Here is a 57671-nt window from a genome sequence, read left to right as displayed (position 1 = left end):
TCGACTTGATCGCATTCGAGGAAATTGTCGTCGACTGCGAGCGAGCGCGCGCTGCAAGCGCGAGATTCTGCACCAGGGTTTGCAGCTTGTCGCTGTCATCCTTCTTGACCTTGAAGTCCTTTTCAAGAAGGTCGCTGAATTCCTGAAGATCGACGCCTTCGGCTTCCTTGACGTCGACAGCGGCGGTTCTTTCCTGTTCGGCCATGGTTTAGCCCTCCGACTTGCTGCCATCATCAATCGCCTGGTCGGCGATTTTTGCTAAAAGCGGCTCGTTGTTCAAAAGCTGGGCGATACGTTTTTCGGCGTCGACGCGGCCATCCATGAAGCCCAGCAATTCCTCAAGCTGGCGGCGCATCTTCAACAGCTCGGCGAGCTGCGGCACCTGTTCGGCAATCCGGTCCGGCGCGAAGTCGCCCATGCTCGTAAAGGTCAGGTCGACGGCAAGTTCCTCGTCCCGCTCTTCGCCGGGCGGTTGGGGAAGCGTGTTCTTGACCCGCGCCTTGACGCGCGGGCTCAGCGCTTCCATGAAGCGACCGAACCGATTAGCGTCGGTTTCGACAAAGGTCCGGTCCCTCACCGATTTCAGAGCCTCAGGCGTTTCGGACGCACCGGCGAGATCAGCCATCACCCCCATCACGAAAGGCAATTCGATCGTGGTCGGGCTGCCATATGTTTCCACTTCATAGGCGATCTGGACGCGAGGCGCCCTGTTGCGTTCAATTACCTTCGCCTTAGTTTCGCTCATTGCTGGTCACCTTTTGTCCCAGGGGCAGGTTTCTTGCTTTCCGAAACGCCGGCCAGAAGCCGGAATTCTTTCAGCCCGGAAGGCGCAAGGTCCTCCATGAGCTCGAGAAAATCCATCGGCACCATGCGCTTGATCCTGCGGGCCAGATGGGGAATGGGGCTTGATGGCTCCGTACGGTCGTAAAAAGCGATGATGAGATCGATGCAGCGCGTAACTTCGTCTCGCGAACTCAGACGCGAGGGGAAGACCGTCGCCGGCCCGCTCGGGGCCTGGTCTGCCGCAACGCTGGCGGCAGCAGCTGGCGCGGGTTCGCCGCCGGCCGTATCCTCTTTCTGGCTCTCCTGTTGCGCATGACGCTTGGCACGCTCCAGGGTCGCCGACATGCGCTGCAGAAACCGGCTCAGATCTGGCAGGGTAACGCGCAAATCGCCGCCGATCTGCCGGTTGAGCGACTGCTCCGCCGCCTCCAGAGCTGCGGCGGCAGCCCGTGCATCGGCCGCCAGCGCCGCTGCTTCGTCAGGGGTCTGTTCGGCAAATGCCGCGCAACCGAACCGCACGCGATTGAGCAATTGATCATGTTCGCTGACGAGCGAGGCCTTCTCGGCCGTACTCAAACCAGGCGCCGCTTCGTTGAGAACGGTGCGGCTGTCGACCGCCCCCCGCTCCAGATCGCGTCCAGTTACCGGGCCGGCGCCACGAGGCGTAAAGAACGTCATTTTGCGCAGATCGCCGAGCAGACCATCCTTGTCATTTTGAAGCTGGATCAGTGCGTTGATACGGCGAAGAGCGGCCTCGCGGGGAGGCAGGCCGTCGCGAAGCTCCGGATGCATTGTCTGCCAGTGCATGTCGAAGGTTTGGCCGATCAAGTTCAATCCCTCGGCGAGGCCGGCCAGTCCTCGCTCATTTGCAAGGGCACGCGTTACAATCACGAGCAGCCTGAGATCGCGCCCGTGCGTCCGCAGTTCCTCTGATTTGCGTAGCACGATAGACCAGTCAACCGGCACTTCCGTTCGTGCGACGGGGTTGTTGCGCTCGTCGCGGCTGATTTCGATCTGGGGCTGTACGAGGCGTTCGAGCTCGTGGAATCGTCCGTCGTTCCGTAGGCTTTCGCCGGACGGGTTGTCACCGTTTAGCGGATTCAACCAGAGCGCAGAGTCGAACAACAGATCCCCCGCTTTACCGAATATTCTTCTCGCGATCCTGTTTTAGCATAAATTTTTGCTCTGTACTAATGCCACTTATCGACGAGCAGCAACTAATTCCGAGTGTCGATCAATCGGGTCGTAGTCGACAGGATCGAAACCTTCCCGCTGGAAATAACTGCATGTAAATCCTCGGCAAAGGACTTGGTGGATTCGGTTGTGGGGCGAAGTTGCGAGAACAGAGGACGGTCGGTCTGCATCGCGATTATCAGACTTCTGCCGAACGTGTTATCGACGGCGAAGGAAAGCTTTGCTGGATCGGTCGCTCCATCTGCGGTGGAGTAGGCGACACGGATGGTACGCATGCCATCGGACACCGTTCCGAGACCGGCAAGAGCGTTATCCGGGCGCTTGATGTTGGGAAGGACGTTGAACAGATTGCCGGTAACATCGGCGATCGCCACCCAGAGGTAGCCGTCCTTGATCGTTGCTGGAGCCAGCACATCGATGACCGGATTGTCGCCGACCGAGTAGACGCCAGACATGTTCGGTTCGGATTTGTCCCCATAACCGAGCACGATCGCCATGGGCCCTTGCGGCAGGTCGGGCAACAGTGACTGGACGACGCACAACTGATTATTGAGCACTGTTGTATCAAATCGCAGATCGCGATCGCCCAGACGCGGTGCGAGCGCTTGCCGGAGCGCTTCGATATCACCGCTCGCGGCGACGTTTCCCCGGATGGCGACTGTCGACCCAAGAGGAAAGTTCGCCCCCTCCGGTGCCTGGACGACAAGCGGGCCGCAGGTCTCCAACGGTGCGATGGCCGATTTTAACTGGTCGGGCGTCAGGCTTCTCGGTCCTGCGGCGATCCGCACGACAGGCTGGTAGCCGGCGGCCCTGCTCGCCTCGTTGAAGCGGCTGACGACGGTGTCACGCGCTGACTTGTCGGGAGCAAGGCCGGTGAGGCGAACGGTGCGGTCCGTGATATCAAGCCTCCACTCGTCCAGCCCGCCGGCGGCGGCAAAAAAGCTGTCGATGTCCTGTGCCCAGCGCTCGGAGGGTTCCCCCTTCGCAAGTGCAAGCGCATCCTTGGGTGCCGCCAGCCCGACTGCGCGCGTAAAACCCGCCAATATCGCCTGCTGCTGGTCGGCATCGGGAGCAAAGCCGGACAAGGTCGCCTGGCGTTGCCCGTCGAGCCCGGCGCTGAGTTTATAGGGCGCCTCGACCGGAAGGGTTTTCACAAACAGTCTGTCACCAAAGCCGGCAAACCAAAGTCCCGCGATCGCCGCTACCGCAGCAATGGCTAAGATCGCCGGCCAGGACCGCCAGCCGAACCTGGCGCCACGCCCGCCTTCCTGCCGGCCGCTGCCATCGGTCCGCAACAGCTCCGCCACCTGCTTGACGACGGCCGCAGCCGTCGGCGGGCGTCGCGAAGGGTCGGGTTGGGTGAGATCGTCGATCAGGGCCTTGAGCGGCTCCGGAACGCCGGTTGTGTCCAGCCGACGTTCCTTGTAGCGGACAACCTCACCGGGACTTGCTCCGACGTCGGGAACTTTACCTCGGAAGGTTGCAAGCAGGGATGCGCCCAGGGCATAAAGGTCGGATCGCGGCTCGGCCTCTCCGTGCAATTGTTCGGGCGCTGCATATTCGTATTTGCCGGCAAACTCTTTGCCGACGACTGTTCGTGCGCCCGTCTTGCTGTCCTTGGCAATGCCGAAGTCGATAATGACTGCCTCCTCCGGCCGGCCGCCGCGCAAGATTATGTTGTCGGGCGACAGATCGCGATGGACGATTTTGCGCTCATGCGTCGCAACCAGGCCCTCGGCCACTCTTTGAGCCACGACCAGCAGATCTCTTGAAGAAATCCCGCCCCGCTCGAGATAATCGTTGAGTGGCGTACCTGCGACGTAATCCATGACCAGATAGACGTAACCCTCGGCTGTCTGGCTGCAGTCGGTATAACGCACGACCGCGTCATGCGAGATGCCGCGCATCTCCTCTTCCCGCTTCATCAACTCCAGATAACCGGCATCGGCGGACAGCTCCCGCTTGAGTGCCTTGAGCGCCACGACCCGGCCGGTGATCTTGTTGCTGGCGCGATAGACTTCGCCCGTTCCGCCGCGGCCAAGCACACCCTCGATCTCGTAGGTATTGTTGAGTACCTGGTTCTTGCGGAAGATGTCACCGGGCAATGGGTCGATCATCTGGTAACTCCAAACCACGCCGTCACTATTCATCAAAGACATGCGGTTCGAATATTTGTCAAGAACACTATAATGTGGCAGTTTGCCATTGAGATTGAAGACTAGCTCGTTCATTCGAGAGCACGTGGGCAGGAGCCCGACCGGCATGCAACAGAACATGTCTTCTCACAGCTTCAAGCGTAAAGAACTGATCGGCAAGCTCGACCCTACATGCCTGCGTGCATTCAAGGCGGCAGCCGACGCCGCCAAGCTTCGGGGCAATCCCTATGTCGAACTCGTCCATTGGATCGAGCAACTGTCGCTTGTCGACCGCGCGGATTTCCAGCTGATCCTCGCCGACGCTGGCGTGGACCTCGGCCGCCTTGCGGCCGACATGGCACGGTCGATCGACAAACTGCCCTATGGCGCGACGTCCATAGAAGAGTTTTCAGATCACATATTTCACGCTGTCCAGGAAGCCTGGAGTCTCGCAAGCCTTCAATTCGGCTCGGAAGAGGTGCGCGGCGCTTACGTCCTTCTGGCCTGTAGAAAGGTGCCGGTGCTTGATGGCTTGCTGTTGAAGATCAGCGGTGAGTTCGACCGAATCGAAGCCGATTCCGTCCTTGCTCGCCTGGACGACGTACTCTCTCAATCCCTTGAAAATCGCGGCGGACGCGACCCTGGCCAACCGGTGCGCAAGGAACGACCGGCTGGCGGCGATTCCGCGTTGGCGAAATATGCGACTGATCTGACAAGGCGTGCTCGAGAAGGTAAGATCGATCCGGTTGTGGGTCGCGACCCGGAAATTCGCCAGATCGTCGATATTCTCATGCGCCGACGGCAGAACAATCCGATCCTCACAGGCGAGGCCGGGGTCGGCAAGACGGCGGTCGTTGAAGGCTTTGCGCTTCGCCTTGCGGCAGAAGACGTGCCGCCGCCACTCAAAGGGGTCGCGCTCCACATGCTGGATGTTGGCTTGATGCAGGCCGGAGCGAGCGTCAAAGGCGAGTTTGAAAAACGCCTCAAGACGGTGATCGACGAGGTTCAGGCATCGGAAACGCCGATCATCCTCTTCATCGACGAAGCACATACGCTGATCGGAGCAGGCGGGGCTGCGGGAACGGGGGACGCCGCAAATCTATTGAAACCAGCATTGGCGCGCGGCGAGCTTCGCACGATCGCGGCAACGACATGGGCGGAGTACAAACAGCACATCGAGAAAGACCCGGCGCTGACCCGGCGCTTCCAGGTCGTCAAGATTGAGGAACCCAGCGAAGAAGACGCCATTCTCATGCTTCGTGGCGTGGCGGGCATCCTCGAGAAACACCATCAGGTGCAGATCCTCGACGAGGCGATCGAAACGGCGGTCGGCCTTTCACATCGTTACATTCCGGCCCGCCAGTTGCCCGACAAGGCAGTCAGCTTGCTTGATACCGCCTGCGCACGCGTGGCGGTATCGCAGCACGCAACGCCGGCCGAGGTTGAAGATCTTCTGAGGCGCAAACAGTCTCTCGAGATCGAGCAGGGGATCATCGGCCGCGAAAGGTCCATCGGCATTGAGGTTGCAGATCGTCAAGCTAAGGTCGGGACCGCCCTTGGCGAGGTGGAGACGGCCCTGGCCGCGGCGCGAGCCCGCTGGGAAAGGGAAAGGTTGCTGGTGTCTGACATTCTTGACCTGCGGGCCAGGCTGCGCAGCGAGGGAGTTGGCCTGGATGCGGCGTTGTCGCAACAGGGCGATTCCGCGACCGCTGCGAACGCCCCCGACCAAAATCTCTCGGCGGCCAGCGAAGACGAAGAAGAAGCTCCGGACGGAAATGCCGACCTTTCGCGCCTAAGGGCACTTACCCACGAACTTGCCGAGATGCAGGGCGAAACGCCATTGATGCTGCTGTCGGTAGACCGCAACGCGGTCGCCTCGGTGGTTCAGGACTGGACAGGTATTCCCGTCGGGCGAATGCTCGCTGGTCAAACTGAAAGGGCGCTCAAGCTCGCTGGAATTCTGGGCGAACGCGTTGTCGGTCAGGACCTTGCCATGGAAGCGATCGCACGCCGGGTGCGGACCAGCCGCGCAGGACTAGGGTCGCCGGAAAAGCCGGTCGGCGTCTTCCTGCTCTGTGGACCGTCCGGTGTCGGCAAGACGGAAACGGCGCTCGCCCTCGCCGAGGCATTGTATGGCGGCGAACAGAACCTGATCTCCATCAACATGTCGGAATTTCAGGAGGCCCATACGGTTTCGACGCTGAAGGGAGCACCCCCCGGCTATGTCGGCTATGGCAAGGGAGGCATTCTGACCGAGGCCGTTCGCCGCAGGCCCTATTCCGTTATTTTGCTCGACGAGGTCGAAAAAGCGCATCCCGATGTGCACGAGATCTTCTTTCAGGTCTTCGACAAGGGGATGATGGACGACAGCGAGGGTCGACGGATTGATTTTAGAAATACACTCATATTGCTGACCTCCAATGTCGGTTCGGATGTCATCATGAGGCTGACCGGCAACGGGCTCTCCCGCACGTCAACCGAAGAACTCGAAGCCGCGTTGCGGACGCCGCTGCTGCAGGTGTTCCCGGCCGCCTTCCTCGGGCGCGTTATCGTCGTGCCCTACTATCCCCTTTCGGATTCGATGATCGAAGCAATCGCGCAGGCAAATTTTGCGAAGATCGCCGAGCGACTGCGTACGAGCCATAACGCCGAACTGGTCATAGGTGAGGGCGTTATCGACTTGATCAAGGCGCGCTGCACCGAAGTGGAGTCGGGCGGTCGCATGATCGATGCGATCTTGACCAACACGCTTCTGCCGGCCCTCAGCACCGGCATATTGAACTGGGCGCTGGATGGCAAACGCTTGACGAAGGCGACGGTCGGAGCGTCTGCGGACGGCTTCAGCTACGCCTTTGAATAGCAATTAGATCGCATCTGCAGCTGCCAATGCGCGTCTAGCTGACTGCCTGGAATTCGACGCGTCGGTTCTCGTCAGCCCTCGGTTTTTGTGGATCGAGCAGAAACTGCTCGCCAACGCCAACAGCCTCGAGCCGTTCACGAGGAATTTGGCAATCCTCTGTGAAGAAGCGCGCCACCTCCCTTGCACGCAGCGTGGAGAGATTTTGGTTGTACCTCGCTCCGCCGGAGGCATCGGTATGACCGACAATACGAATGAGCTTGATATCCATTTCTTTCACCACACTGCAGAGCTTCTGCAGCATCGGCTTCTCCTTGGGTGCGATGGCGGAGGAATCGAAGGCAAACTGCACGCGGTAGTTAACCTGATCATCGTCAGGCAGCTTCCAGTATGTCTGGGGTGTTGTTATCGTCGCTGCTGCAGTTGTTGGTGAAGTCTCCACCGGCCCCTGTCCGGGGGTCGGGTCGGCCTCGACTGTTGCCTCCTTAGCCACATTTGCCGAAGCGCCCGGGTTGGTACTCGCTTGAGTAGAGCCGATCTTGGCCGGCGGGGTCTCGGGCGCAGTGATCGGCACTGGCGTTGCCTCAGGCGCAGGCCCGGAATTGGTCAGCACGAGGCCGCGGGACGGCCCGAGCTTGGCCGCCTTGAACAATTCCATTTGCCTCTGGAAACGTTCCTTGAGCGCCGTCTCGTTTAGTTCCTGTGCACGCAATTCACTTTGTAACGTGAAGAATAAAGCGAGAGACACCAGCAGCTTCAAAGTCAGCAGGCGCTTCATTCTAGGTTCCTCTCGGCAAAAATGTTTCGCCTGGCCAAAAAATTACTATAGGATGACCGTGGGTGCAACCGCTTCCGTGGCGGCCCTCACGGCGGAGCGAATGATGAGGTTCTTCCGGTCATGACCCCGGAGTATCCCGATAGTCCCTCGACGCGGGTCCCGAGCTGGCCGGGCAGGCCGAAAGGGGCCGGGCTCAGCCACACCGGTCATGTTCGCAACCGCAATGAGGACGCAATACTCATAGATCCCACAGGCGTGCTTTGGGCGGTTGCCGACGGAATGGGCGGTTATGGCCACGGCGACGTCGCAGCAGGCCTGGTGATCGAGCATCTAGCTCTGCTTCCCCATGCTCCAATTTCGAGCGCCGATCTGGTGGGCGCGCTCGAGGCAGCCAATTCCGCCATTCGGCGATGGGCAACCTCGGCCGACGTGGCGCAGATGGGCGCAACCGTGGTGGCTGCGCTTCTGCACGGCGGCACTATTTCGCTGGCATGGGCGGGCGATAGCCGGGCCTACCGCTGGCGCGATCGTGAATTACAACAGCTGACGCGTGACCATTCGGTCGTGCAGGAGCTTCTCGACGATGGGCGCCTTTCTCCCGCGGCGGCCTGGCAGCACCCGCAAGCGCATGTTGTAACACGCGCGATTGGAGCGTCCGATAATCTTGTCGTCGAAACCACGGAAGTTTCGTTGTGCCCGGGTGATGTCCTCATTCTCTGCTCTGACGGGCTAACCGACTGTGTGGCGGACGCCGAGATCGCTGCCCTTATGGATGCCGTTTCAACGCCGGCGGTCACCTGTCAGCGATTGATCGGCGCTGCTCTCGATAACGGTGCCCCGGACAACGTTTCAGTGATTGTCGTTCAGATTGATGGAGCTGCGGTATCTTGAGGCAAATGAGTGCCATCGCGGCCATCGTCATCGGGATGAGCATCATTCTCGCAGCCCTCATCTTTGCGTTCGTCGGAAACCTCTTGCAAGATACGGAGCGTGATCCGAATGCGGGCAAAATAGATAGGCTCACACAGCAACTTGCCGAGCAGGACAGCGAAATCCGGGGGCTGCGCTCTGAATTGAACACCCTCAAAGGACAGATGGCGGATGTCGGCGGCAGGGTGATGGAGTTGGAAAAAGCTCCACCTCCCGGCCCTGCTCAGACAGCCCCCGTCATTAATCCGCAAGCCGTCCAACAGACCGATCCCTCACCGCTCTTCACGGACCAGTTCGGCGGTATGGCACCGCGTGAGGAAGAAGGAAATCTGACTGAACCGATGCAACTGGCCAAGAAGCGTTTCAACGAGAATGTCATACGCCCGACCCCGGCCGTGTTGCGACAGATATTGGGCGAGCCGAGAAGCACCTATTCAACCACCTGTGCACCGGTCACCAATCCGAAATTGCTGCATGTACTCGAAACCCGCGACATCGGCGGTATTCGTCTGACCATGATCAGACCAGCGCTCGATTCGCTCCAGCAGATCGTGGCGCGCCTCAAAAGAGAAGAGCCAGACATCTATGCCGCTATCGGAACCGCGGGCGCGCTCTGTGCAAGGTATGTACGGGGTTCTTCGAAGTCGGTGTCCTCACACGCGTGGGGGGCGGCCGTCGACCTGACGCTCAAGAAGAACCTCGACAACATGGGCGATAACAGCACGCAATTCGGGCTCGTGGTGCTCGCCGAGTTCTTCAACGAGGCTGGCTGGTATTGGGGGGCGGGCTATAGCCGCGAAGATTCCATGCATTTCGAGGTCGGCGAGGCGCTGCTGCGAAAATGGGCGGCTGAGGGCAAGCTGTGAAGGGGGATCTCGAACCGCCGGGTCCAGTCCCTATGCAAGCAGATGTGCTTGCCGCACTGGCACAGCCCCTATTGGATCTTGCAAGACGTGCCGAAAGCGAAAAGAAACCAGATCCACGCGAGCTTGCGGCAATGGCAAGGAACCTCGTCGCCGCCTTCGAGACCGAAGCGCGACGCAGGAAGGTCCCGCAGGACTGGCTCCTGGATGCCCGCGACGCCCTTGTCGCTTTGGTTGACGCGCGAGCGCGTAACAATCCCGCATTGTCGATCCGAAAATGGGAGCGCGCGCTTGCCGCGGCCCTGCCAATTGGGGGCGTTATGGCGGCCAGCAGGTTGGCCGAACGGGCGAGAGCGGCAGCGAAGGCAGGGCCCGCGAGCCGGGATCTCGCCCGCTTCCTCGGCCACTGTAACGACGCTGTCCAAGCGGCGCTTCTATCGGGCACACAGCATAAAACGCTCGCGGATCGCGGTCTCGCTGCTCTCTTGATCGGATTCTTCCTGGCAATTCTGGTGGTTTGGGCAGCATGGGCCGAATGGCGGTTTCGCGAGCGGCTTTTATCGCAACTGCCCGATGTCGCACGTGTCGTGGAAGCCGGACGCGTGGCAACACCGGCGGCGCGCGCAGCCCAACTCGATGCATTCCTTGCGGGAGTTCGACTTGTCGAGCAGGATGCACAGCGTTCACCTCTTGGTCTCATTCATCATTTGGGGATGTTCGATCCGGCAGAGGCCGCACGCCGGCGCTATGGCCAAGCCGTCGACGCCCTGGCCAGCGGTCCGCTTGCTGCAGCCCTTGGTGTTGCTATCGCCACGGAAGGAGAGGCGACCGCACTTTACGATTCCCTGCGCGCCTGGTCTATCTTGAAGGGCACCTCGGACTGGCAACCATGGTTCCTGGCCGGCTGGGTGGACGATCGAGCCCAGACATTTCCCGAACTTGCCGGCATGGCAATGCATGTCGCTGCCATGTCCGGACCTCCAGCAGATATTGAACAGCCGGATCCCGAAGCAATTGCTCAAGCCACACAGTTTGCTTCAGAGGGCTCTGCAAACGAGCGAGCCATGCTCGAACTCGCTCGTGCCGAGAAAACTGCGGGCCTTCCAGCCTGGTCTCTCGGGCAGGCAGCACCTGGTCTCGACAGGATATTGATCCGCAGATCCGGACTGCCAATCGAGCAGGCCGTGCCCGGTCTCTACACTGAGGCAGGATGGGCTTATGCACGCTCTGGCGCTGCAGAAGAGGCGATCGGGAAGGCGAAAACCGAAACTACCAACCTCCTGCAAGCCGCCGACATGGCGAGTGCTGATGCAGTTATGGACCTTCTTCAGAAGCGAACGCTGGAGACGTGGTCTCAGTACCTCGGCGATCTTCGTGTCCGGCCGTTCACCGACCAACCGAGCGCGGTTATCGTCAGCGGTGTGCTAAGCGCCACCAACTCGCCGCTCTCGGCCCTGATCCGTGAGGTATGGCGCCAGGCGGGCGGCACCGATCGCAGCCGCAGCCATGCAAACCAGCTTCGCATTGCCGCGACACTCGGGCCTGCCATCCAGTTCGTGGAGCAGGGTCGCATGTCGGAAATCTCGCGGCTTTTTGTGTCGCTGAATGTCGCGCTTGCCCTTCTCGACGTAAATTCAGAAATCGGCAAAAGGTCGTTGATGGATGCACAGGAGCGCGCCAACTCTGTCGTCGCCCTGCAGCAGGCGCCGCTCCTCGTAGTACAAATGGTCGAAGACGTGATCTCCCAGACGGCCTCTCCAAAGACGGTAGAAATGGCCGAAGATCCGGTCCCGACAGGAAAGTCACCGGGGGCTTGGGGCGAGATTGCCATGGCCTGCCAAGCTGCTGTTACAGGCCGCTATCCGTTCTTTGACGGCTCGGACGCGGATATGGCCGAAGTCGCGCGCATCTTCGCGCCGAATGGTCTGGTGGCGACCTATTTCCGGACGCAACTGGCGCCTTCAATGGACACATCAACGACCCCGTGGCGCTGGAAACCGGAAGCACGGCTTTCCGGCTACGCGCCCGAAAGTGCAACGTTCTTTCAGAAAGCTTCCGCGATCGGCGACGCGTTCTTTCGTCAGGGGACCGCGCCGCGGCTCCCTGTATCGCTGGAGGCACTTGCGCAGCGCGGTGCGGCTACCATCTCGATCGGCGGCGCTCACGCTCCGGTTACCACATCAGGCGGCGCGGTGACCTTCAACTGGCCGGGGGACTTGCCATCACGCGGCCTCGAAATCTCCTTCGATAGCGGCAGAGCTGTTGAGAAAAAGAGCGCGCCCGGGCCGTGGGGCCTGTTGCGCTTTCTGGACGGATCACGCTTGCGGCCACGCGACGGCGGCCGGCGTTTTCTCATAGACGTGCGAACAACCGGCGCGCGTGCCTACCTGCAGATGTCGTTCGCCGAGCCTGCCAACCCTGTCTCCACGCGCATTCTGATGCGGGAACTGACATGTCCATCAAGCCTCTGACCTCAATACGGATTGAGAGGTGGACGCACTCGACTCATAAAGTCACGTATGCCTGTCCGGCAGACACTCAATGTACCAGCAGGTGCAACCATGGGCGCTGCGGGTTCACGCTCTTGTGCAAATGAGATCACATAATGCATCGACTGGAAGTGGCTGTGTGCCGACGAACGGAAAAATCACCGATTGCCAACATATCGCTATTTCCGAGGGATCTCCGGTTCGAATCCTTTCAACTGCGCCAGACGTTCGATGATGGGCTGTCAGATTCTGCTCTCATTGCAAGAAAAAGTGAGATGTCGATGGCCTCCCTAGTTGTCCGGCGATTCGTGGATATATCGCATTTTTCTTCGGTTTATCCGAAGGCAGATGGTTTCCCTTTCTCCCAGGACCGCAGCGCACGCCAGAGCACGGTATTGTCTGCATAACCCAGCACACGCGCCACCTCGGACATCGGAGCGGCTTGCCGGTCGCCGAGATAATGGGCTGCGAGCGTCTGGCGGTGTTGGCGAACGAGATCGCGAAGCGACACGCCTTCCTCCGACAACCGGCGCTGCAGGCTTCGCGGCGACATCTTCAGTTCGGCCGCGAGGATTGCGACTGTGATCGGCTTGCGGCCGAGATAGATGCCGATCAGGGCCTGGACCTTTTCCGTGACGGCGTCGCCGGCCGTCGGATCGTCGACCAGATCGCCGATATGCCGCTCCAGGATCTCGATCAGACTTTTGTCTTCGGAGCGGTAGACACGATCGGCATCCGCTTTGTTCATGACGATCCGGTTGCCGGATTGGCCGAACAGGACGGGCGCGCCATAGATCCGTTCCAGCGCGCCGACATCGCGCGGAGCGTGATGTTCGAGCTGAATTTCGGTCGGCCGCCAGCCACGGCGGAAGCAGGAACGGACAAGCTGGCAGGAGGCGGCGATCGTGAATTCGCTGTCCTGCCGGCGCGGCCACATGCCGGGATCGACGATGCGGTAGCTCCAGATAAAATCGCCATTCTCTTCGAATACGCCCGAACTGGTCGCGCCCTGCACCGCGTTTACATATTTCGACAGCCGTTCGAAGGCACTGCGAATATTCTGCGAGAGCGCGAAGAGCATGCCGATGGGGCCGAGATCGGCGGGCTTGAACCCTGTGCCCATCCGGGCTCCCAGTGCCGGTTCGCCCGTTATCGTCGCGGCATCCTCGAACAGCGCGACGTAACGCGCCATAGGCAGGACTGTGTAGGGATCTTCCAGTTGCGAGCGCAGAATGCCGTGCGAAGCCAGAAGAAGGTCGGTTTTCCCGGATCTTTTGTCGATTTGTTGCACCAGCGGGATCAGGACAGAGGCTCGAATTGAAGCAACTGCGGGCATCCGGCTGATCAAATGCGATGCAACTGCCATTTTCAGCGTCTCCGATGACCGTCGTGGCGCGAATTATCGATTCATTGGCACAAATTGCAATTTCGGGGCCAGATCGCCGCGCTTACCCTCTTGGCAACAAACAAGCAAAGAGGGGTTCTCCATGACACTGGAAGCAAGCATGCCCGCGCCATCATCGCCGGAGCGTCGGCTGGCCAAGGACTCGGTGGGGCTTGCCCATATCGTGTTCTTCGTCGTTGCCGCGGCCGCGCCGCTCACGGCCGTCGTCGGCGCTTCGCCAGCCGCTTTTGCCTTTGGTAACGGCGCAGGCGTTCCTGGCGCTTTCATGCTCGCCGGCCTGCTTTACCTGCTGTTCTCGGTCGGCTTCACCGCCATGAGCCGCCATGTGGGAGGGGCGGGGGCCTTCTACACCTATATCACCCACGGCATCGGCAAGCCGGTCGGCGTGGGTGGGGCCTTTATGGCGCTGGTCACCTATAGCGCGGTTCAGATCGCCATTTATGGCCTGTTCGGCTTCTTCATGGCCAACGCCATAGCGCCGCTTGGGCTGGTCCTGCCGTGGTGGGTCTGGGCCTTCGCGGCACTCGTCGTCGTGCTGGTTTGCGGTCAGCGCAACATCGCCTTCTCAGGCGCGATCCTTGGCGTCTGCATGATTGCCGAAATCGGCATCTTGCTGATTCTCGATCTTGCCATCGTTTTCTCAGGCGGCGGACCGGAAGGCATTGCCTTTTCCTCCTTCGCGCCGTCGCAGGTCTTTACGCCTGGTCTTGGTGTGGCGCTGGTTTTCGTCATCGGTTCCTTCATCGGCTTCGAAGCCACGGCCATTTTCGGCGAGGAAGCCGAAGATCCCGAAAAGACCATTCCCCGCGCCACCTATGTTGCGGTGCTGCTCATCACCCTCTTCTATGCCTTCTCCACCTGGGCCATCGTGCAATTCTACGGTCCGGGCAATGTGCAGGCCTCTGCTGCTGCCGGGCTCGACAGCTTCTACTTCGCTGCCGCCAATTCCGTGCTCGGCGCATGGTCGAGCCAAGTGATGAACGTGCTGCTGATCACCAGCCTGTTTGCCTGCATCCTGTCCTTCCATAATACGCTCAACCGCTATTTCTTCGCCCTCGGCCGGGAAGGCTTGGCCGCCAAGGTGCTTGGCAAGGTTCACGCCAAGCATGGCTCACCCTACGCCGCGGGACTGCTGCAAAGTCTGATCGCGGCCATCGTCCTTGCCCTTTTCGTGATCATCGGAGCCGATCCATACACCGTGGTGTTTTCGTGGATGGCAGCGCTTGCAGGGATCGGTATTCTGCAGGTGCAGGTGCTGGTCTCCGTCGCGATCGTCATGTTCTTCCGCAAGACGCCGAACGGCTACAGCGCCTGGACCACGATGATCGCCCCGACGCTGGCGCTGCTCGGTCTCATCGGTTCGCTGGTGCTGGTCAGTTCCAATCTTTCCCTGCTTTCCGGCAGTGAAAGCCTGATCGTCAAGGCTTTCCCCTATGTCATGGTGCTGGTGGGCATTCTCGGAGCGCTGTTTGCAATCCACGTCAAGAGATCCAAGCCCGCTCTCTACGCCTCGCTCGGAAAGGTTTTCGAATGAGTGCCATTGCTGAACTTGCACCCGTCGATCGCCTTCTGGTTCTCGCTATCGCGATCCTTGCCGGCGCAACTTTGCTGATTGCCGTTGAGGCGCATGTCTTTTGCTCCGTGTTTTGCATTCACGCAGAAGCGATCATGACCGAGATGCAGATCTGCTCCGGTCGATCCTGATCACCGCAGCTTGCGACGCGCGAAGGCGCGTCGTCTTTCCGGAAGCCAAGGGGCCCACAATCAAAGAGGCCCAATTCAAAGAGGTATATTCATGGACGCCGTTGTCGCAGTCACCCATCCGCTCGATCCTCTGAGCCTTGCCGAGATCGCCTCTGCCATTGCCATACTCAGGGATAGGCAGAAACTCGCAGCCACGTTCCGCTTTCCGATAACCCGGCTGGAGGAACCGACCAAGGCGGATCTTGCGAGCCATCGCGTGGGCGACAGTCTGCCGCGTCTCGCCTTCATCCTGGCAATGGATATCAGCAACGGCGACTCCTTCGAAGGCATCGTCGACCTGACCGCTGGCAATGTCTCCTCCTATAAGAGACTGCCCCTTGACGAGCTGCCGTATGGCCAGCCGCCGGTCATGCTGTGCGAATTCGAAACCGTGCAAGGCACCGTCAAATCCGATCCGCGCTGGATCGCTGCCGTGAAGAAACGCGGCATTACCGACGAGGATATTCCGCTCATCCAGATCGATCCTTTTTCCTCCGGCTATTTTGGCCGTAAATTCGAGAAGGGAAAGCGCATAGTCCGCGCCGTGTCCTACTGGCGCGAAGATATCCGTGACAACGGTTACGCACATCCGATCGAGGGCGTCGTAGCGGTGGTCGATCTGATCACCAATCGAGTGGTCGATCTCGTGGACGATGAAAAGATCATCCCGGTCCCGAGGAAAAAGCGCAATTATGGTCGCGAAAACTTCCCGGAACCGCGGCCCGATCTGAAGCCGCTGCATATTGTTCAGCCGCAGGGGCCGAGCTTTACTGTCGACGGCTGGAAAGTCGAATGGCAGAACTGGAGTTTCCGTGTCGGCTTCACCCCGCGCGAGGGGCTCGTTCTCCATGAACTCGGCATCAAGGATCAGGGCAGGCTGCGGCCCGTCGTCTTTCGCGCCAGCGTTACCGAAATGGTCGTGCCGTATGCCGATCCGACCGCGAACCATTATTGGAAGAGCGCCTTCGATGCCGGCGAATACGGCCTCGGGCGCCTGGCCAACAGCCTCGAACTTGGCTGCGACTGCCTCGGCCACATTCACTATTTCGACGTGCCGGCGGCTGATGATTTCGGCCAGCCTTTCATCATGAAGAACGCCATCTGTATGCATGAGGAAGACTATGGCATCCTCTGGAAGCATTACGAATTCCGCAACGGTATTTTCGAAGTCCGCCGCTCCCGCCGCCTCGTCATCTCCTTCTTCGCAACTGTCGGCAACTATGATTACGGCTTCTACTGGTATCTCTACCAGGACGGCACGATCCAGCTCGAAGCCAAGCTCACCGGCATCATCCAGACGGCGGCAGTCGCGACCGGCGAAACCTATCTTTGGGGCGGTATGGTCGATGACAATCTCGGCGGCCCGACCCACCAGCATTTCTTCAATGCGCGCCTGCATATGGATGTCGATGGCGATGGCAACACCGTGACCGAGCATGAGTTCGTGCCACGTCCCTGGGGTGAAGACAATCCCTATGGCAATGTCTTCGATACTAGGACTCGCGTGCTGAAGCGCGAACTCGATTCGCCTGCGCTCGCCAATGGCGAGACAGGCCGCTACTGGAAAGTCTCCAACCCAAATATGCAGAACAGCGTCGGCAAAGCGCCAGGCTACAAGATCGTCGTCATGCCGTCACCTGTCATGCTTGCCCAGCCGGATTCGACCGTTGCCCAGCGCGGCGGCTTCGCCAAGAAACACATCTGGGTCACGGCCTTCGATGCCAGGGAAAAATATGCGAGCGGCGATTATCCGAACGTTCATGCCGGCGGCGACGGCCTGCCGGGCTATGTCAAGCAGAACCGCGAAATCGAAAATGCCGATGTCGTGCTCTGGCATTCCTTCGGCCATACCCATGTCTGCAAGCCTGAGGATTTTCCGATCATGCCAGTGGAATATGCGGGCTTCACGCTGAAACCGAACGGCTTCTTCGCATCTAACATTGCCATGGACCTGCCGCCTGATGGAAACGAGGAGAGCGTCGACAATCGTCTGCCGCACTCGCATGAAAAAATCGCAAGCGGTTCCTGCTGCCACACGTAAAAGGCAGCAGAACGCAGGATCATGCCCGCATGATAGTGTGCGTCAGGTCCTCGGAAAGGTCCGGTCGTTCCGCGAGGACTTCGCGGTTCGTCTTCCCCGAGGCCAGAACCGCCTTGCGAAATCAGCCGCACGCTCATAGCCAATTGCCGGGTCAATGGCGTTGCGACAGAAGTGCTGGCTTCCAGATGCTTACGGCAGTCGCATGACATTGACGTTGCCGGCCGCATCGATGGGATAATCGGTGCCGTCACGCTGCGCGGCTCTCAACGAACGCTCAATTCCAATCGGCAAAGGCTGTTCCATAATGCCGATTATGCCAGATTCGTGTAGTCGCAAAGTTGAAGTGTCCTGTTTCTGCAAAGTAAGAATGTCACTCTGCCCCGCGATTGATCACCTGCGAGATTGTGGATGGAACTGATAGCGATGCCCGAGCAGGACCGGCCGCTTGCAGTTCGACGTCCCTCGGATCCAGGTTCGCGCTGCCGGCCTGGCGGGTAGATGTCAGTTGGTATCAAAGGCCTCGATCGGTCGAACGGTCCAGGAACTCTCGCTCATGCCCCTTTCGCAAAGACGGCGAAGCGCTATGCTGTCATTATGGGTCGAACGAGAGAAATCCATGACACGATCACGGCAGAGCGAATTACGCGAACGGATCACGATCCTTGGCGACGTCAATTCCGCCTCGTTCGTCCCGTGGATTCGCCGCCATGCCGACAAGCTCGGCCTTTCCCAAGATTTTTTGTATGCCGGCGCCGAGCGGATCGAACTCGAGGTCGCAGGGCCTGTCGAGCTGATCGACATGCTGGAAATGGGATGTTCGCTAGGGCCGATCGACGTCTGGGTCGACGAGATTCAGCGCAGGGTTGTAGATCCCATCTCTACACCGAAGTCTGAACGGCACCTGACGTGATGCCCTTTATTTAACCATTGTTGCCAATGCGAATTTTTTATGCAAGCCTTGGAAGCTGGGGTTGCACCGACACCAAACCCCGCAGCGCCAGGCCACTGGTTAAATTGAGGAAATAACCGTCATGCCTTCCGATACGGCCGGCTCCTGGACGCCTGTCGCCCTTTCTGCCGATCTGCCTCCGGCAACCGTCATTCCGGCCTGGACACCGGCAGGGTCGATCGCTCTCTGGCGCAGTCAGTCCGGGCGCGCATCAGCTTCTTCCGACCGCTGTCCACATCGCGGGATGCGATTGTCTCACGGCTTCGTGCGGGGCGAGGCGCTCTCCTGTATCTATCACGGCTGGAGCTATTCACCGGCGGGCGGATGTGTTCGTATCCCGGCTCATCCCGACCTCGTACCGCCGGACACGATTCGCGTGGCAGTTCAGCGAGTTGAAGAATCGGATGGCATCGTCTGGGTGGCGGCCGGCGAACCGGCAATGCCGCCGCCACGCCTGGATCATCTCGTGCCCATCCGCTCACTGACACTGGATGCCGACATAACGGCAATTGAAGCGGCAGCCGGGGAAAAGGCAGATGCGGGCGGGCTCATCCAAGTCGCCGATTGTCCATGGGTAAGACTGCTGCCGGCGGCGCAGATCGCGTGCACGCTCATTCACGTCCTGGTCGAGCGGGGTCGCGGCGTCGCAGATCGGGTTACGGCGTCCCGTATCGCCGAGGCCCTGCGCCGCCGGGCGGAAACACGCCAGAAGGACGTCTCATGAAAGGGGCTGGCGCGATGATCGACGAATGGTATCCGGTTGGCCTTTTCAGCCAGCTCACCGAGGCCGGAAGCAAGACCGTTTTGATGGGCGAGTCCATAAAGGTGATGCGCACGACTGATGGTGCGGCGCGGGTCACATCGGGCGATGGACGTTCCCTGCCCGTCCGCGTCCGCTATGGTCATGTCTGGTCTTCTCTTGGCAGCCCCGCCAAGGAGCTCTTTGCCCTTCCAGAAGCGGATCAACCTGGCCGCCGCTTCGTCGATGTCGGCGTCGTGCGCGTACGCTGTTCTCCCCTGAGAGCGGTCGAGAACTTCCTCGATATCGCGCATTTTCCCTTCGTTCACACGGATATTCTCGGCGCCGAACCGCATACGGAAGTCGAAAATTACAAAGTCGAGATCCGCGAGGAAGAGGATGAAGTCTGGGCGACGCAGGTGAAGTTCTATCAGCCGCAGGCTGCAAAGTCGGCAACGGGCGGAATTACCACCGAATACATGTATCGCGTGCCGGCTCCGACCTGCTCGGTGCTTTACAAGACCTGCCCTCCCCGTCCGCAGGAATGGGATGTCATAACCCTGTTCGTCCAGCCGCTTGCGGAAGACCTTTGCGACGTCTGGCCGTGGATGGCACTCTTCGACGATATGACGCCAATGACAGACCTCATCCATTTTCAGCAGATGATTTTCCTGCAGGATCGCTCGATCCTCGAAAATCAGATCCCGGCGCTTCTGCCGCTCGATCCCGGCATGGAAATTCCGACCAGGGCCGACCTGACATCGATTGCTTACCGGCGCTGGCTGAAACGCCACAACTATCTCTATGGCGCGCAACTGGTCGCACAATGAAGCTCTACGACTACATCCTATCTCCGAGCTGTTACAAGATCCGCCTGATGGCTGGAATCCTCGGCGTCAAGCTGGATATCCGGCCGATCGATTTCCATCCCGGCATGGAACATCGTGGTCCTGAGCTTCTCGCCCTCAATCCGGCAGGCTCGATCCCGATCCTCGTGGATGGCGATCTGGTGCTGACCGAATCATCGGCCATGCTCGCCTTTCTCGCCGCCCGGAGCGGGCCGGATTGGTTGGGTCAAAACGCGCCCGAGCAGACGGCGCGCGTGCAACAATGGCTCTCTTTTTCGCATCGGCTGACGACCAATCTCGGCGGCGCACGGCTGCATCAGATGCTTCTGCGCCCCGGCAATATCGAGGCCCTGCAGGCACAGGGGGTCGCGGCGCTGCGCGAACTCGAAGCCGGGCTCTTTGAGCAGCGGCTCCGCGACATGCGGTTCCTGACATCAGACCGTGCAACGATCGCCGACATCGCCTGCTTCCCCTATGTGGCACTGGCGCCCGACGGCGGAATCTCGCTCGATCCCTATCCGAACATCCGGCTCTGGCTGCGCGCCATCCGCAGCCTTGAAGGTTTTATCGAAATGCCCGGCATCCACCGGCTGCACGAGTTGAAGCCCGACCCTCATCCCGTCAATAAGGAGAGGTGAGATGGCGGGCTACCTGCTGAAGAACTGCGCCGCCATTATCGTTGACGAAGGCAACGGGCCGGCCGTTCGTCGGAACGCCGATCTGCTGACCTGCGGTCCTACGATCCAGGCGATCGGCACCAACCTGTCGCAAGGAGCCCTGCCTGCCGACACGATCATTCGGGATGCGTCTGGCTGGTTTGTCTATCCGGGTCTCGTCAACACCCATCACCACTTCTTCCAATGCTTCGTGCGCAACCGGGCCGATCTCGACTGGACGAAACTTTCCGTCATCGAATGGCTCGACCGGATCTATCCGATCTTCTCACGGCTGAACGAGGATTGCTTCTATCATTCGTCGGTCACGGCCATGGCGGAGATGATCAAGCATGGCTGCACGACAGCCTTCGACCACCAATATTGCTTCCCCCGGCATGCCGGGAAGCGGCTGATCGATCGCCAGTTCGAAGCAGCCGAGCTTCTCGGCATGCGTTTCCACGCGGGACGCGGCGGCAATACGCTGCCGAAGTCAGAGGGCTCGACGATCCCGGACGCCATGCTGGAAACCACGGACGAGTTCATCGCCGATTGCACCCGGCTGATCGACAGCTACCATGATGCCGGCGCCTTCAGCATGCGGCAGGTGGTCGTCGCTCCCTGTCAGCCCGTCAATTGCTACCGCGAAACCTTCGTCGAATCGGTTGCGCTCGCCCGTGATCGCGGCGTCCGGCTGCACACGCATGTCGGTGAAGGCGAAAGTCCGGTCATCCAGGCGCGGCATGGATTGCGTACGGTCGACTACTGCGCCGAACTCGGCTTTGCCGGCCCCGACAGCTTTTATGCTCATTGCTGGGAGTTGACACACGACGAACTGCGCAAGCTGGCGGCAAGCGGCACGGGTGTCTCCCATTGCCCCGAACCGGTCTATCTGGTCGGCGCCGAAGTGACGGACATTCCCGCGATGGCGGCTTTCGGCCTGCGTATCGGCCTCGGTTGCGATGGCGCGGCCTCGAACGACAATTCCAACCTCATGCACTGCATCCATTCTGCCTATATGCTGCAGTGCCTGACGGCCTCGACACGGGCGCATCCGGTTCCAGCGCCCGTCGACTTCCTGAGCTACGCGACCACGGGTGGCGCAAGCCTGCTTGGCCGCAGCGATATCGGCCGGCTTGCTCCGGGCATGGCCGCCGACCTCTTCGCGATCGATACCAGGCGTATGGATTATGTCGGAACCCGTCACGACCCTTTGAGCCTGATTGCCAAGGTCGGAATCGGCATGCCGACCGATCTGACAATGATCAACGGGCGCGTCGTCTGGCAGGCCGGCGAATTTACCGGCCTCGACGAAGCGCAGCTTTTCGCTGCCGCGGAAGCGGCGCTCGAGACAGTCGAATTCTAAAACCAAAAGAGGGAACTGACATGTCCAACCATCTCACCCGCAGAACACTGATGAAGAGCGCGGCGGCTGCCGGTCTCGCGACGGCCTTTGCCGGCCGCTCCGCGCTTGCCGCGGACGAACCGCTCGGCATCGCCCTCGTTATTCCCTCGCCTATCGGCGACGTCGGCTGGGGCCATGCGCTTGCCGCCGGCATCGACCCGATCAAGGCGGCCTATGGCGACAAGGTGAAGGTCACGGTCATTGAAAACATCGCCGAAGGGCCGGACGCCGACCGCATCATGAACAAGACCGTCGCCGACGGAAACCATTTCCTGATCGCCGGCTCCTTCGGCTATCAGAATGGCGCGCTGCAGATCGCCCGTCGCAATCCGAAGGTGAGCGTCCTGCATGCTTCGGGATTCCAGGTCGCACCGAACTTCTCGCCCTTCGCCGCCAAATATTTTCAGGGAACCTACCTGCTCGGCATGGCGGCGGCGGCCGTTTCCAAGAGCGGCAAACTCGGCTCGGTGTCGGCCTTTGCCATTCCCGAGCTGATCACTTCCATCAACGCCTTCACGCTCGGCGCTCAGGCCGTCAGGCCGGATATCGAAGTGTCTGTCGTCTGGGTCAATTCCTGGTTCGATCCGGCCAAGGAGCAGGAAGCCGCCAAGGCGCTGATCTCGCAGGGCTGCGACGTGATCTTCTCGAATGCGCAGGATACGCCCTCGGTGATCTCGGCCTGCGAGGAAGCCGGCATCTATGCCTTCAACCTCAACTCCTCGATGAAGAAATATGCCGAGAAGACCTACCTGGGCTGCGTCGCCACTGACTGGTCACCTTTCTTCAAGGCGTCGGTCGACGCCCATCTTGCCGGCACCTTCAAGGGCGCCAATACATTCCTCGGTGTAGCCGACAAGGTGGTCGAAGTCGTCGACTGGAACCCGGCAATCCCAGCCGATACGATGACCAAGATCAGGGAAATCGAGGCCAAGATTGCCGATGGCAGCTTCTCGCCGTTTACCGGTCCAATCACCAAGGCTGACGGCAGCGAAGGTGTCGCTTCGGGTGCGACGGCAACGGACGCCGAGATCGTCGCTATGGACTGGCATGTCAAGGGTGTCACGACGCCTCTGCCGAAGTAAGCCATGCCAAGCCCGCTCCTGTCGCTGCGCGGCATTACCAAGAGCTATGGCCCGGTCGATGCCAATCGGCAGATCGATCTCGACGTCGCTGCCCGCTCCATCCATGCCATCCTCGGAGAAAACGGGGCTGGCAAATCGACCCTGATGAAGCTGATCTACGGCGTCGAGCAGCCGGACAGCGGCACCGTCGCCTGGAACGGGAAAGCCCTGAGCCTTGCCTCTCCCGCAGAGGCAAGGCGCGCCGGTATCGGCATGGTCTTCCAACACTTCTCGCTGTTCGAGAGCCTGACGGTCGTCGAGAATATTCGCCTGATCGTGTCCGGCAAGAAGAGCGAGCTTGCGGAGCGCATTCGCAAGCTCGGACATGAATTCAGCCTCGAGGTCGATCCGCACGCTCATGTCCATTCGCTTTCCGTCGGCGAGAGGCAGCGGGTGGAAATCATTCGATGCCTGATGACCGATCCCAAACTGCTTATCCTGGACGAGCCTACCTCCGTGCTGCCGCCGCAGGCGGTGGAAAAACTCTTTGAAACATTGCGGCGGCTGCGGGACGGCGGCGTATCCGTTCTGTTCATCTCTCACAAGCTCGAAGAAATCCAGGCGCTGTGCGATCGTGCAACAATCCTGCGCGGCGGACGTGTCACCGGTCACGTCGATCCCCGGGAGCACGATGCGCACGAGCTTGCCCGCATGATGATCGGCCGGGACATGCCGGAACCGATGCCTGCGCTGCCTTCGATCGAAGGTGAAAAGCGCCTGGAACTTGTCGGGCTCGATTACCGGGCGGATCCTTTGGCCGTGCCACTTTCGAAGGTAAGCCTCGCCGTGCGCGCCGGCGAAATCCTCGGCATTGCCGGCATTTCGGGAAATGGCCAAAGTGAACTCACAGCGCTAATTTCGGGTGAAACCCCGTTGCCGCGGGATCAGCGCGATCAGATTTTCATGATGGGCGAGGATGTCGGCACCCTCGACTCTGCCGCCCGCCGGCGGCTCGGTTTCGCCTTCGTCCCGGAGGACCGGCTCGGCCGTGGTGCGGTTCCCGAGATGTCGCTTACCCTCAACAGCCTGCTGACCGCCCACCCGCTGAACCTTGTGAAGCATGGCCTGCTCGACAAGGTGAAGGCGAAGGCCTTCACCAGTGATTGCATCCGGGACTTCGACGTGCGCACGCCCGGTCCAGGGGCAGAGGCCGGCTCGCTTTCCGGCGGCAACCTGCAGAAGTTCATCGTCGGACGCGAAATCATGCTGGCGCCGAAGCTTCTTTTCCTTGCCCAGCCCACCTGGGGCGTCGATATCGCTGCGGCCGCGGCGATCCGCAAGCGGCTGATGAGCCTTCGCAACGAGGGCGTGGCGATCCTCGTCATTTCCGAGGAACTCGAGGAACTGTTCGAATTGAGCGACTTTATCCAGGTCCTGCACCACGGGACGCTGAGCGCGCCGCTGGTCACGCGCGACACCAATCCGGAAGAGATTGGCCGTTACATGATCGGAGCCCAGCCGCAGCGCGAGAAAGCCACCGCATGAGCAGACCTTTCCTTGCCGCCCTGCCCATTTTGGTCCGTCGGGAGCGTGCATTGCTTGCCGCCGCCGTTCTGGCGCCGCCCATAGCCCTCATCGTCACCGTCATTCTCAATCTCGGACTTTACGTCGCCATGGGAGGCGACCCGGCTGCGGTCGTCTATGCGATGTTGATCGAACCCTTCTTCTCCTGGGCTTCGTTCTCCGAAGTGCTGCTGAAAGCCGGGCCGCTTCTCCTCATCGCACAGGGGCTTGCGATCGGTTTCCGCGCCAAGGTGTTCAACATCGGTGCTGAGGGCCAATTCGTCTTGGGCGCAATCTTCGCCTCCGCCATTCCGATCTGGTGGCCAGACGCAACCGGCCAATGGATCTGGCCGGCGATGCTGCTGTTCGGCACGGTGGGCGGCGCATTCTGGGCGTCACTCACCGCCTTCTGGCGCGTCAGGCTGAACGCCAACGAAATTCTGGTTTCGCTGATGCTGAGTTTCGTTGCCGTACAACTCCTGAATTATCTGCTGCTCGGTCCCTGGAAGGACCCGAACGGTTTCAATTTCCCGCAGTCCGTCATGTTCCAATATGACGCGATGGTGCCGATCCTGATCGAAGGAACGCGCGTCAACGTCTCGATCATCCTCGCCCTACTCCTGTCGATTGCCGCTTGGATCTTCATGCAGAAGAGCTTCATCGGCTACAAATTGCAGGTCGGCGGACTGGCACCGCGCGCCGCGAACTATGCCGGATTCCGCGAAAGCAGGGCAATCTGGCTTTCGCTGCTGATCGGTGGGGCTGCAGCCGGTCTTGCCGGGGCAGCGGAAGTCGCCGGCCCGCTCGGTCAGCTGCAACGCTCGATCTCAACCGGATATGGCTATGCGGCGATCATCGTCGCCTATCTCGGTGGGCTGCACCCGATCGGCATCGTTCTCTCCGCTGTTGTCATGGCCGCGCTCTATATCGGCGGAGACAACGCCATGGTCTCCGCCAATCTGCCGGTTGCGGCGGTCCGGGTTTTCCAGGGAAGTCTGCTCCTTGCCTATTTGGTGGCCATCGCCTTCATGCGCTACCGTCTTGCCTGGCGGCCCGCAGCGACCAGGAGCCCGATATGAACGCCGTCGAGTTCGTTCTGGCCGGAATGCTGGCTGCTGCGACACCTTTCCTGCTGGCAGCACTCGGAGAGCTTATCGTCGAGCGTGCCGGCGTTCTCAATCTTGGCGTCGAGGGATTGATGGCATTCGGCGCCGTCATTGCCTTCATCATCGTCTATCACGGCGGCGGGCATTTTCTCGCCTTTCTCGCCGCCGGTCTCGGCGGCGCACTTCTGTCCCTGCTCTTTGCAGCCATCGTCCTCGGCTTCAACGCAAACCAGGTCGCAACGGGACTTGCGATCGGCATTCTCGGTCAGGGCCTGTCGGCACTGTTCGGCAAGACCTACGAGAGCTTGACCGTCAGGGGCTTGCCGAAAATCGCCATTCCCGGTCTCTCCGACATTCCCGTCATCGGCGGCCTGTTCAGCCAGGATATCGTCGTCTGGCTGTCGCTGCTCGCAGCCGTCGCTGTCTGGGCAATGTTTGCCTATGGCAAGCTTGGGCTGATCATCCGCGCCGTCGGCGAGAACCCGAAGGCGGCGCATGCTATCGGCTACCCCGTCATCGCCATTCGCTTCGCCGCAGCCGCTATCGGCGGCGTGATGGCAGGCTTTGCCGGCGCCTATGCAGCGACGATCTACACGCCGCTCTGGGCCGATGGAATGATTGCCGGCCGCGGCTGGATTGCGATCGCGCTCGTCGTCTTCGGAACCTGGCTGACCGGGCGCATTTTTCTGGGGGCGTGCCTGTTCGGCGCAGTGTCGCTGATGGGGCTTGCCGCCCAGGCAACCGGTCTCAATGTTCCCTCGCAGCTGCTCGCATGCCTGCCCTACCTGGTAACGATCATCGTGCTCGGCATCATTTCGGCGGATCGCCGCCTGCTCAAACTCAACGGCGTTGCCTCACTCGGCGAGCCGTTCGAGCGATCGTGATAATGCCCGTCCGCGCTGATGGCGACTGAGAGCAGTGTCAACCTACTTTCGGAAAGCGGTCACGAACTGCCGTAACCGGACCAAGAGATCCTACCGGTCAGCCGCGGTCGGACTTCTTGCGACCCCGCGCTTCAAATTCGACGAGCAGCGACTTGAGTTCGACCTCCCGGACGCGTCGCGCCGCTTCATCGGGGCTGACCCATTCGAGAAGACGCTGGCCTTGCTCCTTAAAGTCATTGCAGTGTTCGGTGACTTCAATCTGAAACACGTCGACGATGCATGGCGCCACATCGCCGTCGTCAAGTTCTTTCAGATAAGTATAGCGGCCAACAGGTTTCTTCCTCACAGCTCCGCGCACGCCTGCCTCCTCCCAGGCTTCTACCGCCGCGGCTTCGAATGGCTTCTTCCCTTTCATCGGCCACCCCTTCGGTATGACCCAGCGCGCACGCTCGCGCGACGTGATGACCAGGATTTCGATCTTCGGTCCGCCATTGCAATAGCGAAAACAGAGGGCGCCATACTGTTGGCGGAACGCGCCGGCAAATAGTTTCGCAGGAACCGCCGCGAGCTGACGCAGCAATGGCTGAGACTTGTCTGGCCGAGTCCTGCTGCGTTTTTTCAGAGATTTCAAGGCGCTTCGGCTCCAATTCATCCCGTGGCCGGGCATGGCTTCCTGTGGCGCGCACTTCTTTCGCTCTCAGCCCGCCCGCGCTTCATTGGCCTGTAGTCCTGGCATTCAGGATTGTCCCGGCAATATCGGCAAAACCAAGTCCCGCGGGCTGGGAGGAGATCCATCTCGGCACATGCTGCAGATGCGGAAGAACAGGAAGGATATTGCCGACGCCGAAAGAGTTTCGGATGAAGCCGAACATCGGAGCATCGTTTCGAGAATCGCCGACGAACGCCGTGACAGACGGCAATTCAACGGGGCCGACCCCGAATACGCCGGTCAGGACGCGCTCGCTCATGGCGCGTTTGTCATAGTCGCCAATCCAGGTGTTGATGTGAATGGAACTGATGGCGACGGTCCCGCCGATTGCCCTGATATCGGATGCCATATCTTCGACAGCATGCGTATCATGACCCTGAATGTCGATTGCCACGTCAGCCAGACGGAACACCTGATCGTGGGCAATCTTGAAGGTGCCGCCCCTTTCCGAGATCAGTCTTTCGGTCGCCTCCAGATGCTGACGTTGACGCTCGCCCTGCAGTGCGCGGTTCTCCCAGAAATCGAAAATAACTTGGCCGCTGCGGCGGATGACGGAATAGGCGCCACTTTCGCCGATGACTGCGGCAACAGGCCAGGCCCGGACGATGTGTTCGCACCACCCGGCTGAACCACCCGTGACCGGCACGACGGCGATACCGGCCCGGCTGAGCTCCCAAAGCGCGTCATAGGTGCGCGGCAGAAGTTTACCCTCTGTCGTCAGAGTATCGTCGATATCGGTGAAGAGATAACGCACATGCTGCAATTCATGCGCAGAGGGCGCCAGATCTACGAAGGTCATGTCAAGTCCTCGCCGCAGGTTACCACCTCCATGCTGCTGTCGGCGAGCACACTGGCGATCGACGGATCGGCCGGCAGCCGATCCGTGTAAAAGCGGGTTATTTTATTGAAAGGTGCCACGCGCACCGCCGCATGGCGGGTCCACTTGCTGACGTCAGCAGCCAGGAGCCGCGTTTGCGAATTCTCCAGGAGGGCATTGGTGATCTGCGCTTCGCTATAGCTGAAGTCCATCAGGCCGTTCACCGGGCTCAGCGCACCGGCACCGACGACCGCATAGGTCGCATAGAATTTCTCGACGAACTTGATCACATCGCTGCCCACAACGTCGCGATCGTCATGGCGTAGCAGGCCGCCGGTGAGATGGACCTCAACACTAGGCGATTCGCAAAGGGTGAGAGCGACATGGATGTTGTTGGTGATAACAGTCAGCCCTTGGTGATCCCGCAACGCCTCCGCGACGAATTGGACAGTGCTGCCGATCCCCAGGAATACAGTCGCATTCGGGCCGATATCGGCGGCGACCCGCTTGGCGATCAGCCGCTTGGCGCGCCGGTTCAGTTGGGCGCGGGCGTTGAGGGAAATATTGCTGCCTTCGACCGGCACACCCACGCCGCCGTGAAAGCGCCGGGCGTGCCCGAGATCACACAAGGCATTGATGTCACGGCGGATCGTCTGGGTCGTCAGATCGTACCGGCGCGCCAGATCATCGATATACTGGACACCCTCCGTTTCGATCAGCGCAAGTATTTCGCGTTGTCGGCTCGATATGACCCGCTGGCCCATCGCTATTCCTTACGAGAGATAGACACTTGGGTCGTCTGTTATCACACCGGTCAAGCCGACAGGCCAAAAAGATGCGAGGAGCTTCGGGTCGTTGCAGGTCCATGCCCGCACCTTTGTCCCCCGGTGCGCCGCTTCCTCGAGGAATCCGATGCTGAGAGACTTGTATCCAAGGTGCACCGTTCCTGCGGGGATGGATTGGAGAACGTCACTCCAGTTATCTGGCAGTTTGCTCCACAACATCGCAAGCTCGTAACTCGGATCGATTTCGTGCATGCGCCTGAGCGCCGCCGCGTCGAAGCTCGATATCATGATCCTGGTCTGCGGCGCGCGCGCCTTCAAATGTTCGTCAACGGTTTTCACCAGCTGGTCGAGAGATTTATGATGCGGGTGCTGCTTGATCTCGACATTCGCATTCAGCCCGAGCTCACCCAATGTGGACAGGACCTGGGCAAGGGTCGGCAAGGGTTCTCCCTTGAAGCGGGGATCGAACCAACCGCCGGCGTCGATCTTCTGCAGGTCGGATGCGGTGAGATCGCTGAGCTTGCCGGTCGACGAGGAGCAGCGGTCGACCGACACGTCATGGATGACGACCGCGGTTCCATCGCCAAGGAGCGCGACGTCGAGTTCGACCCATTCGGCGCCCTGGTCGGCAGCCGCCCGGAAAGCGGCGATCGTGTTTTCGGGCGCGATAGCGGATGCGCCTCGATGTGCTTGAATCTCACTGCGGTCGGGTCCGGATCGCGGCACTGACTTTGGCATGTGTTCCTCTATCCTCACTTTTCAATGCTGCAGATCGGACTGGACAATCCGGCCGTTTCAGTCGGTCCGTCGTCCAGTCTTGCTGTTGAAGGGATGCATCTGATCAATGCGCGCGAAGATCTCGATTCTGGCAGTCTCGGCGAAGTCCGGCCGGCCCTGGACCGTCAGGACGACCGTCTGCTGGCCCTCCCCCAGTCTGACATGCAGGTGGCTTTCGCCGCCGATCGGTTCAAGCAACTCGACGATCGCATTCAGACGAACGGAAGGCTCTGTGGGCTCCGTTATGAGCAGAGCATCCGGCCTGAGACCGACAATGTCCGTCCCGTCGGGCAAATCAAGGGCCTTCCCGCTATCGGCCGCACCCAGCGCCTCGATTGGCACGAGGTTCATCGGCGGAGAACCGATGAAGCCGGCAACAAAGAGACTTGCAGGACGGTCATAGACTTCGACCGGCGTTCCCACTTGTTCGACCAGTCCGCCATTCATGACGACGAGCCTGTCGGCAAGCGTCATCGCTTCGAGCTGGTCATGGGTAACGTAGATGCTGGTTGTCTTCAGCCGGCGTTGCAGTCGGCGTATTTCGACCCGCATCTGGACGCGCAGCTTGGCATCGAGATTGGACAGAGGCTCGTCGAAAAGAAACGCCGCCGGTTCACGCACGATGGCCCGTCCCATAGCCACGCGCTGGCGTTGTCCCCCAGATAATTCGCGCGGCTTACGGTCCAGCATCGGCCCGATTTCGAGGATGTCGGCCGCCTCCTTGACACGACGATCGATTTCCGCGCGCTGCGTGCCGCGGTTCTTCAAGCCATATTCAAGGTTTCCGCGCACGGTCATATGCGGATAAAGCGCATAATTCTGGAAAACCATGGCGATGTCCCGCTCGGCCGGCTCCGCCTTGTTGACGTTGCGGCCGCCGATCTCGACCTGGCCGTCAGTGATCGATTCCAGTCCGGCGATCATGCGAAGCAAGGTTGACTTGCCGCAGCCGGAAGGACCGACCAGCACGATGAATTCACCGTCTTCGACAGCCAGGTTGATGCCTTTGACGGCGGGGACCGAACCATAGTTTTTCTTGACGTCGACGATTTTGATCGGGGCCATTTCATTTCTCCGTTTCGACCAGGCCTTTGACGAAAAGGCGTTGCATGGCGACGATGACAAGGACGGGCGGCAAGGCAGCCAGGATGACAGCCGCCATGACGAGATTCCAGCGCGGCTCGGCATCGGCGACCGCGGCCATGCGCTGAATGCCCATGACGACGGTGTAGAGGCTCTGGTCGGTCGTAACGATGAGTGGCCACAGATACTGGTTCCAGCCGAGCACGAACAGGATGATGAACAAGGCTGCGATGTTGGTCACCGACAGCGGCAACAGGATATCGCGGAAGAATTTCAACGGCCCCGCCCCGTCAACGCGCGCAGCCTCCATCAGCTCGTCGGGTACGGTGAGGAAAAATTGCCGAAACAGGAAGGTTGCCGTCGCCGACGCGATCAGCGGAATGATGAGCCCGCCATAATTGTTCAGCATTCCGAGATCGGCGACCACCTTGTAGGTCGGCACGATGCGCACCTCGACCGGCAACATCAGCGTGATGAAGATCATCCAGAAGGCGAGCGTGCGAAAGGGAAACCGAAAATAGACGATGGCGAAGGCGGAAAGAATGGAAATGGCAATCTTTCCAACGGCCACACCGACGGCCATGATCAACGAATTGAGCAGCATCGGCCCGATCGGCGGCGCGCCGGAACTCGTCATCCCCGATGACAGCATAGTCGAATAATTCTCGATGATGTGCGGTCCCGGCACCAGTGGCACGACCCCGGACAGAAAGTCGTTGGGGCCGTGGCTCGATGCGATAAAGGCGATATAGACCGGGAAGACCACGATCGTGACGCCGAGAACAAGGACGAGGTGAGCCAGGAAATTCAGGAAAGGACGATTTTCAACCACCTTTGACGCTCCTCAATATTGCACGCGGCGTTCGACGAAGCGGAACTGGACCGCGGTAAGAGCAACAACGATGATCATGAGTATGACCGACTGCGCTGCCGAGGAGCCGAGGTTGAGGCCGATGAAGCCGTCGAAATAGACCTTGTAGACGAGAATCTCGGTGGCGCGCGCCGGCCCCCCCTGCGTCGTTGCATGAACGATGCCGAAGGTGTCGAACATCGCGTAAACGATGTTGATGACGACCAGATAGAAGGTTGTCGGCGAGATCAGCGGGAACACGATCGTCCAGAAGCGTTTCACCGGCCCGGCGCCGTCGATGGCGCCGGCTTCCTGGAGTGAGCGCGGCACGGACTGCAGCGCGGCCAGGAAAAACAGAAAGTTATAGGAAATTTGCTTCCAGGTGGCGGCGATCACGATCAGGACCATCGCATTGTCCGGGTTGATCAGATGGTTCCAACTGATTCCCAGGCTGCGAAGCATATAGGCGACGATGCCGATCGACGGATTGAACATGAACCACCAGAGTATGCCGGCAATCGCAGGCGCCACCGCGTAAGGCCAGATCAGCAAGGTCGAATAGATGCGGGACGTCCGCAGCACACGCATGGCGGCGGCGGCCAGAGTAAGCGCAAGCGTTGTCGACAGAACCGTCACCGAGACGGCGAAGACCAGGGTGTGGCCGAAGGCGTCCATATAGAGGGGGTCGGCGAAGAGCCGGCGATAATTCTGGAACCAGACGAAGTTCGTTTTGAAACCGAACGCATCCTGGCGAAGGAACGATTGCCAGAAGGCGGTTGCGGCTGGCCAGAGGAAGAAGACAACGGTTATCAGAAGCTGGGGAGCAATAAGCAGATAAGGCAAAACCTTATTGGGAAAGACGGTGCGTTTCGTTTGCATGGGCCCTCACAGATGACGGAGAGACAGGAGCGGTTTGACCGCCCCTGCCTTGAGCCCTTAATTGGCAGCTTCGAAATCGCGAAGCTGCTGATTGCCGCGCGTGACGACGGAATCAACCGCTTCCTTCGCGGTCTTCTTTCCGCCGAGCAATGCCGCGAATTCGTCATCGATGATGCCGCGGACCTGGACGTAATTGCCGAACCGGATGCCCTTTGAATTTTCGGTCGGCGTCACGCGAGTCAATTGCTTGATGCCGACATCGGCGCCGGGATTCTTTTCGTAATATCCCTGCTCCTGGCTCAGCTTATAGGCAGCCTCGGTGATCGGAAGATAACCTGAGAACTGATGCCAGTCGGCCTGAACTTCCGGCTTCTGCAAATAGGTGTAGAATTTCGCCACACCCTTATATTCTTCCTCCGGGCGCCCCTTCAGCGTCCAGAGTGTGGCGCCGCCGATGATTGAGTTGAGCGGCTGCTTGATGACGTCGTCATAATAGGGAAGCGGCGCAAAACCGACCTTGAAGGCTTTGGCGTTGTTGATGACGCCCGCCCGGCCGGCAGACGAGTTCATGTACATCGCGCATTCCTGAGAGTAAAACATCGGGGGCGCGTTATCGCCGCCGACCGGTCCGCCGAATTTGAAGAGCCCTTCGTCCTGCCACTTCTTCAGATTCCCCCAATGGCGGATCGTCAGATCATTGTTGAAGGTGAATTCCGCATCCAGACCGCCGAAACCGTTGGCCTTGGTGGAGTAAGGCTTATCGTGCAGGGCGTTGAGATTTTCAGTCTGGATCCAGGAGATCCAGCCGCTGGTGAAGCCGCACTTGGCAGCGCCTGATTTCATGATCGTGCGCGAGAAGGCTTCGACCTCAGCCCATGTCTTTGGCGGCGTCTCCGGATCGAGTCCCGCTTTCTTGAAGACATCCTTGTTGTAATACATGATCGGCGTGGACGAATTGAAGGGCAGCGACAGGACGTTGCCGCTGGTGTCCGAGTAGTAGCCGACGACCGGCGCAATGAACTTGTTTTGGTCCCAGGGCTCGCCTTCGTCCTTCATCAACTCGTATACGGGATAAATTGCGCCCTGTGCTGCCATCATGGTGCCGGTGCCGACTTCGTAGACCTGCACGATGGCCGGCTGTTGATTGGCGCGGAACGCAGCGATGGCGCCCGTCAGGGTCTCATCGTAATTGCCCTTGTAGACAGGCACGATTTCATAATCGGACTGAGACGCGTTGAAGCCCTTGGCAATTTGCTCCAGCTTCGCGCCGTTCTCACCGCCCATCGCGTGCCACCACTGGATCTTTGTGGCGGCCATCGCCGGAACGGACAAGGACAGGCTGGTCAATCCTGCGGACAGGAAATAAGCGATCTTGTTCATGGTCTCTCCCACTTCTCTCGGTCCGCAGCCTCCCGCTCCAGACGCGCGGATGGTAACAGCCGAGTTTCACTTTGCAACAACGGAATGTTCAAATGAACATATGGAGCGCTCTCAGGCTGCAGGCGAACTGTCCTTGGCTTCAGAGCGCGATCGACTAGCACGGATTTCGCCATCAGCCGCTCGAATGCTCAGATACAATGTTCAAATGAACGTCATATGTCAGTTGGCGCAGAAATATCATATTTTGCGCGCGACACCGTAATTGCCGCGACGAGGAGCGCTGGCCAGCGTCCAGGCAGGATGGACCTGACGCACACCAGCTCAAATTTGCAGCGGCGCCCAAGCGTCGGCGCCCCCTCCATGACCGCTTCACTGCGAGTCGGATGCACGCCTAGGCGATGACGTGTTTACCGCCGGGGACATCGATTGCGGTGAACAACTCCCTCCCGGGGCGGCCAATTGCTATCCGAGGAGGCGGCGCGGTTCCTCCTTCGGCCGGTCGGCGTTCTCCGTCATACCGGGTTTGCGTGCACGCAGATATTCGCCAACACGTTCGCGGCTCATTGGTTTGCCGAACAAATAGCCCTGCAGCGTGGTGCAGCCCTTTTCCAGCAAACACATCGCTTGTCGATGGCTCTCCACGCCTTCCGCGGTGACCTTCATGTCGAGCTTGCGCGCCAGATTGAGTACCAACTCAACGATTGCGAGGCTCGATTCATCCACAAGCATCGTGTCGATGAAGCTCTTGTCGATCTTGATGACATCGACCGGCAGACTTCGCAGGTGCGTCAGCGATGCATAGCCTGTCCCGAAGTCGTCGAGCGCCACTGTCAGGCCCTTCTTGCGCAAGCGTTGCAGAGTGGTTGCGACGGTCTCTTCCAGGCCCTGCAGGAAGACCGTTTCCGTCACCTCCAGCACGAGCTTGTCCAGCGGAATGCCTCTTGACGCGAAGGCGGCAACGATCCGGGTTTCCAGGTCGCCCCTCATGAAATCGGAGGCGCTTATGTTGAGAGCGACACGCCCAAATTCCAGGTCGCGGTCGATCCAGCTGCGAATATCGGCCGCGACCTGCTCGAGCATGCGGGTCGTGATGTGATGGGCAACGCTTGGGTCTGTGAACGCCTCGTGAAATTGGCCTGCCGAGACGATCGAACCATCCGAACGCTGCATTCGCACAAGCGCTTCAAAGGCCGATACCTGACCGTCGGCACAACCAACGATCGGCTGATAGTGCGGCACCATCCGATCTTCGGTAAGGGCCGATTCTACCTCTCGGATGATCTGGATGCGACGCGCTATCCTAGAACGCAGGCTGGGTTCGTAGTGTACATAGCTGCCGCGCCGCGTTTCTTTGGCATGATAGAGGGCGAAGTCGGCGTTTTGCGAAAGCGTCGCGGCGTCCATCTCGCCCTCGGAAATCGCGCCACCCACTGTTATCGCCGGATTTATCGTCGATCCCCCAACCTCCAGTGGGCGACCGATGAATTCGATTAGATGGCGCGCGATTGAGCCCATGCGACGTAGGCTTGCCGGTGCGTCCAGGATAACGGAGAACTCATCGCCGCCGAGGCGAAAGACCTTTCCTCGCTTTCCCAAGCGTTCATCCAGACGTGAGGCCACGCCTTTCAACAGCAGGTCGCCTGTCGCATGGCCGAGGATATCGTTCACTTGCTTCAGGCGATCGACGTCGATCAACAGCAAGCCGATGGAAGGAGCGTCGGCTGCCGTGAGCCTCTCCATATGAGCATTATAGGCTGCCCGGTTGGCAAGTCCGGTCAGAGGATCAGCGTTTGCCGCCTGGAGGAGACGTTGCTCGTACCGCACTTTTTCGGAAACATCCTGAACGATGCCGAACAAACGACTGGGTTTCCCGCTCAAGCGCTCGATATCGCTGACCACGCGAACCCAGCGTTCCTCCCCCTCCGGCGTCATGATACGATATTCCCTGTCGATGCCGCCCGCAGAACCATCGAGGACATCGCGTATCCTGCGTCTGACGCTCTCGCGCTCTTCGGGAGCATAGCAGCCGATCACCTCCTCCGAGGTCATGCGTTTGCCCACGGGTAGTCCAACCGTGCGGTAAATCTGGTCCGACCAAATGATCGTGCCGGTCGCGAGATCCATCTCGAAGCCGCCGACCTTGGCAGAGCGTTCGGTCTGCTCGAAGCGGGCCTGCTTCAATTCCAATTCGCGCTGCTGCTCTCTCAGCAGGTTTTGCTGACGATGTTCCCGGATAAGGCCGACGACGACGCTTGCCAAACTACGAAGCTGTTCGAGATCCCGGCCGCTGAAGCGGCGGTTCTTTGTGTCGAGGACACAGAAGCTGCCATAGCAGGTCTCCCCTTCCGAAAGCGGCACTCCCGCATAGAACCGGACCGAACGATCCCTGACGAAGGTGTTGCCGGAAAAGCGGGAATCCTTGTCGGCGTTTTCGACGATGAGCGGTGACTTCGTTTTGACGATATGGCTGCAAAAGGAATGCTCGCGTGGCGTCTCTTTCAAAAAGAGACCTTGCTCGGCCTTGAACCACTGCCGATGCCCGTCGACGAACGAAACCAACGCCATCGGCATGTCGAACATGCTACAAGCCAGCCGCACGATAGCATCGAACTCTTCCGTTGGCGGTGTATCGAGAATGTTGGCCTGGCGGAGGAGATTCAACCTCTCATCTTCTGTAAGGGACATGCGACCTTAGGCTCCTCGCAACGCTTGATGACGCGGAGTGAAACCCTTCATGGGTCATGGAAGCGGAAGAACTAACCGCTGACGACCTATAAAATTGCATAATCTGGTTGCCAAATATTGAAGCAGTCGACATGTAGTCTGATCGCAAGAGATCCCGCCGAACGGGAAGTTCTGACCTGGCCGCAAGATCCGGAACTAACGGATAGATATGGCATCTGGGTTTGGCCGACGGGAGTTTGCTGCCAGAATGCGGCGGCGGCATTTCCGATTCGGTTTCAATTCAAATGTGCAGGGCACTTCCCAAAGCCTTCTGCGCCGCCTCCATCAGCGCTTCGCTGCGGGTCGGATGCGCGTGGATGGTGCCGGCGATGTCTTCCAGGCGTGCACCCATCTCGATGGCGAGCGCAAAAGCCGCCGACAGCTCGGAAACCCCGGCTCCCACTGCCTGCAAGCCGAGCACGAGATTGGTGTCGGCGCGGGCGACGACGCGTACAAAGCCGTCTTCGGACAGCATCGTCATCGCCCGCCCGTTGGCGCTGAAGGGAAACTGGCCGGTGCGGATCTCATATCCTTGCGCACGGGCCTCCGCCGGCGACAGGCCGGTGCTGACGATCTCCGGGTCAGTAAAGCAGATGGCGGGAATACATCTTTTGTCCCAGGCCCGCTTCTTGCCGGCGATGATTTCCGCCACCATCTCCCCTTGCGCCATCGCCCGATGGGCCAGCATCGGCTCGCCGGTCACGTCGCCGATCGCATAGATGCCGCGCATCGAAGTGCGGCAACGATCGTCGATCCTCAGATACGGACCGGCGCGGTCGAGATCGAGTTCCTCGAGACCGGAACCTGCCGTTCGGGGGCGGCGGCCGACGGTGACGAGGATGCGATCCGCCGGCAGAGTTTCACGCCGGCCATCCGACGTTTCGACGATCAATGCCTCGCCACTATCGCCAAGCCCCGTCGCCTTCGCGCCCGTCAGCACCCGGATGTCACTCTCGGCCAGCTTGCGTATGACGGGACGCACCAGCTCTGCATCATAGAGCGGCAGCACCTGCGGCGTCGCCTCGACGACACTCACCTCCGAGCCCATCTTCGAAAAGGCCGTCCCGAGTTCCAGCCCGATATAACCGCCGCCGACCACGACAAGCTTCTTCGGCAGCTCCGTCAGCGACAGCGCTTCGGTCGAGGAGATGACGCGGCCGCCGAAGGGCAGGTTGGCGAGTTCCACCGGATCGGAACCGGTGGCTATGACAACGGTCTCGGCGCGGATGATCTGCTGGCCGGTTTCGGTTTCCACCTCCACCGTCTTGCCGTCGCGGAAACGGGCCTGGCCATGGACGATCTTGACCCGCGCCTTCTGTAAGAGCCCCGAAACGCCGCCCGTCAGCCGGCCGACAATGCCGTCCTTCCAGGCGACTGTCCTTGCAAGATCGATCGAGGCGCCTTCGACGCGGATGCCTATCGGGTTCTTGCCGGCCAGCATCTTTTGCGTGGCGTCGAATTCCTCGGCCGCATGGATCAGCGCCTTTGAAGGAATGCAGCCGACCGTCAGGCAGGTGCCGCCCGGCTTGCCGGCCTCGACGATGACCGTATCGATGCCGAGCTGGCCGGCGCGGATCGCGCAGACATAACCGCCCGGGCCGGCGCCGATGACGAGGAGCTTGCAGACAATCTCTTTCATGGGTCAGCCTTCGATGAAAATAAGCGCCGGCGTTTCGAGGAGCGTACGGATGCGCTGGACGAAGGTCGCCGCATCCCAGCCGTCGATGATGCGATGATCGAAACTGGAGGAGAGGTTCATCATCTTGCGCGGCACGAACTGCGTCCCGTCCCAGACCGGCCGTGTGGCGATCTTGTTGACGCCGATGATCGCCACCTCGGGATGATTGATGACGGGCGTCGAGACGATGCCGCCGAGCGCGCCGAGCGAGCTGATGGTGATGGTCGAGCCGGAAAGCTCGTCGCGCGTCGCGGTGCCCGAACGCGCCGCGTCCGCCAGCCGGACCATCTCGGCGGCGCAATCCCAGATGCCACGTGCTTCCGCATGCCGCACGACAGGCACGGTCAGACCGGCCGGCGTCTGCGTGGCGATGCCGATATGCACGGCACCATGGCGTGTGATGATGCCGGCATCGTCGTCGAAGGTGGCGTTGACCTCCGGCTGCTCGGAAATCGCCTTGACCAGCGCCCGCATCAGGAAAGGCAGAACCGTCAGCTTCGGATGGCTTTCCCTGCGGTCGCCGTTCATGGTGGCGCGCAGCTCCTCCAACGCCGTCATATCCACCTCCTCCACATAGGTGATATGAGGAATACGCGAGGTCGAAAGCACCATCTTTTCGGCGATCCGCCGCCGCAGCCCGGTGAGCTTGATCTCCTCGGTCGCTGTCTTCTTGGCAGATCCGCCCTTGACCAGGGCAGGAGCGGCGCCTTGCACGATAAATTGCTCGACATCTTCCCTCAGAATACGCCCTGCCGGCCCGCTTCCATGCACCTGCCTGAGATCGACGCCGTTTTCCCTGGCAAAGAGGCGAACGGAAGGGGCGGCAAGCGGTTTTTCGGCGGGCGGTGCGGCAGCAGCCGGGGTTGCGGCGACAGGCGCTGCCGGGGCAGGCCTGGCGATTTCCGCCTTGACCACTTCGGCGGTCGGCGCCTGCGAGCTTGGCAACGGCTGGGCCTCGCCGGCACCTCCAGCCGTTTCGATCCGCACCAGCGGCGCCTTGACCGCGATGAGGTCTCCAATCTCGCCGGCGAGCCAGATGACCGTGCCATCAACGGGAGAGGGAATTTCCACCGTCGCCTTGTCGGTCATGACGGCGGCGATCACCATGTCCTCGCGGACGGGATCTCCCGGCTTCACATGCCATTCCACCAGTTCGGCCTCGGCGACGCCTTCCCCGACATCGGGCATCTTGATGATGACTTCGCCCATGGCTCAGGCCTCCATGACTTCGGCAAGCGCCCGCCCGACCCTGCCGGGACCGGGGAAATAGTCCCACTCCTGCGCATGCGGGTAGGGCGTGTCCCAACCCGCAACCCGCACGACCGGTGCTTCGAGATGATAGAAGCAATGTTCCTGGACCAGCGCCACGACCTCGGCACCGAAGCCCGAGGTCAAGGTCGCCTCATGAACCACGACGCAGCGTCCGGTCTTGGCGACCGATTTGACGATCGTATCGAGATCAAGCGGCAGCAGACTTCTTAGATCGATCACCTCGGCATCGATGCCGGCGTCTTCGGCCGCGGCAAGCGCCACATGCACCATCGTGCCATAGGCAACCACTGTTACCGCCGATCCCACGCGCCGCACCTCGGCCTTGCCGATCGGGATCGTGTAGTGGCCGTCGGGCACCTCGCCGAGTTCGTGTTTCGACCAGGGCGTCACCGGCCGCTCGTGATGGCCGTCGAAGGGGCCGTTATAGAGCCGTTTCGGCTCCAGGAACATGACCGGATCGGGATCCTCGATCGCCGCGATCAGCAGGCCCTTGGCGTCATAGGGATTGGAAGGCACGATCACCTTCAATCCGCAGACATGCGTGAAGAGCGCTTCCGGGCTCTGGCTGTGGGTCTGGCCGCCGAAGATGCCGCCGCCAGTGGGCATACGCACGACGATCGGGCAAGTGAAATCGCCGTTGGAGCGATAGCGGATGCGCGCCGCCTCCTGCGTCAGCTGGTCGTAGGCGGGATACATATAGTCGGCGAACTGGATCTCGACGCAGGGCTTCAGCCCGTAAGCGGCCATGCCGATCGCCGTGCCGACAATGCCGGATTCGCTGATCGGCGTGTCGAAGCAGCGCGTCCTGCCGTATTTCGCCTGCAGGCCCTGCGTACAGCGGAAGACGCCGCCGAAATAACCGACATCTTCGCCGAAAACGACGACATTGTCGTCCTTCGCCATCGAGACGTCCATGGCGCTGCGCACGGCCTCGATCATCGTCATCCTGGCCATGTCAGTACCCTGCCTTCTGCCGCTGCCGGCGGATATGCGCCGGCATCTCGGCATAGACGCCTTCGAAGATATCACGCACCGACGGCTTGCCGCCGGCATGGAGCGTGCCATGCGCCTCAGCTTGGCGTTGCGCCTCGATCACCTCGTCCGTGATCTCGGCTTCGGCCTGCACATGCCGCTCCTCCGACCATACGCCCTTGACGATCAGATGTTTCTTCAGCCGCAGCACGGGATCGCCGAGCGGCCAGGCCTCCGATTCCGTCTTCGGCCTATAGGCGCTCGGATCGTCGGAGGTCGAATGCGCACCAACGCGGTAGGTGACATGTTCGATCAGCGTCGGCCCCAGATTGCGCCGCGCGCGTTCGGCCGCCCAGCGGGCGACGGCATGGACGGCGAGATAATCGTTTCCGTCGACCCGCAACGCCGGAATGCCGAAGCCGAGGCCGCGGGCTGCAAAGGTGCCGGATCCGCCGCGGGCAATTCCCTGGAAGGTGGAGATCGCCCACTGATTGTTGACGATGTTGAGGATGACGGGCGCCTTGTAGGTCGAAGCGAAGACGAGCGCCGAATGGAAGTCGGACTCCGCCGTCGACCCGTCACCGATCCAGGCCGCGGCAATGCGGCTGTCGTTTTTGATCGCCGAGGCCATCGCCCAGCCGACGGCCTGCACATATTGGGTGGCGAGATTGCCCGAGATGGTGAAGAAGCCGTGTTCCTTGGAGGAATACATGATCGGCAGCTGCCGACCGTGCAACGGATCGCTCTCGTTCGAATAGATCTGGTTCATCATCTCGACCATCGGGTAGTCGTCGGCAATCAACAGGCCCGCTTGGCGATAGGTCGGAAAATTCATGTCGCCCTTTTTGAGCGCCTTGCGGAAGGCGCAACTAACGGCCTCTTCGCCAAGATGCTGCATGTAGAAGGAGGTCTTGCCCTGACGCTGCGCCATCAGCATGCGGGCGTCGAAGGCGCGCAGCTTCATCATGTTGCGCAGCCCGGTCAGCAGTTCCTCATCGGAGAGTGATCCCGCCCAGGGACCGACCGCCTCACCGTCGCGGTTTAGCACACGGATGATCGAATAGGCGAGATCGCGGATATCCTCGGATGCGACATCGACCCCCGGTCGCGGCACGGAGCCGGCCTTGGCGATCTTGACGTTAGAAAAATCAGGCTGGCCGCCCGGGCGGACGGCGGGTTCGGGGACGTGCAGGCTCAACCGAGCAGAATCCACCATGTTTTTTCTTTCCTCCCTTTGCCGGCCCCGCCCCCTCCCCGGAAGCGGGCCGGATGGCATTCCTACAGATTGCGGGCAATCACCATGCGCTGCACGTCGCTCGTTCCCTCATAGATCTGGCAGATGCGCACGTCACGATAGATGCGTTCGACCGGGTAATCGGCCATGTAGCCGTAGCCGCCGTGGATCTGGATCGCATCGGAGCAGACGCGCTCGGCCATCTCCGAGGCAAAGAGCTTCGCCATCGAGGCCTCCGACAGGCAGGGCAAATCCGCCTCCCGCAGCGAAGCGGCGTGAAAGACGAGCTGGCGCGCCGCCTCGATCCGCACCGCCATGTCGGCAAGGCGAAAGGCGACGGCCTGATGTTCGATAATCGGCTTGCCGAAAGCCGTGCGCTCCCTGGCATAGTCGCGCGCCGCCTCGAAAGCCGCCCGCGCCATGCCGACGGCCTGCGCGGCAATACCGATCCGCCCGCCCTCGAGATTGGCGAGCGCGATGCGGTAGCCTTCGCCTTCCGCGCCCAGCCGGAGATCCGCCGGAATGCGCATCTTGTTGAAGGCGATCTGGCAGGTATCGGTGGAATGCAGTCCGAGTTTTTCCTCGACGCGGATCACCTCGTAACCCGGCGTATCCGTCGGCACGATGAAGGCGGTGATACCTTTCTTGCCGGCGCCGGGATCGGTGACGGCAAAGACGATGATGACATTGCCGTTCTTCCCCGAGGTGATGAACTGCTTGGCGCCGTCGATCACATAGTGGCCCCCGTCACGCCGGGCTCGGGTCTTCAGGTTCGAGGCGTCGGAACCGGCCTGCGGTTCGGTGAGCGCAAAGCCGCCGATCCATTCACCGGTCGCAAGCTTCGGCAGGAAGCGCTGCCGCTGCTCCTCGGTGCCGAATTTCAGGATCGGCACGCAGCCGACGGAGCTGTGCACGCTCATGATCGTCGAACAAGGCCCGTCGCCGGCGGCAATCTCCTCGAGTGCCGCGGCATAGGCGACGACCCCCGTGTCCGAGCCGCCATAGGCTTCCGGCACCAGCATACCGAGCAGCCCGAGTTCGCCCATCTCTTTCAGCTCCTCGCGCGGGAAGAGATGCTCGCGGTCGCGCTTGGCCGCTCCAGGCGCCAGCCGGTCGCGGGCAAAGTCGCGGGCGAGGTCTGCGATCTGCTGCTGGAGTTCGGAAAGGATCATGTGGTTCCTCCCCTCCCCGCTAGTGCCGCTCGATGGCGACGGCCGTCGCCTCGCCGCCGCCGATGCAAAGCGCCGCCATGCCGCGCTTCAGATCGTAGCGCTCCAATGCTGAAAGCAGCGTCACCAGGATCCGGGCGCCCGAAGCGCCGATCGGGTGGCCGAGGGCGCAGGCGCCGCCATGTACGTTGACCCTTTCATGCGGCAGGTCGAGATCGCGCATCGCCGCCATGGCGACGACGGCGAAAGCCTCGTTGATTTCGAAGAAATCGACATCCGAGAGCGCCAGGCCGGTCCGGTCCGAGAGCTTCTGCAGCGCACCGATCGGCGCGGTGGCGAAAAGATTGGGCGCCTGCGAATGCGTGGCGTGGCCGAGGATGGTGGCGAGCGGGGTGAGGCCGCGATGCTCTGCCTCGGAACGGCGCATCAGCACGAGCGCTGCCGCGCCATCGGAAATCGAGCTGGAATTGGCGGCCGTTACCGTGCCGCCTTCGCGGAAGGCGGGCTTCAGCGTCGGGATCTTGTCGGGTTTTGCCCTGCCCGGCTGTTCGTCGTGGCTCGCCACCTGTTCTGATTTACCCGATTTGACCGTGACCGGCACGATCTCGCTGTCGAAAAAGCCCTCCGCGATCGCCTTCTGCGCCCGCGTCAGAGAGGCGATGGCGTAATTGTCCTGCGCCTCGCGCGTGAACTGATAGGCCTCGGCGCAATCCTCCGCGAAGCTGCCCATCAAGCGCCCCTTGTCATAAGCATCCTCCAGCCCGTCGAGGAACATGTGATCCACGACACGCCCATGGCCGAGCCTGTAGCCGCCACGGGCCTTGTCGAGGAGATAGGGCGCATTCGTCATGCTTTCCATGCCGCCCGCGACCGCGATCGAAGCGCTGCCGGCGGCGATCTGGTCATGGGCCATCATGACGGCCTTCATGCCCGAGCCGCACATCTTGTTGACAGTGCTGGCCCCGGTCGCAAACGGCAGGCCGGCACCAATCGCCGCCTGACGCGCTGGCGCCTGACCTTGGCCTGCTGGCAGCACGCAGCCGAAGACGACCTCCTCGATCGCCTCGGCGGCGACGCGGCTGCGCTCAAGTGCCGCGCGGATGGCCGTTGCTCCGAGCTCCGGCGCGGTCGCGTCCTTCAGCTCTCCCTGAAAGCTGCCGATCGGGGTGCGCGCTGCACCGACGATGACGATGGGATCCTGCCAAACCATCTTTCCTCCTTCGGGCGACGCGGTCAGCGCGCGCCCATCCGCAATGCGCCGTCGAGGCGGATGACCTCGCCGTTCAGCATGTTGTTTTCAAAGATATGGCGCACCAGTCCGGCAAATTCCGCCGGCCGGCCGAGCCTCGGCGGAAAAGGAACACTCTGGCCGAGGGCCGTCTGAACCTCGGCCGGCATACCGGCCATCATCGGCGTCTCGAAAATGCCGGGAGCGATCGACACGACGCGGATGCCGTGGCGAGCAAGCTCGCGGGCGATCGGCAAGGTCATCGCCGCCACTCCGCCCTTGGAGGCGGCATAGGCGGCCTGGCCGATCTGGCCGTCGAAGGCGGCGACCGAGGCCGTATTGACGATCACGCCGCGTTCGCCTTCGCCATCCGGCTCCGCAGTCTGGATCGCGGCGGCGGCAAGCCGGATCATGTTGAACGTGCCAATGAGATTGATGCCGATCGTGCGGGTAAAACTCTCCAGCCGATGCGGCCCGTCGCGGCCGATCACCTTTTCGGCCGGCGCCACGCCGGCGCAATTGACCAGCCCGCGTATGCCGCCGAAGGCTTCCATGGCCGCGGCAATTACCGCGGCTCCGTCGTCGCCATCCGTCACGTCGGCCTTGACGAAACGGGCATCGCTGCCGAATTCCCGAGCAAGCCCTTCACCCGCCTCGATATTGAGATCGGCGATCGCCACCCGCCCGCCGGCCTCGACGAGCATGCGCGCCGTCGCCGCCCCCAAGCCGGAGCCGCCGCCGGACACGATAAAACTTGCGCCACGGATCAGCATCGATCTCTTCTCCTCGCCGCCGGCCATCTCCTCCAGATATTGCCGGCAAAAAGGATTCTATTCGCTCCGCCTATTGCAAGCGATGACAGAACTGCTCCATTATTTCGGCCAGTTTTGCCATAGAGGTTGCGATGGCCGAGATCGAGCGACGCATGATCGCACCGGGGTTCGTCGAGGAGGCGCTCGACAGCCTACGGCGGCTCGGCAAGCCGACGGCGCCAATCCTCGCCCGCGTCGGCCTCTCTGGCGTCGACCAACCGGTTTCGGCGGAAACCTATGGCGCGCTCTGGTTGGCCATCGCTGCCGAGCTCGACGACGAATTCTTCGGCATGGGCGGACGACCGATGCGCAGCGGCAGCTTCACCCTGCTCTGCCATTGCGTGCTGCATGCGCCGACGCTGGGTCAGGCGCTACGCCGGGCGCTGCGCTTCCTCGATGTCGTGCTCGATGATCCCCGCGGGCGACTGGTCATCCGCGACGGCCTCGCCGAGATCGAGCTCCGGGATGCCGGCAGCCCGCGCTCGGCCTTCGCCTACCGCACCTACTGGATCATCCTGCACGGCATCACCTGCTGGCTGGTCGGCCGGCGCATCCCGATTCGCCTCGTCGATTTCCGCTGCGCGGAGCCGAAACAAGGCGCCGACTACCGCCTGTTCTTCGGCGCGCCCGTTCGCTTCTCCCAACCGATCAGCCGTCTTGGCTTCGACAGCGCCATGCTCGATTTGCCGATTTCACGCAGCGAACAGGCGCTGAAACAGTTCCTGCGCGGCGCACCGGCCAATATTCTTGTCCGCTACCGCTACGATGCCGGCATCGCCGCAGCCGTCCGCCGCCGCTTGAGCCAGGCAACACCTGCGACGTGGCGGAGTTTCGCCGAGCTCGCTGCCGACATGCGCATGCCGCCCTCCACGCTGCGTCACCGGCTGCATGACGAGGGACAAAGCTATGCCGCCATCAAGGACGAGATCCGCCGGGATCTCGCCGTCGAGCTGTTGCTGAACACGTCGAAGACCATCGGCGAGATCGCCGTGCTGCTCGGCTATTCCGAACCGAGTGCGTTCTTTCGCGCTTTTCGGAAATGGATGGGCAAGAGCCCCGAGGCTTTTCGGCGGGAGGAAGCGGAGAATTCAACTTAGTCAGTCGAACCGCTTAACTAGACCCGACTGGCTTCGCGCTTTCAAGAACATGGCGGCAATCTTCATCACAAAGGATTTGCTGAAACGACCCAGAACCTCCTGATGCGGCTCGATATACCAGGAGTGCTCGACGATATCGTAATTGTATTCGTCTAGAACGATCCAGCTCTGCTTAAGATCACCAAGACCTGCCCGCCGGCGCTCGATGTCGGGAATTTCCAAGGCAACCCTCCCCGTCTGCGGCGGCTGCGTGGTGATAGCCAGAAGGACGAGGTGCGTATTTCCATCACTCGGGCTGCGGATTGCGATGACGACACAGACCGGTCGTTGCTTTCGTCCCTCCGTCTCACCACGCTGCTGTTGCCATGCCCAGAGATAGGGATAGGTTATTATCTCACCAGGACGGAACTCATGGCTCATCGTCATAGCCTTCGCCGCGCGCCAGCCGCTCCATCGTCTCATCAAACAATTCAGCGTGCTCGTCCGGCATCTCTGCGACTGCATGGGCGCGACGCGGATCGCTGCCATTGCGCATGCGCTCATAGTGCTCATAGCTCATCAGCACGAAACGCGGCTTATTATGGCGGGTAAGAACGACAGGCTCGCGGCTCGCGGCATCCGTGACGTCGCCGACTTGCTTGTTGAGATCACCTGTCGTGAATTGTCGCATCGATCATACCTCCGTTAAATTTCCATATATTCCATGTTTTCCATATTTTCAAGAATGGACGTTCCCCGCCGATAAGAATGTCCCCCGGCGGCATCATTCAACGGCACTTTGACCCCGCCGCAACCCGCGCTACATATTTCAGCGGGAGGAGTGCCATGTTTGATTTTTCGCTCGGCGAAACCGCGGACGCGATCCGTGAAACGACGGCGCGGTTTGCCGCCGCTCAGATTGCTCCGTTGGCTGCGGAGATCGATGAAAGCAACACGTTTCCACGTCAGCTCTGGCCTCAGATGGGCGCGCTCGGCCTGCATGGGATCACCGTCGAGGAAGAATTCGGCGGCGCCGGTCTCGGTTATCTCGAGCATGTCGTCGCCATGGAGGAAGTCTCACGGGCTTCGGCCTCCGTCGGCCTGAGCTACGGCGCCCATTCCAATCTCTGCGTCAATCAGATCCGCCGCTGGGCCTCATCTGAGCAGAAACACCGTCATCTGCCGAAGCTGATCTCCGGCGAACATGTCGGCTCGCTCGCCATGTCGGAAGTGGGCTCCGGTTCCGATGTCGTCTCGATGCGGCTGCGTGCCGAGAAAAAGGGCGACCGCTATATTCTGAACGGCAGCAAATTCTGGATCACCAACGCGCCGCATGCCGACGTGCTCGTCGTCTATGCCAAGACCGATCCCGTAGCCGGGCCGAAAGGCATTTCCGCGCTCATCATCGAAAAGGGCCTGCCCGGCTTCAGCGTCTCCAAGAAACTCTCCAAGCTCGGCATGCGCGGCAGCGATACCGCCGAACTGGTCTTCGAGGATTGCGAAGTGCCGGCCGAGGCGCTGATGGGCCAAGAAGGCGAAGGCGTGAAGATCCTGATGTCCGGCCTTGATTACGAGCGCGCGGTGCTCGCCGCCGGCCCGCTCGGCATCATGCAGGCCTGCCTCGATGTCGTGCTGCCCTATGTGCGCGATCGCAAGCAGTTCGGCAAGCCGATCGGCGATTTCCAGCTGATGCAGGGCAAGATCGCCGACATGTATGTCGCGCTGAATTCAGCGCGCGCCTATGTCTATTCCGTCGCTCGCGCCTGCGATGCCGGTCGTACAACGCGCACCGATGCGGCCGCCGCGATTCTCTTTGCCAGCGAGAATGCCGTGAGGGTCTCGCTGGAGGCGATCCAGGCACTCGGCGGCGCCGGTTATACCAAGGAATGGCCGGTCGAGCGCTTTTTGCGCGACGCCAAGCTCTACGATATCGGCGCCGGCACCAATGAGATCCGTCGCTACCTGATCGGGCGGGAGCTGATCGCATCATGACGGTGATTTCGACCGCGGTCGACCGCGCCAGCGAAAGCTTCAAAACCAACACCGCCAAGAACAAAGCCCTCGTCGACGAACTCTACGAGCGCTCAGCGAAGACCCGCGAAGGCGGTTCACAGGCAGCGCGGGAACGCCACACCGGCAAGGGCAAACTCCTGCCGCGCGACCGCATCCAGCTTTTGCTCGATGCCGGCAGCCCGTTCCTGGAGATCGGCACCCTGGCGGCCAACGGCATGTATGGCAACGAGGCGCCGGGTGCGGGCATTATATCCGGCATCGGCCGGGTTTCCGGCCGCGAGGTGATGATCGTCGCCAATGACGCGACGGTGAAGGGTGGCGCCTATTACCCCCTGACGGTGAAGAAGCATCTGCGGGCGCAGGAGATTGCCCTGCAGAACCGGCTGCCCTGCCTCTATCTCGTCGATAGCGGCGGCGCCAATCTGCCGCATCAGGCCGAGGTCTTTCCCGACCGCGACCATTTCGGCGCGATCTTCTACAATCAGGCGCAGATGTCGGCCGAAGGCATTCCGCAGATTGCCTGCGTCCTGGGAAGCTGCACCGCCGGCGGCGCCTATGTGCCCGCCATGTCCGACGAAACGGTGATCGTGCGCAATCAGGGCACAATCTTCCTCGCCGGCCCGCCGCTGGTCAAAGCTGCGACCGGAGAAATCATCTCGGCCGAGGAACTCGGCGGCGCCGAGACCCATGGCCGCCGCTCCGGCGTCGTCGATCACGTGGCGGAAAGCGACGAGCATGCGCTGCTCCTGGTGCGCGACATCGTCGCCAGCCTCAACAGCGTCAAATCGGTCGATATCGATGTCCAGCCCCCGCGGCCGCCAAAACTCGATCCGCAGGACCTCTGTGGCATTATCCCCGAGGACGTGCGTTCGCCCTATGAGGTGCGCGAGGTGATCGGCCGCCTCGTCGACGGCTCGGAACTGCATGAGTTCAAGCCGCTCTACGGCACCACGCTGGTCTGTGGCTTTGCCCGTATCTGGGGCATGCCCGTCGCCGTCATTGCCAACAACGGCGTGCTTTTTTCCGAAAGCGCGCTGAAGGGCGCGCATTTCATCGAGCTCGCCTGCCAGCGCCGCGTGCCCCTGCTCTTCCTGCAGAATATCTCCGGCTTCATGGTCGGCGGCCGATATGAGGCCGGCGGGATCGCCAAGGACGGGGCAAAGCTGGTGACCGCGGTTGCGACCGCGACCGTGCCGAAGGTCACGGTCATCATCGGCGGCAGCTTCGGCGCCGGCAATTACGGCATGTGCGGCCGCGCCTATCGCCCGCGTTTCCTCTTCACCTGGCCGAACAGCCGCATCAGCGTCATGGGCGGCGAACAGGCGGCCTCGGTGCTCGCCACCATCCGCCGCGATGCGCTGGAGGCGCGCGGCGAGGATTGGCCTGTTGACGAGGAGGAGGCCTTCAAGGCGCCGATCCGCGCCAGCTACGAGGCCGAAGGCAATCCGTATTATGCCACCGCCCGCCTCTGGGACGACGGCATCATCGATCCCAGCCAGACGCGGGACGTGCTGGGTCTTGCCTTTTCCGCCTGCCTGAATGCGCCGATCCCGAAGGGGCCGCGCTTCGGCCTGTTCCGGATGTGAGGCGGCGATGATGGAAAGCCTTCTCATTGCCAACCGAGGCGAAATCGCCCGCCGCATCATCCGCACGGCAAAGTCACTCGGAATCCGCACGATCGCCGTCTATTCCGAAGCCGATGCCGGCCTGCCCTTCGTGCGAGAGGCCGACGAAGCGGTGGCCATCGGCCCGCCGCCGGCCCGCGAAAGCTATCTTTCCGAGACCCGCATCCTCGACGCCGCCCGGAAAACCGGCGCCGCCGCGATCCATCCGGGCTACGGCTTCCTGTCGGAAAATGCCGACTTTGCCGAAGCGGTGGAGAAAGCCGGTATTCTCTGGGTCGGCGCGCCGCCGGCCGCCATCCGCGCAATGGGGCTCAAGGACGCCGCGAAGGAATTGATGCAGGCGGCAGGCGTGCCGGTGACCCCTGGTTATCTCGGGCCGGACCAGAGCGAGGCAAGGCTTGCGGCCGAGGCTGATGCCATCGGCTATCCCGTCCTCATCAAGGCCGTTGCCGGCGGCGGCGGCAAGGGCATGCGTCGCGTCGACCGTCCGCGAGATTTCGCGGAACTTCTCGCCTCCTGCCGCCGTGAGGCGGCCTCCGCCTTCGGCGACGACCGCGTTCTCATCGAACGCTATATCGCCAATCCGCGCCATATCGAGGTGCAGGTTTTCGCCGACCAGCACGGGAACTGCGTCCATCTCTTCGAGCGCGACTGCTCGCTGCAGCGCCGTCACCAGAAGGTCATCGAGGAGGCCCCTGCCCCCGGCCTCGATGCCGCCACGCGCGCTGCGATCTGCAAGGCGGCGGTGAAGGCGGCAAGAGCGGTGAACTATGTCGGCGCCGGCACCATCGAATTCATCGCCGATGCCTCGCAAGACCTGCATCCCGACCGCATCTGGTTCATGGAAATGAACACGCGCCTGCAGGTGGAGCATCCCGTCACCGAAGCCATATCGGGCGAGGATCTGGTGCTCTGGCAGCTGCAGGTCGCAAGCGGCGAGCCACTGCCGAAAAGCCAGGACGAGATCGCAATGAACGGCTGGGCCTTCGAAGCCCGGCTCTATGCCGAAAATCCCGCCGCCGGCTACCTGCCCTCGACCGGCCGGCTCGACCATCTCCGCCTGCCGCCAACCGTCCGCGTCGACAGCGGCGTCGAACAGGGCGATGAGATCACCGCCTTCTACGATCCGATGATCGCCAAGATCATTGCCCATGGGCCGAACCGCGAAGCCGCATTGTCGAAGCTCGCGGCCGCCTGCGCCGGCATCGAGGTCTGGCCGGTCCATTCCAATGCCGGCCTTCTCGCCCGCATCGCCGCCGACCCGGATTTCTACGCGGGCCGGATCGATACCGGGTTCCTCGACCGGCACGGCGAAAGCCTTGTGGCAAAGGAGCCGGATCAAACGGCAATCGACCGTGCCGCCACGGTGCTTTCGAGGAAAGTGGGCGATGATCCCTGGTCGGGGCTTTCCGGTTTTCGCATTGCTGGGCCAAGCGACAGCCGCGTGCGTGTCCGCATCGACGGTCACCTCTATTGGGGGCAGTCACGTCCGGAACTTGAGACAAATACGATCACGATTGCGGAAACGACGGTGCTTTTCGATGCTGGCAATGCCTGGGCGATCGGCCTGCCCGACGCAGGCGAAATCGAGGCACGTCAGGGTGCAGGCGACGGCGCGATCCTGTCGCCCATGCCCGGCCTCGTCATTTCGGTGGAAGTGACCGAAGGGGATCGCGTCGCCAAGGGGGATCGTCTGCTGACTGTGGAAGCGATGAAGATGGAGCATTCGCTTCGCGCGCCCTTTGACGGCCTCGTCGGAAAACTGCAGGTTTCCACCGGCGCCAGGGTCTCGGAAAACCAGCTGGTCGTCACCGTCATGAAGGGAGAGGACTGATGGCCGGACGCTATTTCGACGAATGGACGGTCGGCGACCGCATCGCCCATGAGATCCGCCGCACGGTCACCGAGACCGACAACCTGCTGTTCACGACACTTTCCCACAATCCGCAGCCGCTGCATCTCGATGCCGCTTATGCGGCCGCCACCGAATTCGGCCGGATCGTCGTCAACGGCACTTTCACCTTTGCGCTGACCGTCGGCCTTTCGGTCGGCGACACCACGCTCGGCACGCTCGTCGCCAATCTCGGCTATGACAAGGTGACGATGCCGAAGCCGGTCTTCATCGGCGATACGCTGCGGGTGGAAACGGAGGTGACGGAGCTGCGCCGTTCGAATTCCCGCCCCGATGCCGGCATCGTCACCTTCCGCCACGTCACCCTGAACCAGCGTGACGAGATCGTCTGCCGGTGCCTGCGCACCGCCATGCTGAAAGTGAGGCCGTCATGAGGCTGCGCTCGCTGCTCTTCGTGCCCGGTGACCGGCCGGAGCGTTTCGACAAAGCGCTCGCCTCCGGCGCCGATGCCGTCATCCTCGATCTGGAGGACTCGGTCGCGCCCGCCAACAAGCCACGAGCCCGCGAGGCCGTGCACGAGTTCACCCGGCGCCATACCGGTGAGAGCGCTCTGCTGATCCGCATCAATCCCCTCGCCTCGCCCGAATCCGAAGACGACCTGGCCGCTTTGAGCGGCCTTGATCCTTTCGCGATCATGCTGCCGAAGGCCGAGGGCGCGGCTTCGGTGCTGAAACTCGCAGGCTCTCTCGGCTCGGAAATCCCCATCCTGCCGATCGCGACGGAGACGCCATCGGCGATCTTCGAGATCGGCAGCTACCGGGATGTCGCGGCGAGCCTTTGCGGCCTGACCTGGGGTGCGGAAGATCTGCCCGCCGCGATAGGTGCCACAACTTCGCGCAGGAAAGATGGCCGTTATACACCGCCTTACGAGCTTGCCCGCTCACTCACGCTGTTTGCGGCCCATGCCGCCGCCGTTCCGGCCATCGACACCGTCTATCCCGATTTCCGCGATCTCAGCGGTCTCAGAGCCTACGTCGGTCGCGCCCGGCGCGACGGCTTTTCCGGCATGATGGCCATCCATCCAGGCCAGGTCGAAGCGATCAACCACGCCTTCACGCCTGACGCGTCCGAGATCGCCTGGGCGGAGAAAGTCGCCGCCGCCTTTGCCGCCAGGCCGGAGGCGGGCGTCATCCAGCTCGACGGACGCATGTTGGATTTGCCGCATCTCAAGCTTGCGCTGCGCATTCTGGAAAGCACCGGACGATAGCCCAACCTCGAATCAGCCCGATTTTGCAGTTTGCGTGGACGGGGAATGTTCCGGCTCGAGGTAACCGGCGCCGATGGCGACATAGAGGTCCACATAATCCTTCGCGACCTGCTGCACGGTGGCCGCAAGACTTTCCTGAGCATCTGAGACCGAACGTTGCGCGTCCAGAACGTCGAGCAGCGAGGAGGCGCCATCCTTGTAGCTGGTGGTCGAAAGCGCCAGCGATTCCTGCGCCGTCTGCACCTGCCTGCGCAACGGTTCCAGCGTCTGCGTGTCGCGGCGAACCGCCGACAGCGCGTTCTCGACCTCTTCGATCCCGTTCAGCACCGCCGCCTTCCAGGCGAGATATTGAGACTTCGCATCGGACTTCTCGATATCGACATTCGCCTGCAACTTGCCGCCGTCGAAGATCGGCAGGTTGAGCGTCGGCCCGAAGGACCAGCTGGTCAGGCTTGCGCCGCTGGCGCCCGATGATTTGACCCAGCTCGGCGAGATCGAGCCGGAGAGCGAGATCGACGGATAAAGCTCAGCTTCGGCAGCACCGATATCGGCAACAGCCGCCGCCAGCTCGCGTTCGGCTTTCCGGATATCGGGACGGTTGCGGATGAGATCGGCGGGAATACCGGCGCGAATGCTGCCGCGGAAAACCGGCTGGCCTGCGCTTTTCCGTAGCTCGTCCGTCAGCGACGCCGCCGGCATTCCAAGCAAGGTGGCGATGTGATGAGCCGACTCTGTAAAACTCTGTTCGAGGCCGGGAATGTCGGCCTTCGTCGATTGTACCAGCCCCTCGGCCTGAACGACGTCGAGACGGGAGGCCGCCCCTGCCTTGAGCTGTAGCTGCGTGAGTTCGTAAGTCTGCTGACGGGATTTCAAATTCGCCTGGGAAAGCGCAATGCGCTCCTGATAGTAGCGGGCGTCGATATAGCTCTCGACCAGGTCTTTCAGGAATGTGAGCTTCGCATTATCGGCCGTCGCATGGGCTGCCCCGAGGGAGGCGATGGCACTCTCCTTCGAGCGACGATACTGGCCGAAGACGTCGAGCAGCCAGGAAAGGCTGGCGCCGCCGCCTGTCGTGTTGGTGGCGCCGACCGTCGTGCGCAGCCGCCCCTTCTCGCCGGATACCGTGTGCGATGCGTCGACACTGAGGCTAGGCAGTCCGCCAGCGCCGGCAACCGTGACATTGGCGGCAGCCGCGTTGATGCTTTCGAGCGCCTGCAGCACATCAAGGTTCTCGTTGAGGCCATGGGCGACCAGCCCGTCGAGCTGCCTGTCGCGATAGGCCGTCCACCACTCAGCCGTCACGACACCGCCATTGCTCTTGCTGCCACCCTCTTCGAATCTGGCCGGCAGCGGCATCTCAGGGGGAACATGATCAGGGCCGCTGACGCAGCCCGCGAGCAGCAGCGTGAAGGCGGATGCGGCGTAGCGCAGCGATGAGAGTCTTGTGGAGAATGACGGATACACTGGCGAGCTTCCTGAACCGGGATTATGGGTTCAGGCTTAGCGGGGCCAGCGTTAACAGCGGTTAAGAAACTGTAAAGTTAGGTAAAAACGCAAAGGGCCGGATCAGACTTGATGATCAACCGAACCAGCGGGTGGCGGCCGCCGTGGAAGCTCGATCGTGATTGCCAGTCCGCCCCCGTCGGGCAAGGATGCATGCACCCGCCCGCCATGGCGCTCGACGGCCTGCCGGGTGATGGCGAGGCCCAGGCCGTATCCGCCTCTCGGCACCGCCTCTTTCCCGCGTGAGAACGGCTGGAAGATCCGCTCGAGTTCATCCCGTTTGACACCCGGCCCCTGATCGGCGACGCAGATTTTGAGGCGCTCGCCCGACGGCTCGCAAGACACGGATATGCGCGAATGTTCGGCCGTGTATTTGACGGCGTTGCGCACGACGTTTTCGAGCGCCCGGTAGATCAGCTCGCCTTCGACCTCGGCGCGGAAGGCGCCGTCGACACTCTTTGTAATCGACACATCCCGCGTCTGAGCTTCGAATGCAGCGTCGCCGAGGATTTCGTTCAGCAGTTCGACGACATCCAGGGTCTGGGTTTTCAGCGGCAGGCAGGATCCCGCGGTCAGCTTGGCAAGCGTCAGAACCTCGCCGACCAGCGCGTCCAGCCGTTCGACCTCCCGGTCCATACGATCCACCATGGCGCCAAGTTTCGCCGGGCTCTGCCGGAGCACGCCGACGGCGGCCTGCAGGCGCGATAAGGGCGAACGCAATTCATGGGAGACGTCGTGGAACAGCCTCTGCTGCGCATCCTGAAGCTCCTGAAGCCGCGCGGCGGTGGAATCGAAGTCATGCGCCAGCGCGGTGACCTCGTCCCTGCGGCCGGCCATCCGATCGCCGATGCGGACGTCGAAGCGGCCATGGGCGAGCGCGCTCAGGCCATCGCGAAGGTGCACGACAGGCCGAATGAGATAGCGGGCGAGCGCGGCGGCGGCGACGGTACTCGAAACGAAAATCGAGAGCCAAGGCACCAGCAGCGCCAGGTTGTCCACAACGTTGAAAAGGAAGCTCGGTTCCGGCGCAACGGAGATCCGGTAGCAAATTCCGTCCTTCAGGATGGACTTCGTCTCTGCCGAACTCTCGTCCGCGCAGACAAACGACTCCGTGCTTTGCGAGAGACTCAGGCCCAGCGGCACCGTCTCCTCGCTTGTGCGGATGAAGCGCGCGGCAGCGTCCTCACCATCCCTTGCAAGCACATTCGCCGTCAGCGTCAGAATGAACGCTCGCTCCTGATACTCCCGATCGCGGCCGGGGGGCGGGATCTCAAAGACGTTGACGATCACGATTATGACGGTGAGCGTCATTGCAAGCGTCAGCCAGATCGTCGCGAAGAACTTCCAGAAAAGCCGGGGCATGGTCAGTCCACGAGAAGTTGGTAGCCCTGGCCGCGGACGGACTGGATCCAGGATTGCCCGTCCTCCCTCAGTCCGAGCTTCTGGCGAACGCTGCTGATATGGACGTCGATACGGCGATCGAACGGGGTCAGCGGCTTGCCGAAGGCCCGCTTCGAAATCTCCTGCTTCGACACGAGCTGGCCAGCGCTGCGGGCAAGCACCTCGAGCAGGCTGAATTCGGTGCCTGTGAGATCCAGGATTTCTCCGCGCCATTCGGCGATCCTGCTGCCCGGATGGATCACGAGCTGCCCCGCCCTGATCGTGTCGGTGGACGCGCCGGTCGCCGGCTGACCGGCGCGACGTAGGATGGCCCGCAACCGCGCCGCCAGCTCGCCCGGCGAGCACGGCTTCGGCACATAGTCGTCGGCCCCGAGATTGAGACCCGATATCCTGTCCACGTCATCGCCCCTTGCGGTCAGCATCAGAACGGGAACCTGGCTAAGCTTCCGGATCCTCTGCAGGACTTCGATCCCGTTCATCCGGGGCATCATGATGTCGAGCACAATGATATCGACCGTATTGCCGGCAGCCGCCGCAATGGCGGCGCGACCGTCCGTATCCGTCACGACGTCATATCCTTCCTCGACCAGATATTCCTGCAGAAGCGTCGTCAGCTCGGCATCGTCGTCGATGAGGAGAACCTTGTTCATTTGCGTTATCCGTCATTAAACCGGCCAAGCCATACAGCACATACGCGCTCACCCGGCCAAGTTTTACCTAACTTAACACTAACTTGACCGCGCTTAACGTTCGCACCGCTACTTATCCTGCCATGACATCGACGCGCACCAGAAACGGGGTTGCCTCGACATGGGCGGCACTCGTTCGTCGCCTTCGCGCGGATTCAAAGGCATCGATGCCTTTGACCACAAGGAATGCTTTGTTGAGAAAATCATCCAGAATGTTTGCCGCTGCGCTTGTTGCTGCAGTTCTTGTCTCCCCCGCCCGTCTTGTCATGGCAGAACAGGCCGCCGCGACGGCGCTCACCGTCTCCCTGACGGCGCCTGCGCAACGCGAATGGCCTGAGACCGTTCCCGCGAGTGGGTGGCTGAAGCCCTGGCAAGAAGCGATCATCGCCTCTGAAACGAGCGGCCTGCGCATCACCGATGTCCTGGTCGATGTTGGCTCCGTGGTCACCAAGGGAGAGACGCTCGTGCGGCTTTCCCAGGAGAGCGTGCTTGCCGATCTGCGCAAGCAGGAGGCGGCCATTCAGACCGCCAAGGCCAATCTTTCGAAGGCCAAGGCCAATGCCGACCGGGCGCGGCAGCTGCGTCCTTCCGGCGCCCTTTCCGACGAGAAGATCGTCGAATATCTGGCCGACGAACAGACGGCGACGGCAAGTCTTACGTCCGAAGAAGCTGCACTCGACAGCGAGAAGATCAAGCTTGCGCAGACCACCATCACCGCGGTCGACGATGGCGTCATAACTTCGCGTTCCGCCAATCTCGGCGCCGTCGTCTCTACGGGCACCGAGCTGTTCCGGATGGTGCGCCAGCAGCGGATCGAATGGCAGGCTGAGGTTTCCGCCCGCTACCTCCCGCGCATTTCGGAAGGCTTGAGCGTTAAGATCAACGGGCCGGACGGCCAAGCCATCGAAGGCAAGGTGAGGCTTGTCGGACCTTCGGTCAGCACCGATACCAGCCGAGCGATCGTCTATGTCACGCTTCCAGCCGAAATGCGCCCGCGCACCGGGCTTTACGTGACCGGTAACATCGAACTGCAGGCCTCCCCGGCGCTGACCATTCCCGAAACGGCGATCGTTTTCCGGGACGGCATAAGCTACGTCTTCACATCAGGCGAGGACCAACGCGTGCAAAGGATCCGTGTGGAAACCGGTCGCCGCAACGACGGCGAGGTGGAAATCGTCTCCGGACTGGACCGCTCCTCGAGAGTAGTGAGCTCCGGCGGCGCGTTCCTGTCCGACAACGACCTCGTAAAGATTGCGGAGACAAACTGATGAATTTCTCAGCATGGTCGATCCGCAACCCCGTGCCATCAATATTGCTGTTCGTGATGCTTGCCGTCGGCGGGCTCTTAGCCTTCAAGCAGTTGCCGATCCAGAACTTCCCCGATATGGACCTGCCGACGATCACCGTCACCGCAACGCTCGACGGCGCAGCACCGACGCAGCTCGAGACG

50 protein-coding genes and 1 pseudogene (2 of these 51 cut by a window edge) are annotated in these 57671 nt (G+C 61.3%); 24 read left to right on the top strand and 27 right to left on the bottom strand.

Translation table 11 applies throughout. From position 1 onward, the window contains the following. The 4 genes from tssC to J0663_RS28760 form a co-directional block, all read right to left on the bottom strand. On the bottom strand, positions 1-205 hold the 5' end (the start) of the coding sequence (gene tssC, locus J0663_RS28775; RefSeq protein ID WP_064684109.1) for a type VI secretion system contractile sheath large subunit. 1304 nt of this gene lie to the left of the window's left edge; the window shows 205 of its 1509 coding nt (coding positions 1-205); the start codon lies at positions 203-205; its stop codon lies off the left edge, out of view. A gap of 3 nt (positions 206-208) precedes the next feature. Continuing rightward, on the bottom strand, positions 209-745 hold the full coding sequence (gene tssB, locus J0663_RS28770) for a type VI secretion system contractile sheath small subunit (protein WP_009990230.1): 537 nt from the start codon (positions 743-745) through the stop codon (positions 209-211). Beyond that, entirely contained in the window at positions 742-1908 is a 1167-nt protein-coding gene (gene tssA / locus J0663_RS28765; RefSeq protein WP_207246183.1) for a type VI secretion system protein TssA, read from the bottom strand. Before tssA ends, tssB begins: the two co-directional genes overlap by 4 nt. Before the next feature lie 92 nt (positions 1909-2000). After that, positions 2001-4094, bottom strand: coding sequence for a serine/threonine protein kinase (locus J0663_RS28760; RefSeq protein ID WP_207246181.1), 2094 nt, complete (start codon positions 4092-4094; stop codon positions 2001-2003). A 145-nt stretch (positions 4095-4239) separates the two neighbouring features. On the opposite strand from J0663_RS28760, the gene tssH reads away from it, so the two are divergent. Further along, entirely contained in the window at positions 4240-6972 is a 2733-nt protein-coding gene (gene tssH / locus J0663_RS28755) for a type VI secretion system ATPase TssH (RefSeq protein ID WP_207246180.1), read from the top strand. A 34-nt stretch (positions 6973-7006) separates the two neighbouring features. Here tssH and J0663_RS28750 read toward each other — a convergent pair whose 3' ends face one another. Continuing rightward, positions 7007-7747: an OmpA family protein gene (locus J0663_RS28750; protein ID WP_207246179.1), complete on the bottom strand. Its 741-nt coding sequence runs from the start codon at positions 7745-7747 to the stop codon at positions 7007-7009. A gap of 120 nt (positions 7748-7867) precedes the next feature. Between J0663_RS28750 and J0663_RS28745 the strand changes: the two genes are divergently transcribed. From J0663_RS28745 to J0663_RS28735, 3 genes are read left to right on the top strand one after another with little or no spacing between them, the layout of a single operon-like run. Next, entirely contained in the window at positions 7868-8638 is a 771-nt protein-coding gene (locus J0663_RS28745) for a PP2C family protein-serine/threonine phosphatase (protein WP_207246178.1), read from the top strand. A gap of 5 nt (positions 8639-8643) precedes the next feature. Continuing rightward, entirely contained in the window at positions 8644-9543 is a 900-nt protein-coding gene (locus tag J0663_RS28740) for a M15 family metallopeptidase (protein ID WP_207246177.1), read from the top strand. Between the two features lie 32 nt (positions 9544-9575). Then, positions 9576-12011: an ImcF-related family protein gene (locus J0663_RS28735; protein WP_207246176.1), complete on the top strand. Its 2436-nt coding sequence runs from the start codon at positions 9576-9578 to the stop codon at positions 12009-12011. A gap of 352 nt (positions 12012-12363) precedes the next feature. Here the strand turns inward: J0663_RS28735 and J0663_RS28730 are convergent, their stop codons facing one another. Next, complete coding sequence (locus J0663_RS28730) at positions 12364-13395, bottom strand: AraC family transcriptional regulator (protein ID WP_207246175.1); 1032 nt, start codon at positions 13393-13395, stop codon at positions 12364-12366. Positions 13396-13516: 121 nt separating this feature from the next. On the opposite strand from J0663_RS28730, the gene J0663_RS28725 reads away from it, so the two are divergent. The 12 genes from J0663_RS28725 to J0663_RS28670 all read left to right on the top strand — a co-directional run bounded on the left by J0663_RS28725 (position 13517) and on the right by J0663_RS28670 (position 26426). Further along, a complete protein-coding gene (locus tag J0663_RS28725) occupies positions 13517-14968 on the top strand; it encodes an APC family permease (RefSeq protein ID WP_207246174.1) in 1452 nt (483 codons plus the stop codon). Continuing rightward, positions 14965-15138: a hypothetical protein gene (locus J0663_RS28720; protein ID WP_207246173.1), complete on the top strand. Its 174-nt coding sequence runs from the start codon at positions 14965-14967 to the stop codon at positions 15136-15138. The genes J0663_RS28725 and J0663_RS28720 overlap by 4 nt, the downstream gene beginning before the upstream one ends. Before the next feature lie 91 nt (positions 15139-15229). Further along, positions 15230-17218: a primary-amine oxidase gene (locus J0663_RS28715; RefSeq protein WP_207246172.1), complete on the top strand. Its 1989-nt coding sequence runs from the start codon at positions 15230-15232 to the stop codon at positions 17216-17218. Between the two features lie 616 nt (positions 17219-17834). Next, positions 17835-18128 (top strand): acylphosphatase, encoded by a 294-nt coding sequence (locus J0663_RS28710; RefSeq protein ID WP_207246171.1) that lies wholly within the window; start codon positions 17835-17837, stop codon positions 18126-18128. Positions 18129-18249: 121 nt separating this feature from the next. Beyond that, complete coding sequence (locus tag J0663_RS28705) at positions 18250-18891, top strand: Rieske 2Fe-2S domain-containing protein (protein WP_207246170.1); 642 nt, start codon at positions 18250-18252, stop codon at positions 18889-18891. Continuing rightward, entirely contained in the window at positions 18888-19736 is an 849-nt protein-coding gene (locus J0663_RS28700; protein WP_207246169.1) for an aromatic ring-hydroxylating oxygenase subunit alpha, read from the top strand. Before J0663_RS28705 ends, J0663_RS28700 begins: the two co-directional genes overlap by 4 nt. Then, positions 19733-20392 (top strand): glutathione S-transferase family protein, encoded by a 660-nt coding sequence (locus J0663_RS28695; RefSeq protein WP_207246168.1) that lies wholly within the window; start codon positions 19733-19735, stop codon positions 20390-20392. Before J0663_RS28700 ends, J0663_RS28695 begins: the two co-directional genes overlap by 4 nt. Before the next feature lies 1 nt (position 20393). Continuing rightward, positions 20394-21773 (top strand): amidohydrolase, encoded by a 1380-nt coding sequence (locus tag J0663_RS28690; RefSeq protein ID WP_207246167.1) that lies wholly within the window; start codon positions 20394-20396, stop codon positions 21771-21773. A gap of 20 nt (positions 21774-21793) precedes the next feature. After that, a complete protein-coding gene (locus J0663_RS28685) occupies positions 21794-22894 on the top strand; it encodes a BMP family ABC transporter substrate-binding protein (protein WP_207246166.1) in 1101 nt (366 codons plus the stop codon). Between the two features lie 3 nt (positions 22895-22897). Then, a complete protein-coding gene (locus J0663_RS28680) occupies positions 22898-24418 on the top strand; it encodes an ABC transporter ATP-binding protein (RefSeq protein ID WP_207246165.1) in 1521 nt (506 codons plus the stop codon). Next, positions 24415-25515 carry an ABC transporter permease gene (locus J0663_RS28675; protein WP_207246164.1) on the top strand — a complete coding sequence of 367 codons (1101 nt, stop codon included), beginning with the start codon at positions 24415-24417 and terminating at the stop codon, positions 25513-25515. Before J0663_RS28680 ends, J0663_RS28675 begins: the two co-directional genes overlap by 4 nt. Then, positions 25512-26426 carry an ABC transporter permease gene (locus tag J0663_RS28670; protein ID WP_207246163.1) on the top strand — a complete coding sequence of 305 codons (915 nt, stop codon included), beginning with the start codon at positions 25512-25514 and terminating at the stop codon, positions 26424-26426. Before J0663_RS28675 ends, J0663_RS28670 begins: the two co-directional genes overlap by 4 nt. A gap of 97 nt (positions 26427-26523) precedes the next feature. Here J0663_RS28670 and J0663_RS28665 read toward each other — a convergent pair whose 3' ends face one another. The 16 genes from J0663_RS28665 to J0663_RS28590 form a co-directional block, all read right to left on the bottom strand. Further along, positions 26524-27078, bottom strand: coding sequence for an NUDIX hydrolase (locus J0663_RS28665; protein ID WP_375337200.1), 555 nt, complete (start codon positions 27076-27078; stop codon positions 26524-26526). A 61-nt stretch (positions 27079-27139) separates the two neighbouring features. Next, a complete protein-coding gene (locus J0663_RS28660; RefSeq protein WP_207246161.1) occupies positions 27140-27934 on the bottom strand; it encodes an HAD-IIB family hydrolase in 795 nt (264 codons plus the stop codon). Further along, the gene (locus tag J0663_RS28655) at positions 27931-28716 is read right to left on the bottom strand and encodes a DeoR/GlpR family DNA-binding transcription regulator (RefSeq protein ID WP_207246160.1); all 786 of its coding nucleotides are present in this window, start codon (positions 28714-28716) and stop codon (positions 27931-27933) included. The genes J0663_RS28660 and J0663_RS28655 overlap by 4 nt, the downstream gene beginning before the upstream one ends. A 9-nt stretch (positions 28717-28725) precedes the next feature. Beyond that, positions 28726-29475: a glycerophosphoryl diester phosphodiesterase gene (locus J0663_RS28650; protein WP_207246159.1), complete on the bottom strand. Its 750-nt coding sequence runs from the start codon at positions 29473-29475 to the stop codon at positions 28726-28728. 57 nt (positions 29476-29532) lie between these two features. Continuing rightward, on the bottom strand, positions 29533-30579 hold the full coding sequence (locus tag J0663_RS28645; RefSeq protein WP_207246158.1) for a sn-glycerol-3-phosphate import ATP-binding protein UgpC: 1047 nt from the start codon (positions 30577-30579) through the stop codon (positions 29533-29535). 1 nt (position 30580) lies between these two features. Next, positions 30581-31429 carry a sn-glycerol-3-phosphate ABC transporter permease UgpE gene (gene ugpE, locus J0663_RS28640; RefSeq protein ID WP_207246157.1) on the bottom strand — a complete coding sequence of 283 codons (849 nt, stop codon included), beginning with the start codon at positions 31427-31429 and terminating at the stop codon, positions 30581-30583. A 12-nt stretch (positions 31430-31441) separates the two neighbouring features. Beyond that, complete coding sequence (gene ugpA / locus J0663_RS28635; RefSeq protein ID WP_207246156.1) at positions 31442-32326, bottom strand: sn-glycerol-3-phosphate ABC transporter permease UgpA; 885 nt, start codon at positions 32324-32326, stop codon at positions 31442-31444. Between the two features lie 57 nt (positions 32327-32383). Continuing rightward, on the bottom strand, positions 32384-33706 hold the full coding sequence (gene ugpB / locus J0663_RS28630) for a sn-glycerol-3-phosphate ABC transporter substrate-binding protein UgpB (RefSeq protein ID WP_207246155.1): 1323 nt from the start codon (positions 33704-33706) through the stop codon (positions 32384-32386). Positions 33707-34168: 462 nt separating this feature from the next. Beyond that, entirely contained in the window at positions 34169-36367 is a 2199-nt protein-coding gene (locus tag J0663_RS28625) for a sensor domain-containing phosphodiesterase (RefSeq protein WP_246590472.1), read from the bottom strand. 304 nt (positions 36368-36671) lie between these two features. After that, positions 36672-38069 (bottom strand): dihydrolipoyl dehydrogenase, encoded by a 1398-nt coding sequence (lpdA, locus tag J0663_RS28620; protein ID WP_207246153.1) that lies wholly within the window; start codon positions 38067-38069, stop codon positions 36672-36674. A gap of 3 nt (positions 38070-38072) precedes the next feature. Continuing rightward, positions 38073-39317, bottom strand: coding sequence for a dihydrolipoamide acetyltransferase family protein (locus J0663_RS28615; protein WP_207246152.1), 1245 nt, complete (start codon positions 39315-39317; stop codon positions 38073-38075). A gap of 3 nt (positions 39318-39320) precedes the next feature. After that, positions 39321-40334, bottom strand: a complete 1014-nt coding sequence (locus tag J0663_RS28610) for an alpha-ketoacid dehydrogenase subunit beta (protein ID WP_207246151.1) — start codon at positions 40332-40334, stop codon at positions 39321-39323. 1 nt (position 40335) lies between these two features. Beyond that, positions 40336-41568, bottom strand: coding sequence for a 3-methyl-2-oxobutanoate dehydrogenase (2-methylpropanoyl-transferring) subunit alpha (locus J0663_RS28605; protein ID WP_207246150.1), 1233 nt, complete (start codon positions 41566-41568; stop codon positions 40336-40338). A gap of 62 nt (positions 41569-41630) precedes the next feature. Continuing rightward, positions 41631-42758: an acyl-CoA dehydrogenase family protein gene (locus J0663_RS28600; protein ID WP_207246149.1), complete on the bottom strand. Its 1128-nt coding sequence runs from the start codon at positions 42756-42758 to the stop codon at positions 41631-41633. Positions 42759-42777: 19 nt separating this feature from the next. Continuing rightward, positions 42778-43965 carry an acetyl-CoA C-acyltransferase gene (locus tag J0663_RS28595; RefSeq protein WP_207246148.1) on the bottom strand — a complete coding sequence of 396 codons (1188 nt, stop codon included), beginning with the start codon at positions 43963-43965 and terminating at the stop codon, positions 42778-42780. A gap of 23 nt (positions 43966-43988) precedes the next feature. After that, on the bottom strand, positions 43989-44756 hold the full coding sequence (locus tag J0663_RS28590) for an SDR family NAD(P)-dependent oxidoreductase (RefSeq protein ID WP_207246147.1): 768 nt from the start codon (positions 44754-44756) through the stop codon (positions 43989-43991). A gap of 82 nt (positions 44757-44838) precedes the next feature. Here J0663_RS28590 and J0663_RS28585 point away from each other — a divergent pair. After that, positions 44839-45892: pseudogene (locus J0663_RS28585) on the top strand (AraC family transcriptional regulator). Here the strand turns inward: J0663_RS28585 and J0663_RS28580 are convergent. Beyond that, positions 45893-46312, bottom strand: a complete 420-nt coding sequence (locus J0663_RS28580; protein ID WP_207246145.1) for a hypothetical protein — start codon at positions 46310-46312, stop codon at positions 45893-45895. Beyond that, complete coding sequence (locus J0663_RS28575; RefSeq protein ID WP_207246144.1) at positions 46302-46562, bottom strand: type II toxin-antitoxin system Phd/YefM family antitoxin; 261 nt, start codon at positions 46560-46562, stop codon at positions 46302-46304. Before J0663_RS28575 ends, J0663_RS28580 begins: the two co-directional genes overlap by 11 nt. A gap of 155 nt (positions 46563-46717) precedes the next feature. Here J0663_RS28575 and J0663_RS28570 point away from each other — a divergent pair, with 155 nt between their 5' ends. The 5 genes from J0663_RS28570 to J0663_RS28550 are packed head-to-tail and all read left to right on the top strand — an operon-like array spanning position 46718 to position 52628. Further along, positions 46718-47863 (top strand): isovaleryl-CoA dehydrogenase, encoded by a 1146-nt coding sequence (locus tag J0663_RS28570; protein ID WP_207246143.1) that lies wholly within the window; start codon positions 46718-46720, stop codon positions 47861-47863. Next, positions 47860-49470: a carboxyl transferase domain-containing protein gene (locus tag J0663_RS28565; protein ID WP_207246142.1), complete on the top strand. Its 1611-nt coding sequence runs from the start codon at positions 47860-47862 to the stop codon at positions 49468-49470. The genes J0663_RS28570 and J0663_RS28565 overlap by 4 nt, the downstream gene beginning before the upstream one ends. Before the next feature lie 7 nt (positions 49471-49477). After that, positions 49478-51343, top strand: coding sequence for an acetyl/propionyl/methylcrotonyl-CoA carboxylase subunit alpha (locus J0663_RS28560; protein ID WP_207246141.1), 1866 nt, complete (start codon positions 49478-49480; stop codon positions 51341-51343). Further along, on the top strand, positions 51343-51795 hold the full coding sequence (locus J0663_RS28555) for a MaoC family dehydratase (protein WP_207246140.1): 453 nt from the start codon (positions 51343-51345) through the stop codon (positions 51793-51795). The genes J0663_RS28560 and J0663_RS28555 overlap by 1 nt, the downstream gene beginning before the upstream one ends. Next, a complete protein-coding gene (locus tag J0663_RS28550) occupies positions 51792-52628 on the top strand; it encodes an HpcH/HpaI aldolase/citrate lyase family protein (RefSeq protein ID WP_207246139.1) in 837 nt (278 codons plus the stop codon). Before J0663_RS28555 ends, J0663_RS28550 begins: the two co-directional genes overlap by 4 nt. Positions 52629-52640: 12 nt before the next feature. Here J0663_RS28550 and J0663_RS28545 read toward each other — a convergent pair whose 3' ends face one another. From J0663_RS28545 to J0663_RS28535, 3 genes are all read right to left on the bottom strand, one after another. Then, a complete protein-coding gene (locus tag J0663_RS28545) occupies positions 52641-54092 on the bottom strand; it encodes an efflux transporter outer membrane subunit (RefSeq protein ID WP_207246138.1) in 1452 nt (483 codons plus the stop codon). A 102-nt stretch (positions 54093-54194) separates the two neighbouring features. Then, the gene (locus J0663_RS28540; RefSeq protein WP_207246137.1) at positions 54195-55493 is read right to left on the bottom strand and encodes a HAMP domain-containing sensor histidine kinase; all 1299 of its coding nucleotides are present in this window, start codon (positions 55491-55493) and stop codon (positions 54195-54197) included. Positions 55494-55495: 2 nt separating this feature from the next. Continuing rightward, a complete protein-coding gene (locus tag J0663_RS28535; RefSeq protein ID WP_207246136.1) occupies positions 55496-56182 on the bottom strand; it encodes a response regulator in 687 nt (228 codons plus the stop codon). 206 nt (positions 56183-56388) lie between these two features. On the opposite strand from J0663_RS28535, the gene J0663_RS28530 reads away from it, so the two are divergent. Together J0663_RS28530 and J0663_RS28525 are read left to right on the top strand one after the other, a co-directional pair. Then, on the top strand, positions 56389-57489 hold the full coding sequence (locus J0663_RS28530) for an efflux RND transporter periplasmic adaptor subunit (RefSeq protein ID WP_207246135.1): 1101 nt from the start codon (positions 56389-56391) through the stop codon (positions 57487-57489). Then, a protein-coding gene (locus J0663_RS28525) for an efflux RND transporter permease subunit (protein WP_207246134.1) crosses the window boundary here: on the top strand, positions 57489-57671 show its 5' end (the start). The gene runs 2973 nt beyond the window's last position; the window shows 183 of its 3156 coding nt (coding positions 1-183); the start codon lies at positions 57489-57491; its stop codon lies off the right edge, out of view. The genes J0663_RS28530 and J0663_RS28525 overlap by 1 nt, the downstream gene beginning before the upstream one ends.

It is taken from the genome of Rhizobium lentis, from assembly GCF_017352135.1.
Classification (GTDB): domain Bacteria; phylum Pseudomonadota; class Alphaproteobacteria; order Rhizobiales; family Rhizobiaceae; genus Rhizobium; species Rhizobium lentis.
This window is presented reverse-complemented; position numbering and strand designations above follow the sequence as displayed.

Excerpts from the sequence above, each read along its gene's own strand:
- tssB (WP_009990230.1), bottom strand. The coding sequence starts at position 745 with ATGAGCGAAACTAAGGCGAAGGTAATTGAACGCAACAGGGCGCCTCGC.
- J0663_RS28760 (WP_207246181.1), bottom strand. The coding sequence starts at position 4,094 with ATGATCGACCCATTGCCCGGTGACATCTTCCGCAAGAACCAGGTACTC.
- tssH (WP_207246180.1), top strand. The coding sequence starts at position 4,240 with ATGCAACAGAACATGTCTTCTCACAGCTTCAAGCGTAAAGAACTGATC.
- J0663_RS28750 (WP_207246179.1), bottom strand. The coding sequence starts at position 7,747 with ATGAAGCGCCTGCTGACTTTGAAGCTGCTGGTGTCTCTCGCTTTATTC.
- J0663_RS28745 (WP_207246178.1), top strand. The coding sequence starts at position 7,868 with ATGACCCCGGAGTATCCCGATAGTCCCTCGACGCGGGTCCCGAGCTGG.
- J0663_RS28740 (WP_207246177.1), top strand. The coding sequence starts at position 8,644 with ATGAGTGCCATCGCGGCCATCGTCATCGGGATGAGCATCATTCTCGCA.
- J0663_RS28735 (WP_207246176.1), top strand. The coding sequence starts at position 9,576 with ATGCAAGCAGATGTGCTTGCCGCACTGGCACAGCCCCTATTGGATCTT.
- J0663_RS28730 (WP_207246175.1), bottom strand. The coding sequence starts at position 13,395 with ATGGCAGTTGCATCGCATTTGATCAGCCGGATGCCCGCAGTTGCTTCA.
- J0663_RS28725 (WP_207246174.1), top strand. The coding sequence starts at position 13,517 with ATGACACTGGAAGCAAGCATGCCCGCGCCATCATCGCCGGAGCGTCGG.
- J0663_RS28720 (WP_207246173.1), top strand. The coding sequence starts at position 14,965 with ATGAGTGCCATTGCTGAACTTGCACCCGTCGATCGCCTTCTGGTTCTC.
- J0663_RS28715 (WP_207246172.1), top strand. The coding sequence starts at position 15,230 with ATGGACGCCGTTGTCGCAGTCACCCATCCGCTCGATCCTCTGAGCCTT.
- J0663_RS28710 (WP_207246171.1), top strand. The coding sequence starts at position 17,835 with ATGACACGATCACGGCAGAGCGAATTACGCGAACGGATCACGATCCTT.
- J0663_RS28705 (WP_207246170.1), top strand. The coding sequence starts at position 18,250 with ATGCCTTCCGATACGGCCGGCTCCTGGACGCCTGTCGCCCTTTCTGCC.
- J0663_RS28700 (WP_207246169.1), top strand. The coding sequence starts at position 18,888 with ATGAAAGGGGCTGGCGCGATGATCGACGAATGGTATCCGGTTGGCCTT.
- J0663_RS28695 (WP_207246168.1), top strand. The coding sequence starts at position 19,733 with ATGAAGCTCTACGACTACATCCTATCTCCGAGCTGTTACAAGATCCGC.
- J0663_RS28690 (WP_207246167.1), top strand. The coding sequence starts at position 20,394 with ATGGCGGGCTACCTGCTGAAGAACTGCGCCGCCATTATCGTTGACGAA.
- J0663_RS28685 (WP_207246166.1), top strand. The coding sequence starts at position 21,794 with ATGTCCAACCATCTCACCCGCAGAACACTGATGAAGAGCGCGGCGGCT.
- J0663_RS28680 (WP_207246165.1), top strand. The coding sequence starts at position 22,898 with ATGCCAAGCCCGCTCCTGTCGCTGCGCGGCATTACCAAGAGCTATGGC.
- J0663_RS28675 (WP_207246164.1), top strand. The coding sequence starts at position 24,415 with ATGAGCAGACCTTTCCTTGCCGCCCTGCCCATTTTGGTCCGTCGGGAG.
- J0663_RS28670 (WP_207246163.1), top strand. The coding sequence starts at position 25,512 with ATGAACGCCGTCGAGTTCGTTCTGGCCGGAATGCTGGCTGCTGCGACA.
- J0663_RS28665 (WP_375337200.1), bottom strand. The coding sequence starts at position 27,078 with ATGAATTGGAGCCGAAGCGCCTTGAAATCTCTGAAAAAACGCAGCAGG.
- J0663_RS28660 (WP_207246161.1), bottom strand. The coding sequence starts at position 27,934 with ATGACCTTCGTAGATCTGGCGCCCTCTGCGCATGAATTGCAGCATGTG.
- J0663_RS28655 (WP_207246160.1), bottom strand. The coding sequence starts at position 28,716 with ATGGGCCAGCGGGTCATATCGAGCCGACAACGCGAAATACTTGCGCTG.
- J0663_RS28650 (WP_207246159.1), bottom strand. The coding sequence starts at position 29,475 with ATGCCAAAGTCAGTGCCGCGATCCGGACCCGACCGCAGTGAGATTCAA.
- J0663_RS28645 (WP_207246158.1), bottom strand. The coding sequence starts at position 30,579 with ATGGCCCCGATCAAAATCGTCGACGTCAAGAAAAACTATGGTTCGGTC.
- ugpA (WP_207246156.1), bottom strand. The coding sequence starts at position 32,326 with ATGCAAACGAAACGCACCGTCTTTCCCAATAAGGTTTTGCCTTATCTG.
- ugpB (WP_207246155.1), bottom strand. The coding sequence starts at position 33,706 with ATGAACAAGATCGCTTATTTCCTGTCCGCAGGATTGACCAGCCTGTCC.
- lpdA (WP_207246153.1), bottom strand. The coding sequence starts at position 38,069 with ATGAAAGAGATTGTCTGCAAGCTCCTCGTCATCGGCGCCGGCCCGGGC.
- J0663_RS28615 (WP_207246152.1), bottom strand. The coding sequence starts at position 39,317 with ATGGGCGAAGTCATCATCAAGATGCCCGATGTCGGGGAAGGCGTCGCC.
- J0663_RS28610 (WP_207246151.1), bottom strand. The coding sequence starts at position 40,334 with ATGGCCAGGATGACGATGATCGAGGCCGTGCGCAGCGCCATGGACGTC.
- J0663_RS28605 (WP_207246150.1), bottom strand. The coding sequence starts at position 41,568 with ATGGTGGATTCTGCTCGGTTGAGCCTGCACGTCCCCGAACCCGCCGTC.
- J0663_RS28600 (WP_207246149.1), bottom strand. The coding sequence starts at position 42,758 with ATGATCCTTTCCGAACTCCAGCAGCAGATCGCAGACCTCGCCCGCGAC.
- J0663_RS28595 (WP_207246148.1), bottom strand. The coding sequence starts at position 43,965 with ATGGTTTGGCAGGATCCCATCGTCATCGTCGGTGCAGCGCGCACCCCG.
- J0663_RS28590 (WP_207246147.1), bottom strand. The coding sequence starts at position 44,756 with ATGCTGATCCGTGGCGCAAGTTTTATCGTGTCCGGCGGCGGCTCCGGC.
- J0663_RS28580 (WP_207246145.1), bottom strand. The coding sequence starts at position 46,312 with ATGAGCCATGAGTTCCGTCCTGGTGAGATAATAACCTATCCCTATCTC.
- J0663_RS28575 (WP_207246144.1), bottom strand. The coding sequence starts at position 46,562 with ATGCGACAATTCACGACAGGTGATCTCAACAAGCAAGTCGGCGACGTC.
- J0663_RS28570 (WP_207246143.1), top strand. The coding sequence starts at position 46,718 with ATGTTTGATTTTTCGCTCGGCGAAACCGCGGACGCGATCCGTGAAACG.
- J0663_RS28565 (WP_207246142.1), top strand. The coding sequence starts at position 47,860 with ATGACGGTGATTTCGACCGCGGTCGACCGCGCCAGCGAAAGCTTCAAA.
- J0663_RS28560 (WP_207246141.1), top strand. The coding sequence starts at position 49,478 with ATGATGGAAAGCCTTCTCATTGCCAACCGAGGCGAAATCGCCCGCCGC.
- J0663_RS28555 (WP_207246140.1), top strand. The coding sequence starts at position 51,343 with ATGGCCGGACGCTATTTCGACGAATGGACGGTCGGCGACCGCATCGCC.
- J0663_RS28550 (WP_207246139.1), top strand. The coding sequence starts at position 51,792 with ATGAGGCTGCGCTCGCTGCTCTTCGTGCCCGGTGACCGGCCGGAGCGT.
- J0663_RS28540 (WP_207246137.1), bottom strand. The coding sequence starts at position 55,493 with ATGCCCCGGCTTTTCTGGAAGTTCTTCGCGACGATCTGGCTGACGCTT.
- J0663_RS28535 (WP_207246136.1), bottom strand. The coding sequence starts at position 56,182 with ATGAACAAGGTTCTCCTCATCGACGACGATGCCGAGCTGACGACGCTT.
- J0663_RS28530 (WP_207246135.1), top strand. The coding sequence starts at position 56,389 with ATGCCTTTGACCACAAGGAATGCTTTGTTGAGAAAATCATCCAGAATG.